Raw genomic sequence first — 57,671 nt, forward strand, 5'->3', positions numbered from 1 at the left:
CACTTGTAGGCTTCCGTCTCGTATTCCAGTCCGAAGTTGCGGGCAACCTTCTTGGGTGGGTCGAGCGGGTTGACATATCGCGCCTGGAAGCTGGTCGGGGTGCCGTCTGCGTTCCTGCGGACGATCACTGATCCCCATTTCCTGCGCCTTTTCGCCTGCGTGTTTTCCATTGACTTCCCCCTTGGGTGGACGGTATGGTTCCGGGCATCCATCATCGGCGGGAGGTCTCGAATGAGCATCATGGGACGGCTGATGATAGCCGGCCGGTGGGATGGGAATCAGTCGAGATTATTCTTGGTGCCTGTAGGTGCCTCGTGAAAAACGAGGGTAATCGGCAGGTTTCCCAAAAATGAAAAAACTTGGAACAAAGCCAAAAACAGCTGACCACTATTATCATCAGAGGTGTGCATGATAATAGTGGTCATACTGCTGATTCTTTCATAGGTTCACGACGGAGCACGCCTTGGCGCACGAGCGTCGCCGTCATACGACGTCGTCACGTTCGGCGGGGCGTGGGGAGTGTCTAGAGAATGTCGAAGTGCTGCAAGGCGTGCAGAATACCGTCATGGTCGACATCGTCGGTCACATAGTCGGCGGCTTGCTTGGCTTCTTTGGTGGCGTTGCCCATGGCGACGCCAATGCCGGCGTAGCGCAGCATACTCACATCGTTGCCGCCGTCACCAAAGGCGATGCACTGCTTGGCCGTCCATCCACGTCGGGACAGGATGCGGGCCATACCATGGTCTTTGCCTCCGTCGGCTGGAATGAGGTCGGTGAAGTCCGGGTGCCAACGCACGCCTTGCACGTTACGGCAGCGTGCGATGAGTGAAGCTTCATCCTCACAGTTGATGAATGGGCTGATTTGGAACGTGTCGTGTGTCAGCGCTCGCTGGTGCGGGTCGTTAACGTGTGTGGCGGGCGCGGTTTTGCCCAGCTGCTTCCATGTGGCGCGCATGGCGTCGGTGATCTGGTTGAAGTATACGTAGTCACGCTCGCAGAAATTGGAGACGACATCGGGATGCTCATCAAGCCAGGCGATGATAGTGGTGATGTCTTCGGGGGCTAGGGAATTGGCGTGGAGCACGCCTGTGTCGTCGAAGCAGTATTGCCCGTTGAGGCAGACCACGCCGTCGAAGCGGATAGGCAGCATGTTCAGTACCACGTCCATATGTGAGGGCGCGCGTCCGGTGCATAGATAGATGGCGATGTCTTGCTGGCGTAAACGGTTCAGCGATTCGATGGTTGAATCCGGAATCTCATGGGTAGTGAAGCTGGTAAGTGTGCCGTCGATGTCAAAAAATGCGGCGCGAATGGATTGGTCATGCGCGGATGCGGAAGAGGACACGGGAACTCCTTGCAGATGCGTAGCTGATATAAGCTGTCGACTGTTAGTCTACGACCTGTGCATGAACTGACATGCTTATGGCGTAATCCTTGTCATAGCAGCGATTGAGTACGTGTTATCAGCAATGGTTATAGGGCAAAATGGGCTTGTGCGTAGGTCGCGTGCTCGTGGTGCCGTATGGTGGTGTGCCGGAGGCGTTGCCTTCCGGGGTCGCGGGATGCGACGCCGATACGGTACATCATTCGAGGACGGAGCATTATGGGTTCGCAGCCATCGTCGCCATTGCCATTGGATACCACCAATCCTGTGAGGGTTAATCACACGCCACGCAACGTGGCTATTGTGGTGATGGTGGTGGCAATGATGGTGGCCGTGGTGTTCGGCGTGTATTGCTTGATCGCCCCGAATACTAACGCTCCCAAGGGGTCGGCTTCCAATCCGGTCAATATCGGTGTGGTGGGCGCCACCGATCCGCAGTGGACAGCATTCCGTGAGAAAGCCCAACAGGCCGGTATCGCCGTTAATATCGTGGATTTCCAAGACTATACGTCGGAAAACCCTGCGGTTGATTCCGGTGAATTGGATCTCAACGAGTTTCAGCATTTGCTGTATTTGGCGAACTATAACGTGAGCAATCACAAGGATTTGCAGCCTATCGGCGGCGTGGCCATTTACCCGTTGGGTGTGTATTCGCAAAAGTATCGGAATATCCGTGACATTCCGGCGGGCTCGACCATCGCCATTCCCAATGACGAGACGAACCAGGCGCGTGCCATCGGCGTGCTCAAGTCGGCGGGACTGATTGCCATGAAAGATGAGTGGACGGCGTTTTCGACGCCGGCCGACATCGATGAGTCGAAGTCGTTAGTTAAGGTGACGGCGTTGAAGGCGGAGCAGGTGGCGAATGCGCTGAAGGATCCGCAAATTGCCGCGGGCATCATCAATAACGATTATGTGGCGGATGCCGGGTTGTCAATGACCGAATCCATTTATCAGGATGATGCGTCCAGCGAGGAGGCGCATCCATATATCAATGTGTGGGTGGCCCGTAAGGCTGATGTCGATAATCCCATATACCGCAAGGTGGTGGAACTATTCCAGTCCACCGAGGTCTTAGACAAGCTGCAGGAGAACGCCGGTGGCACGGCCGTATTGGCAGATGGATTCAGCGCCAAGCAATTGCAGGGTTATTTGGCGGATATCGAACAGGACATCAAGGAGCGGTGAGCAGATGAGTACACGGCAGGAACAGTCGACGGATGAGACGATCATCGCGTTCGACCATGTGAGCAAGCGGTATCGTTCGCGCGCATCCGGCGACGACGTGAAGGCGGTGGATGATGTGAGCCTGGATATCCGCCGCGGCGAGGTGTTCGGCATCATAGGCTATTCCGGTGCGGGCAAATCCACGTTGGTGCGCATGATCAACGCGCTGGAACGCCCCACCGAGGGCGAAGTGACGGTGTTGGGCGAACGTTTGGCTGGTTTGGGCGAAGGCAAGCTCAGGCCTATCCGTCAGAAAATCGGCATGATTTTCCAACAGTTCAATTTGTTCTCCACCAAAACCGTGGCCCAGAACATCGCCTATCCGTTGCAGTTGGATCATTGGCGTAAGGACTACCAGCGGCAGCGGGTCAAGGAATTGCTGGAATTCGTCGGGCTCAGCGAGTATGAGCACGCGTATCCTTCGCAGCTGTCGGGCGGTCAGAAGCAGCGTGTGGGCATCGCCCGTGCGTTGGCTACCTATCCGCAGATTCTGTTGGCCGATGAGGCCACCAGCGCGTTGGATCCGCAAACCACCGGCGAGGTGCTGGATCTGCTGCGCCGGGTCAATGAGGAATTTGGCATCACCATCGTGCTCATCACCCATCAAATGGATGTGGTGCAGCGAATCGCTGACCGTGTGGCCGTAATGTCCGGCGGGCGCATCGTGGAGGAGGGGGGCGTGTACGACGTCTTCGCCGCGCCGCGTGAATCGGTGACCAAACGCTTTATCGGCACCGTCATGTCCGGCATTCCCGACGAATCGCATATCGAACGACTGCATCGTGAATGGCCTCATCGTGTGGTGACCGTGCTGATTCGTCAGCGCGACACGCATGTGGCGCATGACGGGCGCGTGGTGACTTCGTCGGGGCAGAATATTTCGGCTTTGATCGCGCGGTACGGCATCGCCAGCAATCTGCTGTTCGGCGGTATCGACACGGTGCAGGGCGTGGCCATTGGTTCGATGACCTATGAATTCGTCGCCGAGGAGCCGCGTTTGGCGGAATTTCTGCGGGAATTGCGTGCTAACAGCGATGTGGTGGACTTCGGCACGGCGGCAGATCCGTGTCCGTACGATCGTGCGGTGGCGCAGGTGCGTCACGGACGGAAAGGAGAGGAACAATGATCCTGGCGAATGCGCGAAGCGACTGGAGCGTACTGCGTCCGTTGCTGTTCCAATCCGTGGGACAAACGTTGGCCATGGTGCTGATCACCCTAGTGGTGGGTGGCGCGTTGGGGCTGCTGTTAGGCGTGGTGCTCTACGGCACGCGCCCAGGCGGCTTGTTCGCCCAGCCGGTGGTGTATCGGGTGCTTGACGTGGCGGTGAATCTGATCCGTCCCATTCCATTCATCATTTTTCTTGCGGCGATGCAGCCGGTGACCATAGCGGTAGTGGGCACGTCCATCGGTACGGTGGCGGCGATATTCCCCATGATCGTCATGTGTACGGTGGCGACCTCACGGTTGGTTGAACAGAATCTGGTGCCGGTGGATCCCGGCATGATCGAAGCGGCCCGCTCCATGGGGGCGAGCATCTGGACGATTATTTGGACGGTACTGATTCCCGAAGCCTTGGCCCCGCTGATTCTGGCCTACGCCTTCCTCTTTATCGGCGTGCTGGATATGTCGGCAATGGCCGGATATATCGGTGGCGGCGGTTTGGGCAACTTCGCCATCGCCTACGGCTACCAAAAGTTCGATCCTGTGGTGACCTGGACGGCGGTGCTTATCATGATCGTACTGGTGCAGCTGGTGCAGGGACTGGCCAACGCCGTGGCGAAGCGCCTGCTTAAACGCAAGCGCTAAGATGTGTGGCGACGTGTCGGCAATCGTGGGTGCGACTGCCGACACGCGGTGCGCGCAGGACATCGCCGGCTTGTGCGACGGCTATGTGGGGTAAGACCGACAACTGTGGAAAGAGGACGGATATGGTCACGCAAGTGCAGATGGATATCGGTGAACTGACGGCAATACGGCATTGGCTGCACCGGCATCCCGAACAAGGATTCGAAGAATATCGCACCAGCGAATACCTCGCCGATCGTTTGCGCGCATATGGCGTCGAGATCGTGCCCACCTCCATGGGCACCGGTGTGATCGGCGTGATTCAAGGCGGCCGGCCGGGCCCGCATATCGCATTGCGTGCCGACATCGACGGACTGCCCATCGAAGAAGACAGCGGATTGCCGTTCACCTCGAAACACCACGGCACCATGCACGGCTGCGGCCATGACTTGCATATGACGGGTCTGTTGGGCGCGGCGCAATGGCTGAGCGCGCACCGCGAGCACATCGCAGGCACCATCACCTTGGTGTTCCAACCCAGTGAGGAAACTGGACAAGGTGCGCGTGCCGTACTGCAAACCGGCGTGCTCGATGGGGTCGAAGCCATGATCGGTACCCATAACAATCCACTGTATCGCCCCGGTCAGCTGGCCATCGGCGCCGAACCCATGATGGCGGGATGCGTGCGGTTCCGCGTCGACATTCATGCAGAAGGCACCCACGCCGCCTATCCGCATCGCGGCACCGGGCCGATTGAGGCGCTCGCGGCGATGGTGTCCTCATTGCAAACCATTGCCAGCCGCAATGTCTCGCCGTTTCACCCCTTTGTGCTGTCCGTGACGCAAGTGACGGGCGGACAGGTGTGGAATGTGGTGCCCGACCATGCGCAGCTCCAAGGAACGGCCCGCTATTTCCATGCCGAAGACGGGGAGCTGGCCGGCCGGCGTTTCCGTGAGGTGGTCACGTCCACGGCGGCGGCGTTCGGAGTGAGTGCCGAGGTGATGTGGGATGATTTCCAAGATCCGCTGGTATCCGACGCCGCGTTGGCGCGGGCAGTAGCGGAAGAGGTCGGACAGTGCGCCGAACTGGTGCCCATCATCCCGTCGATGGCTGGGGAGGATTTTTGCGAATATGGCAAAACCATGCGGTTGGTGTTTGCGTTCGTCGGCTCGAACGGGCGGGAGGGTTGTGCCGCCTGGCATAGCCCGCAGTTCGTGGGTTTGGATGAATCGTTGCCGACGTTCGTGCGGTTCTATGCGCATGCGGCATTGCGTGTGATGGAGGAGCTGCGCTGACGGCTGGCCGTGTTGACGTTGGGTCGGTAGCCGGACGTGTTTCGGCGGTGAGTGCCCCCGCGGGTATTCGGCGTGCGCAAGCCGTCTGACGCACTACACTGGGAAGCTATGACTCAGATTGTGTGTGCGATGGCACAGATTGATACATGTGTGGGAGATTTGCAGGCCAATACGACGGCGGTGGTGGCATATGCACGTCGCGCGGCGGAAGCGCATGCCGATATGGTGGTATTCCCGGAAATGACGGTGACGGGCTACCCCATCGAGGATTTGGCTTTGCGCGGTACCTTCCGCCAGGCGGCCGCCGAAGCCGTGGAGACGTTGGCGTACCGTTTGCGCGAGGAGGGGTTGGGGTCACTGACGGTATTGGTCGGCACAGTCGGCATGGGTGATGACGGCAGGCCTCGCAATCGGTTGGTGGCTTTGCGTGACGGCCAGGTACTGGCCAGCTATGACAAGCATTTCCTGCCTAATTACGGTGTATTTGACGAGTTTCGCATTTTTGGTTCCGGCCAGGAGTCGCTGGTGTTGGACGTGCGGGGTGTGCGCGTCGGCGTGGCAATCTGCGAGGATATCTGGCAGGAAGGCGGGCCGGTCGCCGCACTGGCGCAGCTTGGCATTGACGTGTTGGTGACGATGAACGGCTCACCATATGAGGAGGGCAAGACGCATGTGCGTCGTGAGCTGGCGTCCCGTCGGGCGACGCAAGTAGGTGCTCCCGTATTGTATGTCAATCAGGTAGGCGGTCAGGATGACCTGGTGTTCGACGGTGGCAGCTTTGCCGTGGATGTGGATGGCACGGTTTTGTCGTCGTCGCCCATGTTCGTCGAGGCGATGAGCCTAGTGCGGATCGACACCGATGCCAGCCGCCAGCAGGTGGGAGACATCGCGCCGTCCTTGGATGGCGACGAGGAAGTGTACTGCGCCTGTGTGCTGGGACTGAAAGACTATATGCGCAAGAATGGCTTCCGCGGCGTGTGCCTGGGGCTTTCCGGCGGTATCGATTCCGCTTTGGTGGCGGCGATGGCGGCCGATGCGTGCGGCGGCGAGCAGGTGTGGGGCATTTCCATGCCGAGCATGTATTCGTCGGATGGTTCCAAGGATGATGCCGCCGATTTGGCTGCGTTGTTGGGAGCGCACTACGATACCCAGCCCATTGCATCCTTGTTCGACGCCTATCAGCGGCAGCTTTCGCTTGAGGGCGTGGCAGCGGAGAACCTGCAGGCTCGTATTCGCGGCGTGTTGGTGATGGCATATTCGAACAGCAAGGGGTTGCTGGCTCTGGCTACCGGCAATAAGTCGGAGTTGGCGTGTGGGTATTCGACGATTTACGGCGATGCAGTAGGCGGATATGCCCCGATCAAGGATTTGCTCAAAACCCGCGTGTGGCAGTTGGCGCGGTGGCGCAATCGCGCGGCTGCCGCAGGGATTGGCATCGGTGGTATTCCCATTGTGGGCAATGAGTCGGCCGATCGCGGTGTGCCGTTGCCGCAGGGGGTGATGATTCCGGTCAATTCGATTGAGAAGGCGCCGAGTGCGGAGCTCAGGCCGGGGCAGAAGGATTCGGATTCGTTGCCGCAGTATGATCTGCTCGATCAGGTATTGGCGGCGTACATCGAACATGCGCATGGCCGTGCGGATCTGCTGGAGGATGGCTTCGACGAAGATACCGTGGATACGGTGATGCGATTGGTCGACCGCGCGGAATGGAAGCGCCGACAGTATCCGTTAGGGCCGAAGGTGACTGCGTTGGCGTTTGGTCGTGACCGCCGTCTGCCGGTGACGAGCGCGTTCCGTGAGTGAATCCACTTCTGGTGGCAATAGTCAATATGATCGCGGATGAAGGATGTTAACGATAACAAAATGTGAGGAAGCTCACGTTATCTCTCCGCTTGTGCATCTGACACGTTGGCTACAATGGGCAATTGTAGAGACGACGTAACGATGCGTCGCCACCAACACCCAGAAGGAGTGGATATGACAGCAGTTGATGCAACGGCGGTCTCCGCGGAGGAACTCCAAGCCAAGGCTTGGGAAGGTTTCGCCGAGGGTAACTGGCAGAACGACGTCGACGTTCGTGACTTTATCCAGAAGAACTACACCCCGTACGAGGGCGACGAGTCCTTCCTCGCTGATGCGACGGACAAGACCAAGCATTTGTGGAAGTTCTTGGACGACAACTACTTGGCGGTCGAGCGTAAGCAGCGCGTCTACGACGTGGATACCCACACTCCGGCGGATATCGACGCTTTCCCGGCTGGCTACATCGATAGCTCCGAAGTCGACAACGTTATCGTTGGTCTGCAGACCGACACCCCCTGCAAGCGAGCGATGATGCCGAACGGCGGTTGGCGCATGGTTGAGCAGGCCATCAAGGAAGCCGGCAAGGAGCCGGATCAGGAGATCAAGAAGATCTTCACCAAGTACCGCAAGACCCACAATGACGGCGTGTTTGGCGTGTACACCAAGCGCATCAAGATCGCCCGTCATAACAAGATTCTCACCGGTCTGCCGGATGCCTACGGCCGTGGCCGCATCATCGGTGACTACCGTCGTGTGGCGCTGTACGGCGTGGACGCGCTGATCAAGTTCAAGCAGCGCGACAAGGACTCCGTGCCGTACCGCAACGACTTCACCGAGCCGGAAATCGAGCACTGGATCCGTTTCCGCGAGGAGCACGACGAGCAGATCAAGGCACTCAAGAAGCTTATCGCCTTGGGTAATGAGTACGGCCTGGATCTGTCCCGCCCGGCGCAGAACGCCAAGGAAGCCGTGCAGTGGACGTATATGGGGTACCTGGCCTCAATCAAGAGCCAGGATGGCGCCGCCATGTCCATCGGCCGTCTGTCCGCATTCTTCGATTGCTACTTCGAGCGTGACCTCAAGGCCGGTCTGATTGACGAAACCGATGCTCAGGAAATCATCGACAACATCGTCATGAAGCTGCGTATCGTGCGCTTCCTGCGTACCAAGGATTACGACAACATCTTCTCCGGTGACCCGTACTGGGCGACGTGGTCCGACGCCGGCTTCGCCGACGACGGCCGTCCGATGGTCACCAAGACCTCCTTCCGTCTGCTCAACACGCTGACGCTGGAGCACCTTGGTCCCGGCCCCGAGCCGAACATCACCATCTTCTGGGATCCGAAGCTGCCGGAAGGCTACAAGCGTTTCTGCGCCAAGATCTCGATCGATACCTCGGCCATCCAGTACGAGTCCGACAAGGACATCCGTAGCCACTGGGGCGACGACGCGGCCATCGCTTGCTGCGTGTCCCCGATGCGCGTCGGCAAGCAGATGCAGTTCTTCGCGGCTCGCGTGAACTCGGCCAAGGCGCTGCTGTACGCGATCAACGGCGGCCGCGACGAGATGACCGGCATGCAGGTCATCGACAAGGGCGTGATCGAGCCCATCGCTCCGGAGGCCGACGGCTCCCTGGATTACGAGAAGGTCAAGGCCAACTATGAGAAGGCTCTCGAGTGGCTGTCCGAGACCTATGTCCAGGCGCTGAACATCATCCACTACATGCACGATAAGTACGCCTACGAATCCATCGAGATGGCGCTGCACGACAAGGAAGTGTACCGTACCTTGGGTTGCGGTATGTCCGGTCTGTCCATCGCCGCCGATTCGCTGGCCGCCGTCAAGTACGCCAAGGTCTATCCGATCTACAATAAGGATGCCAAGACCATGGAAGGCCACGAATATGAGTATGTCGAGGGCGCTGAGGACGATCTGATCGTCGGCTACCGTACCGAGGGCGAGTTCCCGATCTACGGCAACGACGACGACCGCGCCGACGATTTGGCGAAGTGGGTCGTCAGCACCGTTATGGGCCAGGTCAAGCGTCTGCCGGTGTACCGCGGTGCGGTTCCGACGCAGTCCATCCTGACCATCACCTCGAACGTGGAGTACGGCAAGAACACCGGTTCCTTCCCGTCGGGCCACAAGAAGGGCACCCCGTACGCTCCGGGCGCAAACCCGGAGAACGGTATGGATTCGCACGGCATGCTGCCCTCCATGTTCTCCGTCGGCAAGATCGACTACGACGATGCGCTGGACGGCATCTCGCTGACCAACACCATCACCCCTGATGGCTTGGGCCGCGACGAGCAGGAGCGTATCGGCAACCTGGTCGGCATTCTGGACGCCGGCAACGGCCATGGTCTGTATCACGCCAACATCAACGTGTTGCGTCGTGAGACCATGGAGGATGCCGTCGAGCATCCTGAGAAGTACCCGCACCTGACCGTGCGTGTCTCCGGCTACGCGGTGAACTTCGTCAAGCTCACCAAGGAGCAGCAGCTCGACGTGATCTCCCGTACCTTCCACCAGGGTGCGGTCACCGACTGATTTGCGGTGCATAGACGTACAGGTCATGTGAAGTAAGAGGGGCGGGGCGGCAAAGGCTCCGCCCCTCTTACTATGGTGCGTGCGTCTATGGTGGCATGTGCGTATGTGGCGCATACGATATGGTGTTGATCGAGGCGTGTATGTGGCGTGAGAGCAAGACTTCTTATCGGGAGAGTCGCCGCAGAAACACGCAACCGTGCGCATCGGACTTTTCGTGCCGGAATGTGCGTTGCGTCACCATGCGTCAGCTCGCCCCGGCTGTTACAGTGGGCATATTGGCTAGCACACCAGACAAAGGAGTATCTCATGGCGCAGGGCACTTCATTTCGCACCACGACGCGGCATATGCTGAAGGCGTCGCAGGAGTACACCAGCCAAACGTTGATGGGAGGCCTGTCCGGGTTTGAATCTCCAGTGGGGCTTGACCGTCGTGACCGTATCGCGGCGTTGAAAACCGGCGATATCGGTTTTGTACATTCCTGGGACATTAATACGTCGGTGGATGGTCCGGGCACTCGTATGACGGTGTTCATGAGTGGTTGCCCATTGCGGTGCCAGTATTGCCAGAATCCCGATACGTGGAAGATGCGCGATGGACAGCCGGTGTATTTGGATGCGATGATCGCCAAGGTATCTCGCTATGCCGATCTGTTCAAGGCTACGGGCGGCGGGATTACCTTCTCGGGCGGCGAATCGATGATGCAGCCCGCGTTCGTGTCTAGGGTTTTCCGTGCTGCCAAAGAGATAGGAGTGCACACGTGCTTGGATACTTCCGGTTTCTTGGGGAAGAACTATACCGACGAGATGATTGATGATATTGATTTATGTCTGTTGGATGTCAAGTCGGGTGACGAGGATACGTATCGGGAGGTGACCGGTGGCACATTGGCACCGACCATAGCATTCGGCAAGCGCCTGGCGGCGCGTGGCAAGAAGATGTGGATTCGTTTTGTACTAGTGCCAGGTTTGACCGATTCGGAGGAGAATGTAGAGCGTGTCGCTCGCATTTGCGAGGAGTTCGGCGATTCGGTGGAGCATATCGATGTGTTGGGTTTTCATCAGCTTGGACGACCCAAGTGGCATGAGATGCGCATTCCGTACCCGCTGGAGGACCAGAAAGGCCCGTCGGCGGCATTGAAGGCCCGGGTGTCCAAGCAGTTCGAAGACCACGGATTCGTGGTGTATTAAAACGATCGGACAGGGTGCCGTGCATGGCTGTGCGATATCAGGGTGGGTAAAATCCAAATATTGACAAAAATAGCGGTATTATAGAAATATGCACGCTGAAGTGTTGAGTTTTCCGGAAGGAATGGGTCGCGATGATCCGTCGCGGGGGCGTCGGAGGCGATCCCGCCCCGAAGGTGTGCCTGATGGTGTGTGGGATGCGGTGGAGCAGCTGCGCGCCATGTCTCGCGTACCGGGGCTGATGTATCGGGAAGTTCCGTTGCACCTGTGCTCCGCACGTTATGCGATTGCGGTGGCGCTGCAGACGTCCGGTGAACACGATGGGGCTCATGGATATGCGTATGCTCGTGGTTGTGATGCGCAAGGCTGGATCGCGCTGTTATATTCGCTGAATCAGAACGGATCGCTATGGAGATGCGTCGCGTATGCACGCGCTTTGCTTGACTGCGAAGATCCTGATGATGTATTGCGCGAATACTATTGGGCAGCGATGCAGCGTTATGTCGAACCGTGTGGGGTCGAGAAGTTGGGTGGCACGGTAAGTTTGATCAAAGATACGGCGTGTGGCGAGTTGGAAGCGCCATCGCGCACGGCGTGTGAATTACGGGTGTCGTGGAGTGCGCCTACCGTTGCGGGCGGTACGACGAACGCCGCTGCTTGGGTGAATGCATGGGCGCGGTTCGTTCGGTCATTGTCGGCGGACGAGGAGGATATGCCCGGTGAATGACGAGCCTCGGCTATGCAGGGAGCCTCGCGGAGGCGTTCCTGAGGTCATCGATGCACCCGAGGAATTCATACAGTGTTGCGAACGCTTTGCTGCGGCGAGTGGACCGTTGGCGGCCGATGCCGAGCGTGCCAGCGGCTTTCGGTATGGACATGATGACTGGTTGGTGCAGTTCAAGCGCGAGGGGGCGGGTATCGCGCTCATTGATCCGGTGGCACTGCGTGCGATGGGGATGACGATGCGCCCGTTCGCCGAGGCCGTGTCCGATGCGCAATGGGTGGCGCATGATGCGACGCAGGATTTGCCCGGTTACGTACAATTGGATCTGATTCCTCAATCCTTGTTCGACACCATGGTGGCGGCTCGCCTGTTGGGATTGCCGCGAGTTGGATTGTCGTCCGTCACGGAGCATGTATTAGGACTGGCGCTGGCGAAGGAACATTCGGCGGCGGATTGGTCGTATCGGCCGTTGCCGAGGGATTGGCGTAACTATGCGGCCCTGGATGTGGAATTGTTGCTCGATCTTCGTGAGCGTATGGCGCGTGAGCTGCGTCGCCAAGGCAAGGAGGACTGGGCGCGCGAGGAATTTGCGCATGTGCTGCGCAAGGGATTGACGCCGAAGGTGCGCCATAGCGATCCGTGGGTGCATTTGTCACATATCAACGAATTGCATCACGACCGCCGTGCGTTGGCGGTGGCCCGTGAATTGTGGATGCAGCGTGACGCGTTGGCGCGTGAGCATGACATCGAGCCTACGTTGTTGTTAAGCGATGCGGCAATTCTTGAAGCGGCGAAACGTAAGCCGCATAACATCCGTGAATTTCGCGCGATTCGTTCGCTCAACGAACGCGTGCGCATATCGTTGGGTGATGGTCGCGACAAGATGTTCGCGCGGTATGCGCCGATTCAACGGTCAATCAAGTCGACGGTGTGGAAGCAGGCGATCCAACGTGCGTTGGCATTGCCTGACGAGCAGTGTCCGAGCGTACCAAGCGTGCCGTTTGAACCCACGATCAATGCTCCAAGGTCCATGGCATTGTGGCGGCAATCGTATCCGGAGCGCTATGAACGTTTGCAGGCGGTAAAACGGGTGATCAATCAGATTGCCCAAGATACGTCGACACCGGCTGACGTACTGATAAAAAGCCGGTATCTTCGTAATCTATGTTGGCAGGAACACCCTGCTCGCGTGGACGTGGAGGAATTCCTGCTGGAGCAGGGGGCTCGCGCGTGGCAGGTCAAGTTGCTTGCCGCGTCCGTAACTCGCGCTATTATGTAACGGTTGCCGTAACGGCAGAGTTAGTAGACTAGCTATAGTTCAGGAGCGCAAGCGTGAAAATCAGCGTCAGGAACCTTGAGCCCACTAAGGTGAAGCTCACCATCACCGTCGATTCCGAGGAGTTCGACCCGTATCTGGACGCCGCCCGCAAGGAGATCGGCAAGCAGGTCACCGTCCCCGGCTTCCGTAAGGGACATGTGCCCGGTAAGATCATCGACCAGCGTATCGGCTTTGCGGCCGTCGCCGGCGAGGCCGTGAACAACGGCGTGCCGGAGCTGTATTCCAAGGCTTTGGAAGAGAAGAAGATCCGTCCTATGGGCCAGCCCGAGCTCGACGTGCAGGAAGTGCCGCAGTCGGCTTCCGACGAGACGAAGTTGAAGTTCGTTGCCACGGTGGAGCGCCGTCCGGAAATCAAGCTGCCGAAGATTGCCGGCATGACCATCGAGGTCGCCAAGCCTGAGGTCAGCGATGAGGATGTCGAGCGTCGTCTCGAGACCCTGCGTCAGCGTTTCGGCACCTTGGTCGGCGTGGATCGCCCCGCTGCCAAGGGAGACTTCGCCAACATCGATTTGGACGCCCAGATTGATGGCGAATCCGTCGACTCGCAGGAAGGCGTGAGCTACGAACTGGGGTCGGGCACCATGCTGGACGGTTTGGATGAGGCCTTGGAAGGCCTGTCCGCCGGCGAGGAAACCACCTTCGAAGGCACGCTGGAAGCCGGCGAGCACGAAGGCCAGAAGGCCACAATTAAGGTGAAGGTGAACTCGGTGAAGGCCGAGGAGCTGCCGGAGCTGAATGATGACTTTGCGCAGGAAGCCTCCGAGTTCGATACGTTGGACGAGCTCAAGGCGGATATCCGCAAGGCATGCGAGAACGATGCCCAGGGTCGTCAGGCCACCGAGGCGCGTGATGCTTTCATCGCCAAGCTGCAGGAAGATGCGGAGATTGCGGTTCCCAAGGGGGTCAAGGCCGATATGGTTGCCGAGCACCTCAAGGGCATGACTCCCGATCCGGAAAAGGCCACCAAGGAGCAGAAGTCCGAAGCCGAGCAGGCGGTGGAGAAGGAACTACGCGATCAGATGGTGCTCGACGTGCTCGCCGAAACCATGGACGTGCAGGTTTCCCAGGCTGATGTCACCAACTTCCTGGCGTCCATCGCCCAGCAGTATGGCATGGATCCCTCCGCGTTCATCAGCGCCATCGTGCGCAATGGGCAGCTGGGTTCCGCCGTGCAGGAAGTCGGCCGTTCCAAGGGTCTGTTGGCCGGTATGCGCGCGGTGAAGTTCGTGTGCGACGGCGAGCCGTTGGATTTGAGCGCCTTCTTGGGTGAGGACGAGCAGAGCGAAGAATCGCAAGCTGTGGAAGCCGCTTCGGCTGCCGCCGCTGTTGCCGACGAGCTGAGCAAGGCGGATGACGCCGAGTAAGGTTGTATCAGTTGATTGATGCAATCGGCGATTGATGGCATGTGGGCTGGAATCAGTATGGTTCCAGCCCACATGCGTATCCGGGCGCATCGGGCCGTGGTGAGATGACGTGTAGGGGAATGAGGCGACATGCACGAGAAGCATACGATAGGTAATGCATCTGCCGAGAGAGATGATGGACAGCATCAGCAAACCGTTACGTATTGGTATCGTTATGCGCTGGTGTTGTCAATCGTGGGTGTCGTTGTCGGGGTAGTATGCGGTTTGCTCACCTTGATGCTGTATGGCGTCGAATATGTGGCCATGGGATTCATGGAAAGTGTGCAGGAGCCCGGCCCCATGTCGGTGGAACCGTGGCGCAGGGCGCTGTCGGTGACAGTGGCCAGTCTGGTGGCGGCCGTGATATGGTGGTTGCTGCGCACACGTACATGCAAGGTTCCGTCGGTGTCCGCTGCGGTGCGCGGCGAACGGATGCCATGGTGGCAGACGGTGGTGCATGTGGCATTGCAGATTCTCATCGTTGGTTCTGGTATGTCGATCGGACGAGAGGTGGCTCCACGTGAGCTTGGTGCGTTGATAGGTCAGCGTGCGGCAGCGTGGCTTCGTTGTGATGCCGCGCAGTCTCGTATGATGGTGGCGGTTGCCGCCGGTGCCGGTTTGGCGGGTGTGTATGACGCGCCGTTGGCCGGCGTGTGTTTCACCGTCGAACTGTTGTTGATGTCGGCATCCTTGCCGGTGGTGGCCATGGGATTATGGTGTTCGGCATTGGCTGCATGGGTAGCGACACTCGTGAAAGGGCGTCATGCGTTCTATGCCATTGCCGCGTTACCGGATGCTTATTCGGCGTGGCTGGTGGTGTTTGCCGTCATAGCTGGTGTGGTGATGGGCATGGTCGGCACGTGGTTTCGTGCCGGTTCGTCTTGGGCGGCGAAGCACGCGGCCAAGGGAACCGCACTCCTGTGGCAGTTGCCGCTGGCGGGAGTGGTCACCGGCGTGGTGGCTATAGGACTGCCACAAGTGATGGGCAACGGCAGGGCTACGGCTCAGTGGGGATTTTCCGCCGGTGCTGTTTGGGACGTGGCCGCGCTGTTGCTGGTTGCATGCGTGGCCAAGGGCTTGGTGACAATTATGACAATTCGTGCCGGCGGTTCTGGAGGCGTGTTGACACCGGCCATCGCCATGGGCTCATCGCTGGGCGCGGCCATGGCGGTGGTGTGGTGGCATGTGCTGCCGCATGACGGCATGACAATTGGCGCGTGTGCGTTGTTGGGGGCGTGTGCGTTGCTGGCGGCATCCCAGCGTGCGCCGCTGATGGCGATGTGTTTGGTGCTGGAACTGTGCGACGCTCCGTTGTCCATGGTGCTGCCGGTGGCGCTCGCGGTGGGCGTGTCGTCGTGCGTGGCGGTGTTGCTGTGTCGCCAAGACCGGCAGCGAGGTATACGCAATAAGCAAAATATGAGCGTTTCGGTCGAATCGGGACGGTAGGCTCGAAACCATCTGTTGTTGAATCGAAGGAGAGCAAAGGTGAGCATTCCCATGGCGACCCTGCCCATGATGTCGGATGAATCGGCGCCCGGCATGGTGGCGGATCCTATTTTCCATCGTCTGCTCAAGGACCGCATCATTTGGATGGGCGAGGAAGTGCGCGATGACATGGCCAATCGCATTTGTGCCCAGATGCTGATGCTGGCGGCGGAAGATCCGCATAAGGATATTTGGCTGTACATCAACTCGCCGGGCGGTTCGATTACTGCCGGGATGGCGATTTACGATACCATGCAGCTGATTGAACCGGATGTGGCGACGGTAGGCATCGGTATGTGTGCGTCAATGGGACAGTTTCTGCTGAGTTCAGGTACTCCGGGTAAACGGTTCCTCACGTCTCATGCGCGTGTGCTCATGCACCAGCCTTCGGGTGGCGTTGGCGGCACCGCCACGGATGTGCGCATCAATGCCGAGCTCATTATGGATATGAAGAAAACGCTGTCCGAGCTTACCGCCCAGCAGACAGGACATACGGTGGAGGAAATCTACCGTGACAACGAATATGACCATTGGTTCACCGCGCAGCAGGCGTTGGAATATGGTTTCGTCGATAGGATCGTCACCACACCGGGGACGATGAGCGCCAACCAAGGGGAGTGACATGGCATCTGAGGAAGCACAGTTTGTAGCGCGCGCGCAGCGTTTGTCCGGTGCACGAGCAATGTCCGGTGTGATGCCGAGCAGCCGTTACGTGGTGCCGCAGTTCGAGGAAAAAACACCGTATGGTTTGAAACGCCAAGATCCGTATACTCGTCTGTTTGAAGACCGTATCATCTTCATGGGTGTGCAGGTGGACGACACCTCAGCAGATGACATCATGGCGCAGTTGCTGGTATTGGAGAGTCAAGATCCCAACCGTGACGTCATGATGTACATCAATTCTCCTGGTGGTTCGATGACCGCCATGACGGCGATTTACGACACGATGCAATACATCAAGCCTGATGTGCAGACCGTGTGCCTCGGGCAGGCTGCTTCCGCGGCGGCGATTCTGCTGGCTGCCGGCGCGCCGGGCAAGCGTTTGATGCTGCCCAATGCGCGTGTGCTCATTCACCAGCCCGCTATGGGGCAGGATTTCGGCAAAGCGACAGAGATTGAGTTGCAGGCCAAGGAAATGCTGCGTCTGCGTGAATGGTTGGAACATACGCTTGCCAAGCATACGGGCCAGGACGTGGAGCGTATTCGCAAGGATATCGAAGTGGATACGATTCTCACCGCACCGCAGGCCAAGGAATACGGCATGGTCGATGAAGTGTTGGAGCGCCGCTCCTGATAGGCCTGAGATGGTGTCACTTTGTGAACCATGGTCGGATAAGGCAGTGTTGTTCGTCCCTGATGGAGCCGCAATGCGGTAATCTTCATCAGGGACGTTGTTGTTGGCATGGACGTCGTCATGGCTCGCATCGATGACGCAGAAAGCGAGGAGTCACCATGGGACGAGTGGTGAGTTACAACGAGGACGTGCAACGGTGTGCATTCTGCGGGAAAACCGAACGTCAGGTGCGACGTATTGTGGCAGGGCCGGGAGCTGCGATTTGCGACGAATGTGTTGCGTTATGTGTGGATATCATTGCGGAGGAGCGACGCGGCCAGCATGAGGAACAGATATTGCGTGTACCTAAACCGGCGGATATCGCCGCATATCTGGACCGTCATGTGGTGGGCCAGCATGAAGCCAAGCGAAGCTTGTCGGTCGCGGTGTACAACCATTACAAACGGGTAGCCATGGAGTCGCGCGAGATGGATCAGCGTCAGGATGGCGATGTTCAGGATGATTTACGCACAGTGAAGGTGCTGAAATCCAATATTTTATTGGTGGGCCCTACTGGCGTGGGCAAGACTCATTTGGCGCAGACATTGGCGTCAATGCTTCGGGTTCCGTTCGTGATTACCGATGCCACGACGCTTACCGAGGCGGGATACGTGGGCGACGATGTGGAGACGGTGCTGCAGCGACTGCTGCAAGCGGCGGATGGGGATGTGGAGCGTGCCCAGCATGGCATTGTGTATATTGATGAGATAGATAAAATCGCCAGAAAATCGGCGGAAAACACGTCCATTACGCGTGATGTCAGTGGCGAAGGCGTGCAACAGGCGTTGTTGAAGATTGTGGAGGGTACCATTGCATCGGTGCCGTTGGAAGGCACGCGCAAGCACCGTGACCAAGATATGGTCAATATGGATACGCGAGGCGTGTTGTTTATTTGTGGTGGTGCGTTCGTGGGCTTGCGTGACATCGTGGAACGGCGTTTGGGGGCGCATGAAAGTGGATTCGGAGCATCTTGGCGTAAACGTGAGTGGGATGCGGACGCGCTGTTGGAGCAGATGACGCCTGATGATTTGGAAGAGTTCGGCATGCTGCCCGAATTTGTGGGGCGATTGCCGGTGGTAAGCGTGCTGCATGAGCTTGATGAGGATGACTTGGCTGCAGTGCTGGTTGAGCCCGAGCATGCGCTGACCAAGCAGTATCGTAAGCTGCTTGCCGCAGACGGCGTGGATTTGGAGTTTACCGACGAGGCCATACGTCGTATTGCCGCTTTGACGGTACAGCGTGGCACAGGGGCGCGCGGACTACGTACGATTATCGAGCGTACGTTGGAGGATGTCATGTTCCGCGTTCCCAGCATGCAAGGAGTAAGCCGCGTGGTGGTGGATAAGAACGCAGTCGATGGTGACTGCGCGCCGCATATCATTATGGACGATGATGCGCAATTCGACCATCGACGCGCAAGGGCGTAACATGCCCGTAGCGTCATGGCATATGATGCCGACACGCCGGCGTTGAGCCTGTCGCCGCAGAGAGGTATCTTATTCGAGTTGCCGCAAGGCAGCTTGCGCGAGTAGCCCAGCGGATTAGAGCAGCTGACTACGGATCAGCAGGTCGCAGGTTCGAATCCTGTCTCGCGCACGATAAACCCCTCGGTTGCACATGCTTCCGAGGGGTTTTCCAATATTTGCGCTCTTATGAGAGGTGCTGCCATGGGGTGTGGGTCTCGTAATGCATGTGGCACTAGGAGTGGGTCTGGCGCACATGCTTGGCAATAGTGTTGCGGCAGCGCCATTGGCGTGATTCGGATTACAATAGCCAGTTGGCGTACAGCGACACGGCATACAATATACAATGGCCGATTATCGTAAGCGCGCACGGAGAGTGACATAAGGAGATACCATGAGCAATCTGTTCACGTGGAAAATTCACGGTGACGGCAAAACCTTGCAACCCGGCGAAGTGGTCGAGCCGGATGAACGTTTGACGTGGGGACGTACCGCCGGTATCGGTGCGCAGCATGTCATCGCCATGTTCGGTGCCACGTTCCTGGTGCCGATTCTGACGGGCTTCGATCCGTCCACCACACTGTTCTTCACCGCGCTGTCCACGGCGTTGTTCTTGCTCATCAATCGTAATGTGCTGCCGAGCTACTTGGGGTCGTCATTCGGTTTCATCGCGCCGATTACGGCAGTGACCACCGCTCATAAGGGTATTGCGGTGGCCAGTTTCGGCATTCTAGTGACTGGCGTGCTGTTGGCGCTGGTTGGCGTGCTGGTACACTTCGCAGGCTCGAAGTGGATCGATGTGGTCATGCCGCCGGTGATCAACGGCGGCATTGTGGCCATTATCGGTTTCAATTTGGCGCCGAATGTGTGGACCAATTTCCAGGCGGCACCTGATACCGCCATCGTTACGCTGGTGGCGGTGCTGTTGGTGGCGGTGCTGTTTAAGGGATTGCTGGGACGCTTGAACATTCTTATCGGCGTCATCATCGGCTATATTTACGCGTGCATCCGTGGGCAGGTGGATTTTGCCGCGGTGGATCAGGCCGCATGGTTCGGCTTGCCGCAATTCCACACGCCACAGGTGGATTTCTCGATTCTGCCCATGTTCATTCCCGTCGTATTGGTGTTGGTCGCCGAGAACGTTGGGCATGTCAAGTCCGTGGCACAGATGACCGGTCGTGATTATGACTCCCAGATGGGCACGGCATTGCTGGCCGACGGTGTGGGTACGGCGCTGGCTGGTCTTGGTGGTGGTTCGGGGACCACCACATATGGTGAGAACATCGGAGTGATGGCCTCCACCAAGGTGTATTCGACCGCGGCTTATTGGTGCGCTGCCGGATTCGCCTTGATTTTGAGCCTGTGCCCGAAGTTCGGTGCGATCATCAATACCATTCCCACGGGTGTGCTCGGTGGCGTTACCACCTTGCTCTACGGCATGATTGGTATGATCGGCGTGCGCATTTGGGTGGAGAACAAAGTGAACTTCGACAAGCCGGTGAATGTGATGGTCGCGGCCATTGTGATGATTATCGGCATCGCCAACTTCGCGTTCGCGATTGGCGATGTGCAGTTCAATGGCATCGCCATCGGCACGGTGGTGATTTTGGTGGTCTACCACGGCTTGAAGGCCATCGGCAAGCTCACTGGCACCATCGACCGTGACGATCCGGATGTGAGGTAAGCCCTCCCTGAGCGACCATTGCGGTGCGCGGCTGTCGCGTGCGCTGCAAGAATAGGAGCGCCGTTCCACTGTTGTGGGGCGGCGCTTTTTGTGGTGATGCTGCCCATGCCGGAATGGCGGATGCTGGAACATGGCGGCGTATGATGGGCTCGGATAAATTATGCCTATGGTAAGGAGAGAAGTATGGATGGATTGGCCGTGATTACGGGCAGTGCGCGGGGGCTGGGACGTGCGCTGGCACAGGTGATGGTGGAGAGAGGCTGGACCGTGTGCGGTATCGATATGGATGCCGATGCGCAGCGCGACGCCGAGGCTGTGTTGGGGAGTTTATATGTACCCTATGTAGGTGATGTGTCCGACGAAGCATTTGTGCAAGCCTCCATGCGTGACATTGAGATGCGGGGTCATGTCGATGTGTTGGTGAACAACGCCGGGCAGCCCTCGTTCAAAGTGCCGACCGAATATGTGGGCGCGGATATGGATCGTTGCCTCAAAGGCCTTAAAGGTATGATGCTGTGGAGCGTGGCAACTTTGCGGGCTACAGGCGAGGAGCGTCTGAAGATTGTGAACGTGATGAGTACCGCGGCCACGCGGGGCAATGCGCATGAATCGGTATATTGTGCCGCGAAATGGGGCGAGAAGGGATATACGGAAAGTCTCAAGGCGGCATACAAAGGCAGCACGGTCAAAGTGGTGGGTGTGTATCCCGGAGGCATCGATACGGCGTTTTATCGCGATAGCCGCGACTATGTGTCGTCAGAAAAGCAGCGTACCTTCATGGATCCCGATGAGTTGGCGACGGTGATTGCCAACGCGATATTGTCGCCGGCGAATCTGACGGTGTCGGATATGCTGATCGAACGTAATTATCAATGATTGCCGTCGGCATGATTGATGATCTGGACTGCTGATTGATTGTATGAAGGGCGGTGCTGGCTGGCTGTCGATATCGATTGGTGGTCGGTGTTCCTATGCGAGCGGGGCGGCATGAGTCACATGCCGCCCCGCTCGCATCGATAGGTGTATGTTCGTCAGGCTTTGGTCCGACGCAGGGCGGAATCGATAATACCGCACACAATGCCGATGGCGGCGGGAATCATCCAGGCGATTTGCATGGATTGTCCGGGCACTCCAGCCAACGCGTCATGCAGATATGGCATCGTCCAGCCGAAAGTCTGGGTGATGGTGTCGATCAGACCGATGACGCCGAATGCGCCGACTAAGCCAATTGTCCATACGTAGATGCGCGGTGCATGCGACGTGAGCGGACGATGCACTAAGGACAGTACCACCAGGACGATGGCCACCGGATAGAGCGCCACAAGCACCGGCACAGAGACGGTGATGATAGTGGACAGGCCGGCATTCGATATCATGAAACTGAACAGCGCCATCACGGCGGTCCAACGTCGGTAGCTCATGCGCATTCCGGCAACGCTCGGCATCATATTGTGGAAGTACGTGCTGCAGGTGCATAACAAGCCGGTGCAGACGTTGAAGCAAGCTACGACGAACACCAGACCCAACAGTGCGGTGCCGGGAAGGCCGAACGCGCGTGAGGTGAGGTTGGTCAGCACAGTGGCACCGGTGTCGTTGGCCGGGTCGATGGAGACCATGGTGCCGGATACCATACCGACAAAGGCCAGCGCGGCGTAGACAACCGTGAGCAGTATGCCGGTGCCTATGCCTGCCAGTGCGGTTTCCCAACGTACGGCATGTTCGTTGTCGATGCCCATGGTGCGAGCATTGGCGGAAATGACGATGCCGAAGTACAGGGCGGCCAGCAGATCCATGGTCTGGTAGCCATCAAGGAATCCCTGGGCGATTTGGCCGTGCTCGTAGTTCCCCATCGGAGCGCTGAACGAGCTGGGAAGAATAACCAAGCATGCGATGAACAATACGACGATCAGCGCTACCAGCAACGGGCCCATGATCTTGCCGAATGCTTTGGAAAGTTTTTCTGGGTGTTGGGCGAGTATGAAGGCCAGTGCGAAGAATACCGCTGAGTACAGTAGCTGCGTCAGCCACGTGGGCAGCGAGCCGGCAAATGGGGCCACCGCCATTTCATAGGAAGTGCTAGCGGTACGTGGGATAGCGAAGCAAGGGCCGATAGTGAGCATGATAAGTAGGGAGAGCACTCTAGCGAAGGTTGGGGAGATACGGTCGGCAAGATGCTCGAAACCGCCGGCGAAGGACACGGCCAAGACACCTAGGATGGGCAGGCCTACGGCGGAGACAATGAAGCCAATCATGGCGGGAATGCTCAAGCCTCCCGCTTGGGCGCCGATGAATGGCGGAAAAATAAGATTGCTGGCTCCGAAGAACATGGAGAAGAACGTAATGGCCAGCATCATGCGGTGGCGCGGCGAGAGCCGCCGCCCGTTCGACGAGGGTGTGGTTTTGGTTGATGTTGGTGTTGTGTGCATTGCTTTACGATAGGGCATGCGGACGGATTCATCGAAATCAATGTCAACATAGTGGACACGGGTTTGGGGCCGCTTGGCGTTGCGCCCAGAGCTATAGCGTTGTACATGCGTGTAGATTTCCCATAATATGGACGTGGGGGTAATGAACCGTGCCCGTGATGCGGGTAGAAGACAAGGAGTGCAGCATGCAACAGAAGCAAGTGGAACGCGCGGCATTGCGGGTGGGTATCATCGCCAATGCCTTTATGGGAACTGCCGGCATGGTGGTGTTCTTTATGACCGGATTGGAGGCGCTGTTTTTGGACGCGGCGTTCACCATTGTGGCGTTGATTTCCGGCATTGTTGCCATCGTGATTTCCAAACAAAGCATGAAAACCACGGATCGTTTTCCTAACGGCATGTTCGCGCTCGAACCATTGTATGCGGTGGCCAAGGCATTGTTGACCATGGCGTTGCTGCTTTTCTCCACCATGACCGTCACGCGAGAGGCCGCGGTATATCTGGCCACTGGCGATGGGGACCCCATCACTGTGGGGCCGGTGGTGTACTACGAGCTGCTTATGGTGGCGATTTGCTTAGGTATGGTGTTGTATTACCGTCGCCGCAACCGTAGCATCGGCAATGTAAGCACTATTTTGGATGCCGAATCGCGCACCACATTGGTTGACGGCATTCTATCCGCCGGCATCGGCATTGTGGCGCTGGTTATTCTGTTCATTCCCATCGATTCGCCGTTGGGATTTATGCACTATTTGGGTGACTTCTTTATCACCATCGCGTTGGTGGCCTACTCGGTCAAAGAGCCGATCGCCGTATTGCGCAATGGCTTGGTCGAACTCATCGGCGGCGTCGTCGTGGACGACGAAACCATAGGATTCGCGCAAGGTGTGGCCTGCACCCATATTCCAGGCGGCACTACGTTCGACCATCTGCACGTCTTCAAGCAAGGCATGAGCCATACCGTGGATATTTATCTGCGATGCGAGAACGACACCATCGACGTGAGCCACTTGGACGAATGCAAGCGCAGCACCGAACAGGCGCTCGCCGGACGGCTGCATATCGTGGACGTCAATTACATCTTCGACTAAAGCTTGTACGAGGCCACGCGTGGCACCGAGATCCACCGTGGGATAACAACCGTCGGTCAGGGCATACGGCTAAGGTTGGGGAGCCCGGCGCTCGCCGTGTTCATTCATCGACATAGGGAAGGCCAACGTGCCCAATACCGCAGTTTCTTCGCGCAATGCGCTTCGTCGTCATGCGAATCATCATCATATGGATACTCACACCATCGAGAATTGGGAAGCGGGGTGTGGCGACGGCGACGCCGATTACGGCGACAGTCGACCGCAAGACGATGCCGTGCAATCCGTCCGCAGCGTACCGTCGCAGGATCGGACAATAGGCTTTGCCGAGGTGGGTGTGCCCGAGCCCTTGGTGCATGCGTTGGCGCTGGAAGGCAAGCACGAACCGTTCGCCATTCAACGGCAGGCCATTCCCGATGCCCTGGCAGGGTGCGATGTGCTGGGGCGGGGGCGTACCGGTTCAGGAAAAACCTTGGCGTTCTGCATTCCTTTGGTTGCCCGTTTGGGTGATGAATGTCTTGGGCGGGGAGCGACGATGGCGGCACAGGCCGAAACGTCGCTGCCCAGTCCACGCGGGTTGATTCTCGCGCCGACACGTGAGCTGGCCAACCAGATCAACGACGTGTTGACGCCGTTGGCCATGGTCTACGGTCTTCGTTCGGTGACGATTTACGGCGGCGTGAAGCAACGCCAGCAGGAGCGGGCCTTGCATCGCGGTGCCGATATCATCGTGGCATGCCCGGGTCGTTTGGAGGATTTGCTGTCCCAGAAGCTGCTGTCGTTGTCACAGGTGCGCGTCGCGGTGCTGGATGAGGCCGATGAGATGGCTGATATGGGATTCTTGCCGGCGGTGACTCGGTTGTTGGAAGCGGTGCACGACGATGCGCAGTGCCTACTGTTTTCCGCCACGCTTGACCATGGTGTCAACGATGTGGTCGAACGTTTTATGCATGAGCCGCGTGAGCATAGCGTGGATAGTGCCGCGCAAAGCGTGGATGCCATGACCCATCTCGTCTGGCAGACTACACGCGGCGATAAGAACGAGCTAATCCGCACGTTGGCCGGCGGTGTGGATCGCAGTATTTTGTTCACGCGCACCAAATACCAGGCAGAAAAACTGGCGAAGCATCTTACGCGCAACGGCATGCCGGCCGCGCAGTTGCATGGCAATCTCAGCCAACGCCAACGAGACAACAATCTGCGGGCGTTTGAAACCGGGCAGGTGCGTATTTTGGTGGCCACCGATGTGGCGGCAAGAGGCATCGATGTACCTGAAGTACGGTTGGTGGTGCAGGTCGATCCGCCGGATGACATCAAGGCCTTGGTGCATCGTTCCGGGCGTACCGCGCGTGCCGGGCAGACCGGTACGGTGGTGACGGTGGTGTTGCCCGAGCAACGGCGGTATACGCAGCGGTTGATGCGGCAGGCTGGCTTGCGGGTTGAGGTACAGTCCGTGAGTCATGATGACGAACAGGTCCGCGCATTGGCCGGAGAGCGCGCGCCCATCGTGCATGATTGGACGTTGGATACCGGCGATGTCGATGGCGAGCGTGAGCGCGGTGGCCGTCGCCGTCGGGGACGTCGTGACGATGCTGCGCAAGAACGCCGTCGGTCGCGCGGGAATCGGTCTCGTCATGAAGACAGTCATAATGGAGAGCGTGATGCCAGGCGTGGCGCATTGCGCGACGATGCCGAGGTTTGGCGTGACGCGGCTCAGCGTGCCCGGCGAGATGATGCGTCCCGCGAACAGATCAGCGATACGGTCAAGGAGGCGGTGAATCGTCCCACCCGTGGAAGCGGACGCATCCACCGCAAGCCCATCGAGGTCATCAGTGACGAACGGGGTGAATCGGTGAAGCGGCATGAGCGCAGGATGCAAGCCCGGCGTGAACGTACGCAGCGGCATGACTACCGTGCGCGCCGTCATGATCGTGCGTCGCAACCCAAGAAGGAATCGCGTTCTGCAACGCACAAGCGCGCCGATCACATCGATCGTGGTGTATCTATCAAGCGGGATACGCGTCGCGATTCGTCGACAAAACGACAATCATCCCGTCATGATGAGCAGCGTCGGCAAGTGTCGATGAAACGCTCGCGCAAAACCGGGCACGGCAAACGTACGCCTTTTCGTATGGCGCCATCCAGTACATCGCGACATGCCTCAGGCAAGCGCCGCTAGGCGCTAGACACGTCTTCGTGGGGATACCTGCTGTCCGGGCGAATGGGCATCGTAATCGCAGGCACCCTGTCGCATGGCGTACGAGCAATGCGACAAGGCGCCTACAGGAGTGAGTCGTCGTGCACCGCGCAGAGTGCGGCTATTGCCGTTCCCGGCAGGTTTGTCCGAGTTTGCGTGACAGTGTGGCGACATCCAGCAACTCGTTCAGTTGATCGTCGGTAAGTGAAGTGCGCACACGCGCCACGTCGCGCACGCTGCGGTTGGTGTCCACCGCTTCCTTGGCGATGGCCGATGCCGCTTCGTAGCCGATGGCTTCGTTCAACGCCGCACCAAGCGACGGGGAATTCTGGGCTTGGGAGAGTCCCGCTTCGATATTGATGGTGAGACCGATAAGGCATCGTTCACGGAACATATCCATGGCCTTGGTCAATAACGTCATGCCGGTGAGTAATTCATGCACGATGATCGGGTCGAAGGCATTGAGCTGAAGCTGGCCTTCGGCGGCCGCCCAGTTGACGGTGACATCCATGCCGAAAATCATGAAGCAGCACTGGTTGACGCATTCGGGAATCACCGGATTGACCTTGCCTGGCATGATGGATGATCCGGCTTGGCGTGGGGGAACCGTCACGTCGCCGAAGCCGCATCGGGGGCCGGAATTGAGCAGACGCAGATCGTCGGCGGCTTTCTTGAGATGGATGGCGAGATTCTTCAGCGCCGCGCTGACGGCGATGTAGGCGCTCATGTCGGTGACCGCGGCGATGGGGTCGGGAGCGATGGCGATGGGCAGGCCGGTAATGGTCGCCAGATGTTCGGCGGCGGCATGACGGAAGCGCAGGTCGGCGCAAATGCCCGTACCGATGGCGGTGCCGCCCAGGTTGAGTTCGCACAACGGCTCGACCAATGCCTCGATGGTGGCCAGGTCATGCTTGAGGAACGAGGCGAAGGCGTGGAACTCCTGCCCGAACGTCATGGGTACGGCGTCCTGCAATTGTGTGCGGCCCAAGGTGACGTCATTGGCGTGTCGGTCGGCTAAGTCATGGAAGGAGCGGGCGAGCGCCCGGCACGATTGCGCCAGCGGGTGGATGGCGTCCACGATGGCGAGTTTGCAAGCCGCGGGGTAGGTGTCGTTGGTGGATTGGGAATGATTGACGTGGTCGTTGGGGTGGATATGGCCGTAGTCGCCGCGCGGGTGTCCGGACAGTTCCAACGCCCGGTTGGCGATGACTTCGTTGACGTTCATATTGCAGCTGGTTCCCGCGCCTCCTTGCAGGACGTCGACGGGGAACTGGTCGGCCAGGTTGCCGGATTCGATGTCCAGACAGGCGGCGCTGATCCAACGCGCGATGTCGCCGTCCAGCAGGCCGAGCTGGGCGTTGGCTTGTGCACAGGCGCGTTTGATGGTCGCGTAGGCTTTGATAAGTCCGGGATGTGAGGCATCCGTGATGCCCGATACGGGGAAGTTCTCGATGGCTCGCTGCGTATGGATGCCCCAATAGGCATCGTCGGGAACAGCCAGTTCTCCGATGCAGTCGTGCTCGATGCGCGTGCGGGAATCGTCGTACGCCGTGCCATTGTGGGTCATATCAATACCTCCTGTGTGTGACGATACCGCATTCCATCATGCGCAACGCGCGTTGGACACGCCACGGCATGCCGATGATTGCGCCACGGGCGCAAAACCTCGCGCATATTGCATGTGGTAGCGCGCTACTTCCGTCGTTGCCAGTAGGCTAGAGACCATGAGTTTTTTCGACGCCTTTGGTATGATGTTCGACCCCGAGAACGATCCGCGCAAGCGTGGCGAACGTTCCGGGCAATCTTCGGATGATCCGGTGATTTTCGATGTGCAGGTGGATGGGGATGAGCCTCGCGCGTCAGACAAAGGTTCGCGTTCCCGCGCGCCCCGCGCGCCGCGGGTAACTGCGGGAGGCAAGACCACGGTGGTCGGCGGTCGGTTTACCGCATGGTTCATCGGGATTGTCGCGGTACTGGCCGTGTTGGTCGGTGCGTTTTTCGCGTTGGCGCGGTTCATTACGGATGTCATGTGGTATGACCAGCTGGGATTCGCCAGTGTGATCTGGACGCAGCTGGGCGTCAAGGTCGGCTTGTGGGCGGCGTATGCCGTGGTGATGGCGTTGATGACCTATGTATCGGCCACGTTGGCGATTCGGGCGCGGCCTGCTGGCGCCGACGGGTCCACGTTGCGCATCAACGGCGACGTGGTTGAGGTCGGCAAGAGCGTGAGTTCGAGGAAGGCCCGACTGATGGCCGTGGTGGCGGCGTTGCTGGTCGGCGTGCTGTTCGGCTCCCAGTTCAACGCGGATTGGACGCAGATTCTGCTGATGTTCCATGCGCAGTCCTTCGGGGTGAGCGATCCGCAGTTTGGCATTGACAACGGCTTCTATGTATTCGTCTTGCCGGGATTAACGCTGATGGTGTCGGCGTTGCTCATACTATTGGCCGTGGCATTGGCCTTCAGTGTGATTACCCATGTGCTGATGGGTGGTATCGCCATTACGATGCCCGTACATGGCAAGGGATTGTTCCGCATATCCACTCGTGCCCGCCGGCAGCTGGCGATATGGCTGCTGCTGACCATGCTGTGCGCGGCGGCGCGTCAGGTGCTGGGAGTGTTCTCGCAGCTGACGGTCGAGGGGTCGCGTACCACTGGCGCGGGATATACGGCGGTGCACGCCACCATTCCGGTGACTTTCATTATGGCGGCGATTACCGCGGTGCTTGGTGTGGTGCTGGCTGTATGGCTGATGCGTTCCCATGCCCTGCGTGGTCCCGCTCCGGTCAGCGTGCGCGCTTCGGCGGCCTTGCGTGCTTGGCGCACGCCGGTGATCGCCATCGCCGTGGGCGTGGCGGCGTCCGTGGTGCTTAACGGTGCCTGGCCCGCGTTGCTGCAGCGTTTCGTGGTCGATCCCAACGCCCAGGAAATGGAATCCGCGTACATCCAGCGCAATATCGACGCCACGCGCAAGGCGTACGGACTCGACGGGCTGAAGGTCGAACAGTATCAGGCCACCACCGAAGGCAAGAGCGGCGCGTTGGCGCAGGACGCCGAATCCACGGCGCAGATACGTTTGCTGGACCCGCAGGTGGTTGCACCCACCTTCAAGCAGCTGCAGCAGTCGAAGCAGTACTATACGTTTGCCGACACCTTGGCGGTGGATAAATACGACATCGACGGCGTCAGCCAGGATACGGTGATTGCCGCCCGCGAGCTCAACCTTGCCGGCAACGACAACCGCAACTGGGTCAACGACCATACGGTGTACACGCACGGCTATGGCATCGTCGCGGCGTACGGCAACAAGGTGACGTCGGACGGCCAGCCGGAATTCTTCGAATCGGGCATCCCCACGCAGGGCGTACTCACCGATACGCAGCATTATGAGCCGCGCATTTACTTCTCGCCGAACGCGCCGGAGTATTCCATTGTGGGCGCGCCCAAGGGCACGCAGTCGTGGGAGTTTGACTATCCCACCGGCTCGCAAGGCGCCACCAATACCTTCGACGGCGATGGTGGTCCTTCGGTGGGTAATCTGTTCTCCAGGTTGCTGTACGCGATTCGTTTCGGTTCCGATCAGATTCTGTTCTCCGACCGTGTGACGTCCGACTCGCAGATTCTCTATGACCGCAATCCGCGCGAGCGTGTGGCCAAGGTCGCGCCGTATCTGACGTTGGACGGCCGTGTGTATCCCGCGGTGGTCGATGGCCGTGTCAAGTGGATTGTGGATGGCTACACCACTTCCGATGCCTACCCGTATTCGCAAACCACGGATTTGGGCAGCGCCACGCAGGATTCGACAACGGTGACCTCCTCGACGGTCAAGGGCTTGGGCAGCCAGCGCGCCAATTACATTCGCAATTCGGTGAAGGCCACGGTTGATGCCTATGACGGTTCGGTCGACCTGTACGTGTGGGATGATTCCGATCCGGTGATCAAGGCGTGGTCGCAGATTTTCCCGGGGCAGTACCACAGCATCAAGGATATGTCCGGCGATCTGATGAGCCATATGCGCTATCCGGAAGGGTTGTTCAAGGTGCAGCGTCAGCTGTTGGCGAAGTACCATGTGACGACGGCCAGCCAATTCTTCTCCGGCGAGGATTTCTGGCAGACACCGGTCGATCCGACCGAGTCGAAGGAACAGCAGCGTGAGGACGTGCTGCAGCCTCCGTATTATCTGACGTTGCAAACCGGCGGTACCAAGCAGCCGGTGTTCTCGCTGACCTCCACCTACATTCCCGCGGGCAACGCGACCAGGGAGATCCTCACCGGGTTCCTCTCGGTGGATTCGGATGCGGGCAATAAGGCCGGTGTGATCGGCAAGAATTACGGTACGTTGCGCTTGCAGGAGCTGCCGAAGGATTCCAACGTGCCGGGACCTGGTCAGGCGCAGAACAACTTCAATGCGAACGCCGACGTGTCCAAGGAACTCAATTTGCTGGAGTCCGGGTCGACCAAGGTGAACCGCGGCAATCTGCTCACCTTACCGCTGGGCGGCGGTTTGGTGTACGTGCAGCCGGTGTATGTACAATCCAGCGGTTCGACGAGTTTCCCGTTGCTCAAGAAGGTGTTGGTGGCGTTCGGCGATCAGGTTGGCTTCGCCGATACGCTCAATGAGGCGCTGGACCAGGTGTTCGGCGGCGATTCGGGAGCCTCGGCGGGTGACGTCCAGAATGCGGGCGGTCAATCGCAGGGTGGCGGAGCTGCAGGTGACGCCACTGTGGACGACGGTAATGCGGGCGACGGTAAGAACGACGCCTCATCAGGCTCGCCGTCAACGAACGAAGGAGGCGACTCCACCGAGCTGCGGCAAGCGTTGTCGGATGCTTCGCAGGCCATGAAGGACAGCGACGCCGCCATGCGTTCGGGCGACTGGAGCGCATACGGCGAAGCGCAAAGCCGTCTGCAGGAGGCGTTGAACCGCGCGTTGGCGTTGGAGGACTGACTGCGGCAGCGGGCTGTCGACCGGTCGTCGTGACCGGGCCGTCGGACATGCGCGTGCGAGTGGCAAACGAGCCCAACGCGTGCGCATGGTCGTATGTGGGCCAATCGCCGGCATTGTGCTGTCGCGGTAGTGTGGCACTACGGCAGTCCGGCATCGTGTGTGGCGGAGGTGGTTGACAGGTGAGTAGACTGGTCGCTCGGTAGACTGGCAGGTCGGCGGCTCGGTGACTATGCTCAGACCCATGAACGCATCCGTTTCCGAACATGTCGAAGCATCCGTACCGTTGATTCGAAACGCCGAGGACGGCGATATCGACGCCATTACACGCATCTACAACCAGGCGGTGCTGCGGGGCGGGTCATCGGCCGATCTGACCGCCCGCTCCGTCGAGCAGCGCCGGGCGTGGGTGCAGGCGCATGCGCCGCGCGATCGTTACCCGGTGGTGGTGATGGAATATGACGGTATGGTGGTGGGGTTCGGATCGCTGTCGGCATTCCATGAACGTGCCGGCTACGATGGCGTGGCGGAATTAAGCTACTATCTGGACGAGCGCTGGCGCGGGCGCGGCTGGGGACAGCGCATGGCTCAATGGTTGGTGCATGCCGCGGTGCAGCGTGGCTTTTCGCATGCCACCGCCATCGTGTTCGACGACAACGAGGCTTCCAAGGCCGTATTGCGCCATCTGGGATTCACCTGTTTTGGCGTGTTGCCGCAGGCGGTGCGCAGCGGCGACGGCAAGGTGCGCGACATGGGATACTGGTATCGCACTCTGGCAGGCTAACCGTCGATTCGGCTGGCTACAATGGTGGGGTTTTCTTGATACGTGAGTTGTACGGCATGTGAGGAGTGAAGAGCATGGCCGATATGTGGTTGATCGTCGGATTGGGCAATCCCGGCGCCAAATACGAAGGCACCCGGCACAATATGGGATTCATGGTGGCCGACGTGCTGGCGCAACGATGGTCGGTGTCCTTCTCTGACCACAAAGGTCTGGCCTTGCTGGGCAAAGGCGTGATGCAACTGTCGGGACGCATGGTCAAATTCATGCTGGCCAAGCCATTGACATATATGAATGATTCCGGTGCCGCAGTATCGTCCATCAGCGCTTACTACCAGATCGAACCGGACCATATCGTCGTGGTGCATGATGATATGGATCTGGACTTTGGTCGTATCAAGCTCAAGGCGGGAGGCTCCGCGGGCGGACACAACGGCATCAAATCCATCGACCGTTCGTTGGATACGCCCAAGTACGCGCGCGTGCGTATGGGCGTGGGCCACGCACAACGCGGTGCCCGGGCGCACGACAACACCATCAATTGGGTACTCGGAGGCTTCGGCCCTGAGCAGCGCAAGCAATTGCCTGAATTCTTGGCCGACGGCGCCGATGCCGCCGAAATGGTGATCATCGAAGGACTGCACGCGGCGCAGGAGCGATTCCATGCCCGCTGAATCCACGAAACCACAAGTGTCCTATGGCGCGTTGGCGCAAATACTGGAACGTCTTGACCTTGATGAAGCGCTGCAACGATTGGTACGCGGCGAAATAGACCCTGACCCTCAGGACGGCGAACCCGGTATCGTCGTCGGCGCGGTCGACGGCATCCGCCCGGCGATCGCGGCGCAGGTCGCTCACAGTCGTCCGGTGGTCATGGTGGTGCCATCAAGCCGGGACGCGCAAGACATGGCGGCTTCGTTGCGTTCGTGGTACGACGGCGATCCGAATGACATCGCCCAACTGGACGCATGGGAAACCCTGCCGCACGAACGCCTGTCGCCGCGGGCCGACACGGTGGCCAATCGCATGGCCGTGTTCCGTCGTCTGGCGCATCCACATGGGCACAGTGACATATTCGGTCCGATTCGCCTGTTGGTGATGCCGGTGCGCTCGCTGATTCAGCCGGTGGTGTCGGGCTTGGGCGATATCGAGCCGCTGGTGTTTCGCCGCGGCGAACAGATCGCGCTCGAGGATGCGGTGCGCCGCGTGGTGGAGCATGCGTATACGCGGGTGGATCTGGTGATGGATCGCGGCGAGTTCGCGGTGCGTGGCGGCTTGATCGATATTTTCCCGCCGACATTGCCTCATCCGGTGCGCGTGGAGTTTTTTGGCGACGAGATTGACGGTATTCGGCAATTTCATGCGTCGGACCAGCGCACGTACGGCGAGGACATCGATGAGGTGTGGGCCACGCCATGCCGCGAATTGCCGCTGACCGAACAGGTGCGTGAGCGTGCGCATAGCCTGATCGGCAGCATTCCCAATGCCGAGGATATGTTGGAATCGATTGCCAACGGCGTTGCGGTGGAGGGCATGGAATCCTTGCTGCCCGCGTTGGTGGACGATATGTCGCCTGTGGCGAGCCTGCTGCCTGGTGATGCCGTGGTGATGCTGTGCGATGTGCAGCGTTTGCGCCGAGCGGCCGAAGATTTGACAGCTACGGCGAATGAGTTCTTGGCGGCAAGTTGGCATGTGGCGGCGTCCGGGCATGGCTCGGGTGCGCCGATCAGCTTCGATCAGGCAAGCTTCCTTGATTTTGCGGATAGCGTCGACAGCCTGTCTTCGCGCGGCTGTGAGATATGGCGGCTGACGAGCTTGAGCGTCGATGGGACTCGTGCAGGTCGTGTGGCATTGCCGGCGCGCGGTGCGCAGGAGTATCGCGGTGATGAGGCGAAGGCCGCCCAAGGGCTGACCGGGCTTATCGACGAGGGGTATGCGGTGACGTTGACCGCCGCCGCGCAGGGCACGTTGACTCGGTTGTCCCGCGCGATACAGCTTACTGGCGTGACGGCGTTCGAGACGGTGCGCGCGCAGGTGAGCGATGGTTTCATCGATGAGGCGGCTCGCGTCGCGGTGCTTACGGAGCGCGATCTGACTGGACGGTCGGGAACCTCGGCGTCTTCGGCCGCTCCCAAGCGTCGTCGCAAGGCGCTGGATTTGGTGGAGCTGAAGGCCGGCGATTATGTGGTGCACGAACAGCATGGCATCGGGCGTTTCGTGCAGATGCGCCAGCGTGACATCGGCACGGGGGCGAACAAGACCACCCGCGAGTATCTGGTGATCGAATACGCGCCGAGCAAGCGTAATGCGCCGCCCGACAAGCTTTTCATTCCCACGGATCAGCTCGATCAGGTCAGCAAATACATCGGTGCCGACACGCCGAAGCTCAATAAGTTGGGAGGCTCGGATTGGGCGGCCACCAAAGCCAAGGCGCGCAAGCATGTGCGCGAAATCGCCGACGATTTGGTCAAGCTGTATTCGACCCGTCAACGTGCCGCCGGTTTTGCGTTCAGCGCCGATACGCCGTGGCAGAAGGAATTGGAGGATGCGTTCCCGTATCAGGAAACCGCGGACCAGCTGACCACCATTGATGAGGTGAAGGCCGATATGGAAAAACCGGTGCCGATGGACCGGTTGATCTGCGGCGACGTGGGATTTGGCAAAACCGAAATCGCCTTGCGTGCGGCATTCAAGGCGGTGCAGGATTCCAAGCAGGTGGCGGTGCTGGTGCCGACCACGCTGTTGGTGCAGCAACATTACGAAACCTTCAGCGAGCGTTTTGCCGGATTCCCGGTGCATGTGGCGGCGATGAGCCGTTTCCAGACGGCCAAGGAGATCAAGGAGACGGTCGAGGGCTTGCGCGAGGGCACGGTGGATGTGGTCATCGGCACGCATAAGTTGCTCAACCCTTCGGTGGCGTTCAAGGATCTGGGGCTGGTGATCATCGACGAGGAGCAGCGGTTCGGCGTGGAGCATAAGGAAACGCTGAAGGCGCTGCGCACCAACGTGGACGTGCTGTCGTTGTCGGCGACGCCGATTCCGCGCACATTGGAGATGGCGGTTACCGGCATTCGTGAGATGTCGACGCTGGCCACGCCGCCGGAAGATCGTCTGCCGGTGCTGACGTATGTGGGTGCCTACGAGGATGCGCAGGTGACGGCGGCCATCCGCCGTGAGCTGCTGCGCGGAGGACAGGTGTTCTACGTGCACAATCGTGTCGAGGACATCGGCTCCGTGGCTGAGCGCATTCACGGGTTGGTACCTGAGTCGCAGGTTGCGGTGGCGCATGGCAAGATGGGCGAAAAGCAGTTGGACCATGTGATTCGTGATTTTTGGCACCGTGACATCAATGTGCTGGTGTGTACGACGATTATCGAGACGGGATTGGATATTTCTAATGCCAATACGCTCATCGTCGATCATGCCGACCGCTTCGGTCTAAGCCAGTTGCATCAGTTGCGCGGCCGTGTGGGACGCGGGCGCGAGCGTGCGTATGCGTATTTCCTGTATGATCCGGGCAAGTCGATGACCCAGCAGTCGCATGACCGCCTGGCGACTATCGCGCAGCATACGGCGCTGGGATCGGGATTTGATGTGGCGATGAAGGATCTGGAGCTTCGAGGCACGGGCAACCTGTTGGGCGATCAGCAGTCGGGGCACATTGAGGGCGTGGGCTTCGATTTGTATGTTCGTATGGTGTCCGAGGCGGTGGAGCAGATCAAGGAGCCGCAACGCACCGAACCCGTGGCGGTGAGCATCGACCTGCCCATCGAGGCGTCGATTCCCGTGGACTATATCGATTCGGATAAGTTGCGTCTGGAGGCGTATCGCAAACTGGCCGCGGCGCGTACGGAGGACGATTTGCAGGATTTGCATGACGAGCTTACCGACCGCTATGGTGTGCCGCCTAGTGAGTTCGCGGCGTTGTTCGCGGTGGCGAGGCTACGCAATCATGCGCGGGCCATGGGACTGAGCGATATCATCGCGCAAGGCAAGTCGGTGCGCGTGGGCAAATTCGACCCGCCCGAATCCTTGCAGATGCGCATGTCACGTATTTATCCGGGAGCGCAATACCGTCCGGTGACCCACATGATGACCATTCCGGCTCCCTTCGCCGGATCATTGGGTTCCAAACCGATGGATTCCGATGAGGTGCTGGCCTGGACGCAGCAGTTGTTGGACGATTTGTCGTGGACTGCACAACCGGCATTGGTCGGTCGGTGACTCGCCGTGTGCCTCGTCCACAAACCGCATTATTGTGGAGAGCGTCATCACAACCTAAATTAAAGGAGTAGTTGTGGCAGTAATTGAAAGCGTATACGCGCGTCAGATTCTTGATTCCCGTGGCAACCCGACCGTCGAGGTCGTGCTGGATACCGAAGACGGCGCTCAGGGCCTGGGTCTGGTTCCTTCCGGTGCTTCCACTGGCGAGGCCGAGGCTTGGGAGCGTCGCGATGGCGACAAGTCCGTGTACCTGGGCAAGGGTGTGCTCAACGCCGTCAAGGCCGTGAACGAAGAGATCGCGCCGAAGGTCATCGGCATGGATGCCTCTGATCAGCGTGCGCTGGACGAGGTCATGATCGAGCTCGACGGCACTCCGAACAAGGGCCGTTTGGGCGCTAACGCCATCCTAGGTGTGTCCTTGGCCGCCATCTATGCGTCGGCCGAGTCCGCCGGCATGCCGTTGTACCGTTACCTGGGTGGCACCAACGGTCACATTCTGCCGGTGCCGAACATGAACATCATGAACGGTGGCGCGCATGCTGACTTCGCCACCGACATCCAGGAGTACATGATTTCTCCGTACGGCTTCGAGACCTATTCCGAGGCGCTGCGTGCGGGCGTCGAGGTGTATCACACCCTCAAGTCCGTGCTCAAGAAGCAGGGCCTGGCGACCGGTTTGGGCGATGAGGGCGGCTTCGCTCCGAAGATGAAGTCCAACGAGGATTCCATCAAGTTCATCATGGACGCCATCGCTGCCGCCGGCTATGAGCCGGGCAAGCAGATCGGCATCTCGCTCGATGTGGCTTCCTCCGAGTTCTTCAACAAGGAGACCGGCAAGTACCGCTTCGACGGTGAAGAGCGTGAGTCCGCCTACATGCTGGACTACTACGAGAACCTCGTCAACGAGTATCCGATCGTGTCCATCGAGGATCCGTTCCAGGAAGAGGGCTGGGAAGACTGGGCCGCCATCACCGCGCGCCTGGGCGACCGCCTGCAGTTCGTCGGCGATGATTTGCTGGTGACCAACCCGGCCCGACTGGCCAAGGGCATCGAGCTCGGCGCCGCCAACTCGCTGCTGGTCAAGCTCAACCAGATCGGCACCGTAACCGAGACACTCGACGCGATCGAGCTGGCCACCAAGAACGGCTTCACCTCCATGGTGTCGCATCGTTCCGGTGAGACCCCGGACACCACCATCTCCGACTTGGCGGTTGCCAAGAACACCGGACAGATCAAGACCGGTGCTCCGGCCCGTGGCGAGCGCATCGCCAAGTACAACCGCTTGCTGGAGATCGAGGAGGAGCTCGGCTCCACCGCGCAGTACGCTGGCTACACCGCGTTCAAGGCCTGCAAGCAATACATGTGATCCTAGGCCGGCATTCGTTCGGCTTTAGGCATGTATAGCGCAACCCGCCGCATTCGATTCGTCGAATGCGGCGGGTATTTTCATAGGCATGGCATCATCGACATCGAAGACCGCGCGTGGTAAGCGTTCATCGTCCAAAAGCAGCGCGGGGCCCATAGCGTTTTTTGTGTCGTTGTTTATCGTGGCCATCGGCGCGATTCAGCTGGTATCCACGTTTCAAACCTATGCCTTGAATCTTTCGCAGCTTAATGCACTCAAGCGTCAGGAAGCGTCGCTGGTGCAGAAGAAGCAGGATTTGGAAAACGAGATCAAGCGTTGGGATGACAAAGCCTATGTGACGGCTCAGGCTCGTGAGCGATTGGGATTTGTGTTCCCGGGCGAACAGGCCATTCAGGTGGAACATCCAGAAGCGGTAACGGGGCAGAGCGACGATGAGTCGAGCAAGAATACGCAGTCAGGCGAGACCCGTACCTCATTGCCGTGGTATAGCGAGCTGTCATACGCCTTCCAACAGGCCGATAAGCCGGATGCGGCATCGGAGGGAAGTGAGGCTACGAATACACATGACACAGCCAGTAAGAAAGATGCAGCCACGGATCAGCGTGCTGCTGATGGTGCCCACCAGTAAACGGAATCAGTAAGCGGACAAAGGACAAGGGATGACGCAACAAGGCATGGAGCATCGTGTGCGCGCTATGGTCGACCAATGGTGCGACGCGCAGGTCGATGAGCGTGATATCGCCATCGTGGAACGTCAATTGGGACGTTTTCCCCGTGGTATGGTCGCCGTGGGAGCCCGCTGTGTGTGTGGCAATCCGTTGGCGGTGGTGACGCGGCCTGTATTGCCCGGTGGCGTACCGTTCCCGACGACCTGCTATTTGACCAGTCCTGAGGCGGTTAAGGCGGTGTCTCGCCTTGAGGCGGATGGCTGCATGCGTGCTTACGCCGATATGCTGGAAAATGACGATGACGTGGCGCAAGGCTATGTGCGGGCGCATGAGGCATATTTGATGCTGCGTCATGAACTGGCGTCTCGCCTGGGTGATGATGAGACGCATATCGAGGGCATTAGCGCTGGTGGCATGCCGGAGCGGGTGAAGTGTCTGCATGCGTTGATCGCTCAATCATTGGTGATGGGGAGTGGCGTCAATCCGATAGGCGACTTGGTGTTGGAACGTGTGCACGGGGAATTTGATCCGCAGGTGTGTCGCTGTGCGACGCTATGACTGGTATGCGGCGACGTTAGGCAGCTCGTGCCGTGGCACCGTATGCCGCGTTGGTGAGGAAAAGGAAGGGAACGTATGGAACCGGCGATAGTGGCGGGGATTGATTGTGGCACGAATTCCATTCGCCTGAAGATAGCCGAAGTGGATGGGCATGGCATGCGTGACGTCGTGCCGCGTATGCTGCGGGTGATTCGTTTGGGGCAGGACGTGGATACGGCTCGTCGTTTTGCGCCCGAGGCTTTGGAACGCGCGTATGCCGCAGCCCGTGAGTTCGCACAGGTGCTGGCGCGGCATCGTGTGGATGCGGTTCGCTTTGTGGCGACGTCGGCTACGCGTGACGCCCGTAATCGTGATGAATTTGAATCGCGGATGCAGGAGATTCTTGGCGTGCGCCCCGAAGTGATTAGCGGGCGCGAGGAAGCCGATTTAAGTTTTCTGGCCGCGACGAGCATTGCCGACCGCAGTATGTTGGAGCCTCCGTTTGTGGTGGTGGATTTGGGCGGCGGTTCGACGGAGATGGTGTTGGGCGGCGATGGTGTGTCGATGCCTGTTTCGCAAGTGCAGCATGCCTATTCCATGAATATCGGTTCGGTGCGTATGACCGAACGGCATTTGTTGGATGACCCACCCACGCAACGCCAGATCGACGCGGCCATCGTTGATATCGACGCCCATATCGATGAAGCAATGCGTCGTGTGCCTGTGGGTAAGGCGCGTACGCTGATCGGCGTGTCGGGTACGGTGACCACCATGACCGCGTTGGCGTTGGATTTGCCGACCTATGATCATCGGCGGGTTGACGGCGTGCGATTGCCGTTGACGACGGCCTATGAGGTCAACGACCGTTTTTTGCGCATGTCGCGTGCGCAACGTGCACAATATGCCACAATTCATCCCGGGCGTATTGATGTGGTCGGTGGTGGTGCTTTGGTGTGGAGCCGGGTATTGCACCGCGTGTCGCAGGCGGCGCGTGAGGATCACGGCGTGCCGTTGGACTCGTTTGTCGCCAGCGAGCACGGCTTGTTGGATGGCATTGTATTGGATTGTGGGCGTCGCGTGCTTGCGCAACGCGGCGAGCTGTCCTAATATCGACGCTGACGGGTATTGCCCGTCGCAAGCCCCCTTGGCGGAATCGGTAGACGCAGTGGACTTAAAATCCATCGCCTTTTGGCTTGCGGGTTCAAGTCCCGCAGGGGGTACCGAGGTTTGGTCAGTTGCGCGGTGCGGTTTGCGCCTGACCGGTTGGATGCGGGAGGCGTTCCGTGTCGGCGTGTGCAATGTCATGCGCAATCCATGGCAAATCGTCGTGTGGCTGTGTGCCGCGGGGAGTGATGTCTGATGTTCAGCGTGTTGGAAATGTTCAAGATCGGTGTGGGCCCCAGCTCGTCGCATACCGTGGGGCCGATGTGCGCGGCGCAGGCTTTTGTGGCGAGTTTGGATGACCGCAGTCTGCTGTGGCGTGTCGCTCGGGTGCATACGACGTTGTACGGTTCGCTGGCGCTTACCGGATTGGGGCATGGCACGGATCGTGCCGCTGTGGCTGGGTTGGAAGGCAACATGCCTGATACGGTGGATACCGACCATGTGCTGACGATTCATGAAGAATGTGATCGCCGTGGAACGTTGACGTTGTTGGGCAAGCATACGATCGCCTTCGATTTTGCACAGGATGTCGAGCTTGACGGATGGCATCGTATGGCTGTGCATCCCAACGGCATGCGTTTCGTCGCCTACGACGACCAAGAGGCGGTGGTGGACGAACAGGTGTGGTATTCGGTTGGCGGCGGTTTCGTGCGGCAGGGCCATGTAGACGATCCGGTTATCGGCATGCATGAGCGTGTGCCTCAGGAAGAGACGATGCTGGAGCAGTCTGGCGGCGAACCGAACGATCCGGTGCCATTCGATTTCACGTCCTGCGACGAACTGATAGCCATATGCCGCGAGCATGACCTATCCATTGCGCAGGTGGTGTGGCGCAATGAGCTCACGTGGCGCAGCGATCAGGAGATTCGCTCGATTTTGCTGCATGCGTGGGATGTGATGCGTGATTGTGTGGAGCGTGGATGCCATAGCACGATGGCTGTGTTGCCGGGTGGTTTGCAGGTGCCGCGTCGCGCTCCTGGTATGTATCGGCGCTTGGCCGCACAAAGCGATGTGCTTGGCGCGTCGCGTCGCGCACGTTCGTCAGCGTTGCAGGATTCGGATGCAGCCTGGGTTGATCTGTTTGCGTTGGCGGTGAACGAGGAGAATGCCGGGGGCGGTCGCATTGTGACCGCGCCGACCAATGGTTCGGCTGGTATCATGCCGGCGGTGATGTCGTATTACTGGCATTTCGTAGATCATGCGGATGAGGACGGCATTGTGGAGTTTTTGCTCACGGCTGGTGCGATCGGGTATCTGTTCAAACGCAATGCGTCGATTTCTGGCGCCGAAGTCGGGTGCCAGGGCGAGGTTGGTTCGGCGTGTTCCATGGCTGCCGCCGGATTGTGCGCCGTGATGGGGGGCACGCCTGAACAGGTGGAAAACGCGGCGGAAATTGGTATCGAACATCATTTGGGGCTTACGTGCGATCCGGTGGCGGGCTTGGTGCAGGTGCCATGTATCGAGCGTAATGCGATGGCGTCGAACACCGCCATCAATGCGGTGCGTATGGCGATGCTGGGAGACGGTACCCATATCGTCAGCCTTGACCAAGCCATCAAAACGATGAAGGATACCGGTGAGGACATGATGGCCAAATACAAGGAAACGTCGAAAGGCGGTTTGGCCGTTAACGTGGTGGAGTGCTAAACGACGCTTCGCCGACATGGCTGAGGGCGAACGTGCGCGGATATGCGTCGGTGCCGTCGGCAAGAGTGCTAGTGTAGGTCACATTATGTCTTGTGGAAGGAGACAACAATGACAGGTATGCCTGAGGTGAACGCGGACTTTGGCGCGACTCCGGTGATTACGTTCCCTGGAGAGCAGCCGCCTGCCGGGTTGAAGGCCGTGGAATTGGTGGAAGGCGACGGCCCGATGGTTCGTCGCGGAGATACCGTGACGGTGAACTATCATGGCGTGGTCTGGGGCAAGTCCGACCCGTTTGACTCCAGCTTCCAGCGTCACCAGCCGGCCAGTTTCGGCATTGGCGTGGGCCAGGTTATCAAGGGGTGGGATCAGACCGTGGTGGGGCATAATGTCGGATCGCGTCTGGTGGTGTCGATTCCGCCGGAGTACGGCTATGGATCGCGCGGCGTGCCGCAGGCAGGCATTGGCGGTGGCGATACGCTGGTGTTCGTAATCGACATCATTTCGACGCGATAAAGCATCGGCCGGCGCTACGGACGCTCCGGCGGACAACGAAGACCACTGATCTAAGGAGGGATGATGGCTGAGGAAAAAACAATTCTGCTCACGCAAGAGGCGTACGACAAGCTGAAGGACGAATTGACCTATCGTGAAGGCGAATATCGTGAGGAAATCACTGAACGTATCGCCGCGGCGCGTGCCGAAGGCGATTTGTCGGAGAACGGCGGCTACCAGGCGGCTCGTGAGGAGCAGGGCAAAAACGAAGGCCGTATCAACGAGCTGACCGTGAAACTGCGCAATGCGCAGATTCTCAAGGCCCCTAAGGCCGGTGTGGTCGGCAATGGTTCGGTAGTGACCTTGGATATGGCGGGTCGTTCGATGACGTATGTGCTGGGATCGCGTGATATCGCAGTGGCGACCGATTATGACGTCATCAGTCCCGAGTCGCCGATTGGTGCGGCGATTATGGGAGCGCACGAGGGCGATCAGGTGAGCTATCAGGCTCCCAACGGTCGTGAGATCAGTGTGACGATTACGCAGTCCAAGCCGCTGAACTAGCGTGTGGCCGGCGTACGGCGATGATGGGCGGAGCGCCACCATGCCCCGCCCATCATCGCCGTACGGCTGTTTGACGTGCGCATTTATGATCCAGTCTTGGTGATGTGGTGATGGGGTGTGGCTATCTCGCGTTCCATAGGGCCACGATCACCATGTAGATGGCGACCATATGGCAGGCGTATCCTGCGATGGTGCCTAGGTGGAAGATTTCATGGAAGCCGAAGACACGCGGCCACGGGTCTGGCTTGCGTAGGGCATATACGATGGCGCCGGCGATGTAGCTGGCGCCTCCCGCGGCAAGTAGTGCGACGACGGGAATGCCGGCGTAGGGGGAAGTGAGGAACAGTCCCATGAAGCCCACACCGGCCACGCCGAAGACGATGTAGACGATGACGTATAGCCACCGGGGTGCGCTGATCCAGATGACATGGATAATAAGTGCCACCAAAGTACATGACCAGATACCCGCGATGATGGCGTTGCGCCACGATGGATCCAATGCGAATGACACTGGTGTATAGGTGCCCGCGATGAGAAGGAAGATGTTCATGTGATCGATGCGGCGCAGGATGTCAGTGACGCGCGGCGACCAGTCGCCGACATGGTAGAGCGCGGAGTTGCCGAACAGAATCAACGAGGACAGCATGAAGACGGCGCAAGCCCATTTGAGTCCGGTACCGTGTGCCAGACAAATCAATACGATGCCGGCGGCTAGTGCCAAGGGAGTGGCGCCGAGATGTAGCCAGCCGCGCATAGAGGGCTTGGGTCGGCCGTGTACGTCAAGACGGATGCGCTTGGCGGGCTGGGTATCGCTGCCTTCGAGCCTGGCTATGCGCTGGTGTGCGCTGGCCAGGATGCGTAAGGCTTTGAGGTCGGCTTTGCGGCGTATGCGTTCGGCTTTATGCTCGGCATTGGTGCGTATAGCGTCGATGCGCGTCTGGCGTACTTGCTGGATGAGTTGGGAGCGTTGGTCTGTGGTGTGTTCGCTCCCGCTCGTTGCTGATGTGTGCATGGGTCCTCCATCGTAGGTTACGCAACCGTAACCTACGATACCGTAATATCGTTATTGCTCGCACCATTGGCATGTGGTGTGTCGTGTGATTATGCGTGTTCGTCCGATTGCCTTGCGTATCATGGTGTGCATGGCAGATTTTTCACATATTTTGGCGACCCGTCCCGATTTCGATGAAGAAGACCGCGAGTGGTTGCACCATTTGGTCGCCGATTGGCAGGTTATTGCTGATTTGAGTTTTGCTGACCTGCTGCTGATTGTGCAGGATGGCGAAGGCCATTACGTTATCGCCGAGCAATGCCGTCCTTCCACGGTGATGAGTCTACGGGCTGAAGATGTGGTGGGTAAAGTGATGACCGAAGATATGACCGATGAGTTGGACGCCGCCATACAAGGGGAGGGCATATTCCGCTCCACTGTATTGCGCAGCATCGGTAAGTCCACCGTATGCAATGTGTATGCCCCTGTTCGGCGCCATGGCAAGACGCTGGGGTTGGTAGTGCGTGAAACCAACATGGCAACCCGTGAGTCCAACGGCCGGTATGAATCCGAAAGCATCAACGCCGGTAAGCAACTGTACGAGATGATCGCACGAGGGCAGTTCCCGTATGTTAATCCGGTGATGAATCAACGTCACAATGCCAGGGTGGCCGATGGATTTATCGTGTTGACCAAAGACGGTGTGGTGCGGTACGCCTCGCCGAATGCCATCAGCTGTTTCCGCAGGCTGGGGTCCGTGAGTACGATGCAGGGCCAGTATTTAAGTGAAATCGGCACGCAGCTGCTACGTCGCAACGATCCCGTTCCGGAAACGTTGCCGCTGGTGCTGACTGGCAAGGCTGCGGTGGATTCGGAGTTGGATGCCAATCGGTCCGCGGTTTCCATGCGTTCGTTGCCGCTCTCCGATCCGCAAGGTCGCTGCGGCGGCATCGTGCTGTGTCGTGATGTGACGGAATTGCGTCGTCGCGAACGTGAATTGCAGACAAAGGATGCCACCATTTCCGAAATTCACCATCGTGTAAAGAACAACTTGCAGGCAGTGTCGGCACTGCTGCGTCTCCAAGCGCGCAAAACCTCCTCGCCGGAAGTGAAGAAAGAACTGGGGGAGGCGCAGCGTCGTGTGCAGACCATCGCCATGGTGCATGAAGGCTTGAGCCAAACCGCCGATGAGATTGTGGATTTCGATAAGGTGATTTCCAATCTGCTTAAGATGAGTGTGGACTTGGCAACGATGCGCGACCAGCATATCAGTATTGATTTCGTCGGCAAGTTCGGCATGATGCCGGCGCAGGACGCCACACCGTTGTCCTTGGTGCTTACCGAGTTGATCACCAATGCGGTGGAGCATGGTTTCGAGGGGCGCCATGAGGGGCATATTACCATTTCCGTGGGCCGTGGCGGCAACAATCTCAACGTCGTGGTTGAGGATGACGGCTCGGGGCTGGAAACCGAGGAGCGACAGGGTATGGCCCGTTCGTCCGGGTCTGGCTTGGGTACGCAGATCATCAATACGTTTGTGACCAACGATTTCGGAGGTACGGTGCGTTGGGAGTCCCGTCGTGAGGGCGGTACTCGTGTGGTGCTGGATATGAAATTACGTGCGGCACAGGCAGAGTAGTGTCTGGTGTCGGTGTACGTGTAAAGATGACGTTCGAAGAAAAAGTGGGCACATTTTCCACGGAAAATGTGCCCCAACTACTTAGTGTCGAATGTATTAGGCTTGCATCTGCATGGCCTGCGAGCGACGGGCGCGCATGGCGCGACGCTTCAATGCGCGTCGCTCATCCTCGCTCAGACCACCCCACACGCCGTAATCCTGATTGGTATCCAATGCGCATTTCAGACAGGCGTCGATGACTTTGCACGTACGGCAGACTTCCTTCGCCTCGTCAATCTGCTGATACGCGGTACTGGTGTTGCCCACTGGGAAAAAGAGTTCCGGATCTTTGTCTCGACACGCAGCCTTGGCACGCCAGTCAAATGCACTGCTCATACAATGCCCTCTCTTGATTTAGTTGGTCATCCACTCATTGACTCATAACAGATAACCACGAATGGGGGGATTAATCAAGAGGGGACACGGTGCTTTTTTTGTGTGATGTCAACATTGACGGTTTCGTCAAGGCATGGCGCATTGCATCAGGTGTACGCCGTGAGGTTCGATTAATACGGCGCGTCCGGGCGTGGCGGCATCGCGCATGCTGATGTCGTTGATGATGCTGGCTGGTATGCCGTTGAGGCTGTCGGTGGCGCGATCAGCTGTGGGGAATACCATACGGGTCGGCCAGTCGTCGGGGATGCGCAGCGACCGAGCGCTATGTACGGCGATGATTACGGTGGTGTTGCTGTCGTGTATGGCGTCGAGCCACTGTTGACGCAGCGGATGAGAGGCCATCGGGTCGGCGAGCAGATCGGCGTTGTCGATAAGCCACAATGCGGGACGCGACGCGCAAGACGGTATAAAAGATGTGGCAGCGGGCGAGAACGTCGTGCAAGACGGCGAATCAGGCGAGGGTGAACTGGGCATTGTCGGTGGTGACGGCGGCAATTGGACGCATGCCGGGCACGATGCGACGCTGTCGCTCGCATACGGAGTTTGTGATAAGGCAATCGTGTGCCGTACATGGTAACCGCGTGAGAGTGCTGCCGTATGCAGCGTGGACAAAGCGGTGCTGGTGCCTCGCGAGGGCGGTCCTAACAGGAGGATATTGCCGCGATGGGGGCAGAGTGCAAGCGTCGATGTACGGACGCCGTCGTCGCCCAGCCCGCAGGGCACATCATCCTCATGACAGGCTCCCTCATATGTGACGTGGGCAATGTCCGGCCATGCGACCTGTGTTGGTAGGGGAGCGGTGAAAAGGTCTTGGGGCGGGGAAATGTGATGGAATCGGGCTGCGGTGCATATTGCGTCGACCAGACGATCGAGGCGTTCGCTGGCGGCGCAGCGAAGTGGAACAAGTGCATTGCCGTCCTGACAATACGCCGTGCCAGGCTGGTATGGGCTGATGGAAGCGGCACAAGGCGATCCAAGCAGTTCGAGGGACTGCGTGGAATCGCGCACGCGTAAACACAGATTGAGCGTGATATTCGCTTTCATGGTGGCGCTGACCTGCGCCATGGGGTGTTGGGTGCATACGATGAGATGGATGCCTAGGGAACGTCCTATGGAGGCGATGTGCATCAAGCGTTCCATGGCGTCGGGCAGGCGTTCTTTTAAGGCGTGGAATTCGTCGAGCATAACCACGAGTCGTGCTGGTGGTCGGGCTAGTGCATCGATGTCGCTGGTGTGAGCGGTGGCCACCATGCGTTCACGTCGTTCGAGCTCACGTTCCAGCGCCCGTATGGCGCGCATGGCATGCGCGAGATCCAAGTCGCACACATTGCCCACGGTATGGGGCATCCGTGCCAATTGACGGAAGGTGGCGCCACCTTTGAAGTCTAGAAAAACAAATTGCACGGCATGGGGCGAAAGTTGTGTGCACAATGCCAGGCACCAGCTTTGCAACAGGACGGATTTGCCCGATCCGGTGGTGCCGGCGACTAGTGCGTGTGGTCCTTGGCGGGGCAGGTCGAGGCCCCAAGGTTGACCGTTATGGGTGGCGAATACGGCATGGAAGTATGGAGGGCATAGCCATCGGTAGGTGATGGATTTCCACGGTTGGGAATCGGATAGTCCCAGCAGCTCTTCGAGGCTGCGCATAGGTAGGATGCATGTCGATGCTGAAGCCGGCGCAGCTGCTGGTATGTGGTCGGAAATGGGGGAGGAAATGGGGGCGTCGGGGGATTCGTCGCCGCTGGCGTGATCGCGCCGCATGGCGTTGCGTTGCCGTTGGCGTCGTAGGGATGCCACCACCGTACCGCCGGAGCCAACCAGCGCCGAGCCCATCATCAGTGCGAACATCCATTGTCTTGCCAGGCACAGGGTGACCAGCAGAGCGAGATGGGCGATTAGTGGCAGACAAGTAGCGACATATATGCCCCATTGGGCAAGGATGCGGTGACGGGGATGTGCAATAGGCATACGGCGAGTATGGGCCAAGGGCATGCATGGATACAAGTGTATGTGACTATGGTGGTCGAAGGCCTGACGAGATATTCGCATAGCGATCAGGCGTATTGGTAAAAGAGGTGATAGTCGGGCGGGTGATTACTGCTGCGACTCGGCCAGTGTGCCGACGGTCCCAGGCTCGTGGGTGCCGTCGGCCAAGCTATTGAACAGCGCTGTATTACGGGTATCGTCGAGCAAGACAGTCGATCCCACGCCATTGACATAGTAACCCGGATCGGTCCAATATACACTGCCGCTGATGCCCTGTTGCGAGGACGCGTTGCGGAAGGTCATCATCATGCTCAGCAAGGTCATGGGAGTGGTGCGGTTATCAACGACTACGGCGTGCATGGCAGCTTCTCCCACTTTGCGTATGGTGGCGGGATTGGTCATGACAGATTGTGATGTGGCCTTGTGAACAATGGCCGCAATGACCTGACGCTGCCGTTCGGTTCGTCCGAAGTCACCATTGGCGTCGGCGTATCGCATGCGAGAGAAGGTCAATGCCGTAGCGCCGTCGGCCATATGGCAGCCGGCTTGCCAGTTCATACCGGAATAGGGGTCGTTCACATCTTGGTCGTAGCATAGTTCGACACCGCCAAGGGCGTTGACGATGTTTTGCAGACCTCCGAATTGAATCTGCATGACATGATCGACCTTATGTCCGGTGATGTGCTCCACTTGCTCCATTAAGACATTCATGCCTCGCAGCTCGGAGACAGCGTTGAGTTTCATGGACGTGCCATCGATGTTGACCAAGGAGTCACGGGGGATGGAAATCAAGGCGCTGCTGCCGCGATGGGGTTTGATCAGTACGAGAATGGTGTCGGTGCGCGAACCAGGGGTGTCCCCGCTGGTTTCCGGAATGCTGCCGTCACGTTCATCCGAACCGAGAATCAGCCACGTGGTGGCGTTGGAGGCTGGAGTGCTGGTAGACCAATCGCGTTTGGTGAGGTTGTCGTTAACCCAGTGCCATATGCCAAAAGTACCGAAACTCAGCAGGATCACTATGACTGCGATGATGGCGGCGACGATGCGTGGCCAGCGATGCCGGCGTACGGACGTCGCGCAGATGGGAGGTTGCGCCATGCCCTGCATTGGATGTGTGGCATGCGGCGCAGACGTAGCTGGATGGATGCGCGATGCGTTGGCCGTCGAGCCGCTGCGACGTCGTGCCGCATTCACGGGAGGGAAACTGCTAGGTGTCTGGGTGCTTGGAGCCGATGGGGAGCCGCTGCGACGTGCGTTGCCAGGGCTGAAGCTCGGGGGAGTTGCCGTTTCGGGAGCGGGGGCATCGTTGACGCCGTTGCGTCCTCGTCGCGAGGGGTGCGACGGTACGAAGCTGGGGGGTGTGGACCCTGGTTCCTTGCCGTCGTGCTCGCCGTGGCTCATGATGCTCCTCTTCCATGGATTTCGCCGGGGTGATGGTCGTACTCCATCACCCGTTGTACATGTGCTGTGTGCCAGTGGTGGTTGCTTGAGCTATTCCTGTGCAGGAACGGCACATACCGTGGCGTATAGATACTGGTTGGCGATACCGATGTACTGTCCTGTATTCGGGTCGTGGATAGTGCCGTTGTCCGGATCGACGTATCCGCCGGTGTTCGGATCGACAAGCTTGCCATTGGCCTCGGTGATCAATCCGGTGTTCGGATCGATGGTCGGCGTCTGAGTTGTGGTGTTCGACCCGCTGTCTGTGTTAGTGTCCGACGATCCGGAGGACGATCCCGATTGGTCGGAGGAGCCGGAGTTGTCGGTGGAAGGGGTTTGATCTGTCGTGTTGTCGCGTTCGGTTAACGCACGTGACTTACGCAGTTTGGCCCAAACGTCGTCGGCAGTGCTGGACCAGACGACGCGCGCTGTTGGATTGCTGGGATCGGGTACCACCGGCACGGTTTGTGCGAAGATGTTGTTGGTGGTGTCGAGGTTTTTCAGGCTCATGGCCAGGCCTACCAGTGTTGCGGCGTTGGCGAGTCCGGGGCTCATGTTGAGTGATTGCAACGCGGACTTGGCCAGCTGATAGAGCTGCCCGCTTTGAGTGAACAAATTTTTTTGCATGGCTTGTCCGAGCAGGGCTTTGATGAGATATTGCTGGCGCGTGGTGCGCATGATATCCGAGCCGTCCGTACCGGTGCCGTGACGCATACGGGCGTACTGCGTGGCTTGGGTGCCGTTCAGATGCTGCAGGCCGCGACTGAGCTCGAGACCGGTATATCGGTCTTTGGTGTCGGTGGGGATGCACAGGTCAACGCCGCCGATGGCATCGATCATGTCGCGCAAGCCGGAAAAGTCGACGACGATGAAGTTTTGCAAATTCAGTCCCGTCAGGGCATTGACAGTATTCATCGTGCAGCTGGCCGCAGAGGAAAGGTCGCCGCCTTGTTGCCATGCGGTGGCGAACACCGAATTGAACATGACGTTGTATCGTGCGGGAACTGTGCCGTTGCTGGTTTGGCAGCTGGGCGCATCAATCATGGAATCGCGCGGGATGGAGACGATGTTGATCCAGGATCTGTCCGCGGCGATCTGCACCACCATGGTGGTGTCGGCGTTGTGCAATCCCGAGGAGCCGCCGCCGCCGAAGGTGGAATTGTCCTCCCCATCGCGGGTATCCTGTCCAATGGCTAGGAATTCGATACTTTGCCCTGCGAAGGGGTCGATGGGATCGGCTTTGGCGGTGTGCGTCTTGCTTTGGGGGATGACCTCGATTTGGTGCTGTTCGATGGTGGCGTTCAGATCCACCCAGGTTGCCGCGGCGGCGGTGCCGGCGAAACAGAACAGAGCGATAACCGTGCAGGCGATGGCGGTACGCACGCGGTGGCGCACGCAGTATCCGCGGCTATGCATGGGTTTGGCATCGCGCGTTCCCGCGAGGTTGGGCAGTCGGTTCTTGCAACGGTGGGTGGACACGCTGTTCGCCTTTCTGGTGTGCGGTATGCGACACGCATGCCGCTGTCGGGCATAAAACTCCTCGATTGTATGTCACCGTCCTGAACGTTGCCTTGATGCGGTGCGATTGATGATGTTTTTTCACGTAACATACGAATATTTTGGGGTTCGGGGAATGAATCCGGCGTGTTTTTCGTGGTGAGTCTGGTTGACACGCGCTTTTCATTTGACAAACTGTGAAGATGTGTGTGTAATGTAAAACGTTGCATATACTACCCTGGGCAACAGGGGATGGGAGAGTGCGTATGTGGAGCATCACTGGCGATTGCACCGAGGCGCGCGTAGGAGAAATATGGGGCGTGTTCGACGATGGAGATGATGTCGCGTGGCATCATAAGGCGTTATGTTCGCAAACCGATCCAGAAGCGTTCTTTCCGGAGAAGGGAGGATCGACGCGTGATGCCAAGCGGGTGTGCGCGCAATGCGAGGTGCGCGAACGTTGTCTGCAATGGGCAATCGATCATGATGAACGTTTCGGCATATGGGGTGGCATGAGCGAACGCGAGCGTCGTCGGTACAAGAAGGAGTGTCACGAACACCTGGCGTAGGCACCCCTCGCGTACACTGAAACCATGAGTGCTTTTGACGACAGCGATATTCGCGCCGTGGTGTCCCGTATATTGGCCGACCGGCAGGGGGGTTCGCAGCGGGTGGACGATACGGTGGCGGCGGTCGTCACCGTCGAGCAGGATCGACGGTTTTTCTGCGAAACTTTGCGTTCGGTGGTGCATCAGCGTGTCGTGCCTGGCGTCATCGTCATAGTGGATTGCACGGGAACGGTAACGCAATCGTTGCAGTCGACGTTTACACCCCAGACGGTTCCAGATGCCCGTGCGTTGGTCGGCGATCCGGTTTCGGTGTCGGTCAGAATCGTGGGCGTCGATAAGGCGCGCTCCTTTGCCGATGCAGTTCGTCAAGGCCTTGAACTGGCGCATGTGGATGAATCGGTTCGTGCGCTATGGATGCTGCATGACGATTCGCGGCCCGCCGATGATCGCTGTCTGGATACTTTGCTGGAGGCGTGGGGCAATACGCCCACCGCTTCGGTACTGGGTTGCAAGCAGTTGGATTGGTCGGGAAAGAACTTGCATCATGTGGGTTGGTATGCGGGTCGGCATCGCATCCGAACCTTGGTGGTGGACGGCGAACCCGATCAGGAGCAATACGATGGTCGGCAGGATGTTTTTGGCGTTTCACTCGCCGGTGCATTGGTGCCTACCGCGGCGTTGCACAGCGTTGAAGGCATTGATCCGTGGTTTGGTACCATGGGGGAATCGGTTGATTTTTGCCGGCGCATCTGCCTTTCCGGAGGGCGTGTGATGGTGGTGCCCAGTGCCCGCATCGCTCACCGGCGCGCACGGTTCGAGGGGGTGCGTAGTCGCTCTGGTCAACCTATCCAACATGGTGCGGTGCATGCCGACATGAGTGCGTTGGATGGTGCCAGACGCTATCGAAGTACCGATATCGCGGCTTGGACTTGGTTATTCGCCTGGGTGGCGGCCGTGTTGCGTTCGCTTGTGGGAGCGCTGTCCCAATTGTTCAGCAAGCGTCCTTACCGGGCCTGGTGCGTGCTGTGCATGCCGTGGAAGGCGTTGTGCGATATCCCTTCGTCCTTGCGGGCCAGGCGTCGTGTGACGAAGCAAAGCTCGGTATCGCTGTCGGCGTTGCCGATGCTGACGGTAACCCATGCGCAGTTGGCCCGTTGGCGGGACCGGGTCCGCGCCTTCGATGACCAGCGTCACCGCATGTTACTCGGTCCGTTGGCGATGGATCATCTGCGTCAGCGTTTGGTACGTCGTTGGATTGGCGCGCTGGCAATGGCGATAATCGCGCTATCGGTGGTGTTGTGGGCGGCGTGGACGCCGTTGCGGGCAGCGATGACAGGTGAGGCGTTGTATTCGTCGTCGTTGGTCTCTACCGATGCCTCATTTGCACAGCTGTTGCGTGCGGCCAGCACGTCCTGGGCGTATGGCGTCGGTACCGGGGTAGCCGTGCCTGCGGCCCCGTGGCTGTGGGTGTTGGTGCTGGCATCGTGCTTCACGCTTGGCCATGTTGCGGCGGCAGTGGTGCTATTGTATGTGGTATCCGCTCCGGTAAGCGCGTTGTCGATGTGGGCGTTATCCGGTATTTTCACCCGTTCCAACATGGTGCGTGTTTGCACCGGTTTGCTGTGGGTGGCGTTGGGATTGGCGAGCGGATGCTATGCCGAGGCAAATATGCCGATGCTGACTATGATGATGTTCCTGCCGGCGGCGTTTGCGTTTGCATTTCGTGCTGTGGGTATGTATCGCACCGAAGATCCGGTTCGTTCTCATTCTTCGGTACAGGCAGCCGCTTTGGCGTCGCTATGTTTCGTTCCGGCGTTGTGTGCCGAGCCGCAGCTGCTGGTTGCCTTGGCGGTGTTGTTTGTGGTCTGCGTGGTTGCGGTTCGTTCGCATCGGCTGATGTTGTTGCTCATGCCGGTGCCGTCGCTGGTAGTGATGTGGCCGACGTTGTGGGATGCGTTGCGCCATGGCATGGATGGTTCGTGGCGGCAACTATTCGCGGATATGACGCTGCCCGTCGGCGCCGATCGTGGCGCGCCGAAGTCGAACAATCTTATTGATGTGATAATGCGCGCTTTTGCGCAGGCATCCTCTAGTGAATGGTCAAGTCCTGCGGATTACTGGTTGTTGGCGGTCTTGGTCTTGGCATGCGTGCTGGTGACGCTGGCGTTGGTGTCCATGGTACTGCCCGATATGCTGCGTGAATCACGCATGATGTGGGTGGTGATGTTGACTGGCGCGTTGACCGCCATGATCTCGTCAGGTGTGTCTGTGTCGGTGGATATCGAGGGGCCGGTGGCTGGTTCGGTGTTGCCCGGTGTCATGCTCATGATGATGGGCGCGTTGTCGTGCGTGTGTGTGTTGGCTGGTGCGGCAGTGCGGCGGTTTGTGCCGTTACGAGTATCGTTGTCGACGCAAATCGACAACGATAGAAGTAATCGTATTCCGGTACGGCTAGTGGCGGCTCGCATGGGTCGTGCCGTATTGGTGCTAGCCTTGGTGGTAGGCATCGTGGTGTGTTCTGGCTATGGCGTGTTCCGTCGTGACAGCAGTGTGGCGTCTTCGTCGGATGCGCTGCCAATGGTGGCGACGGATTATCTGCAAGGTGACGACGCACATCGCATCGTTGCGCTCAGCGTGCCCAGCGCCAATCATGTGACATATACGATGATGCGTACCGCGCGCGGTGATTTGATTGACATATCACCGGCATGGCAGGTCGAACAGGCATTGGGGCATCGGCTTGACTCCGATGACGCCGTGGCCAAGGCGGCGGCGCGCTTGTTGGCAGCGGCGGACGATGACGCCGTGGCATCTTTGGATAAGCTCGGCGTGGGTGGCATTTATGTGGTGCGTGATGATCAAGGCGACGTTGATGCCACTGATCAGTTGATGGCGCATATCACCGCGTCCGACGGCACTCAGCTGGTAACCGGTGCAAGGCAAGGTAGCTACTATCGCATTACCTTGCGGGAAGTCAATCGGCAGGGCATCGCCACCGGCAAACAGCAGCGCGCGCAACAGGAACCTGGCAGATCGCTATGGCTATGGACCTCGGGCGTGGTTGTGTCATTGTATTGCGTGGTAGCCGTGCCGCGTCCACGCCGCAGCGTGGGGGAGGAAGTATGAGCAAGAAGCGTCAACGGAACTCAGATATGAATGGTTCGCTGCGTGTGGTGGGGGCTATGGCATCTACCGTGGTGTTGGTCGCTGCGTTGGTTGGTGTGACGCTGGTGCGTCCCGTGTCGTCGGTGGCTGACCACACTTCAGGACCGACCTCGATGGTGCGACAGACGGTTAGCCCCACGCGATTGGAATACTATTGCCCGGCACGCATGGCGCTACCCGATGCGGAAAGCTATGGCGACAGCCAATTCCAGGCTTCTGTCGGCGACATTACTGCTGCAGCGCGTTATGCCGCTTTCGGTGATGTGTACGCGGTGTCGTCCGCTGCGCTGGCGCAAACGACCTCCGGCGAGCAACAGCAGCGAGACCCGGCTGATATGTCGGCGGCATTGGTAGCTGATGTCAACATTTCCGACCAATCGCGGATGCTGATCGCCCGCATCATGCAAGCCGCTACAGGCACAGGTGTGGCGGCGACTTCGGCGTCATGGGCCAGTCAGGGAGATTTACGTGGCGTGGCGGCATCATCGTGCGTCATGCCCGCCATGAGCCATGCCTTTATACTGAACGGGACCGATACCGGCACCACGCAACAGCTCGTGGTGTCCAATCCTTCGGACAAGCCTACGACCTTGCACGTGCGCGGTTGGGCGTCGAGTTCGCCGGGTGAGCGCACGCTGTCGACCGGCGCGACGATTACGGTGTCTGCCCATGGCGAGACCACTATGAATCTGTCGGCAGCCCTTCCCGATGAGCAAGGTGCCTATGTGACGATAACCAGCGACCAGACGCCGGTCGCCGCCGTGGTGCGCATGGTTCGATCGCAGGGATTGACGCCTTTGGGATCGGAGTTTGTGACGGCCACCTCGGCGAAGCGTGGTGTGTCCGTCATGCCCGGTGTGCGTGAATCTGATGCGGTGACGATACGTCTGTTTGCCAAGAGAGCCACTTCGGTACGGGTGTCATGGGTCGGTGATTTCGGGCAGCGGCACATCGATGATGTGCATGTTCCAGCAGGGCAAGTCGTGGTGCTGGATGCGGCAACCGCGCCAAGCGGTACGTTGGGAGTGATTGTCGATGGCGGTGATACTGCGGTGAGCGCCGACGCCGTGTTGACTCGTTCGGGCGACAGTGGGCAGCAGGATTTCGCGGTGGTGCAAACCGCACAGGTGGCCGCGTCCTCTGGGCTGAGCGTACCGGAAGGGCTCAATGCGCAACTTACTATGATCAATACCACGGATAGCGACACGCAGGTCGCTATTGAAGGCTATACGGCGCAAGGCAAGCTTGTCGGAACCACAACCGTGGATATTGCGGCATCCGCCGCTCTTGCTGTGCCGATGGATGCGCAATTGCGCGATGCTGTTGTCTTTCGACTTAAGGACAAACATGCCGCCGTGGCATGGAATCTGCGGCTTGGCAGTTCGATGGTAGATAATGCGCATATGGCCGGATTGGCCACCGTGAATCCCACGGTCCTAACCAAGGTGCGCACGCAAGTGTCGGCAAGCCGAGATCCGGCAATCGTGCGATAAGCCCCGCAACGAACCGTGTGACACGCTACATGTTCCACTGCGGGTCGATATCTTCGGGATGCTTGCCGTACAATTCGGCCAGACGACTGACCAGTTCGTCGCGAATGGCAAACTGCACGTCCTTCCGGTTACGGCAACGCGATTGCAATGGCAGACGATACAACACGATGCGAGCGGGAATGCCATGTCCGGCGACAAAACATTGCGAACATACGCTGGGTCTGTGTTCCCATGGTGCCGGATCAGACGGTGGCACATCCTCCACCGCAAACTGCACCGGTTCGACCAACTCACGCCATGCGCCGTGTAAACGACGGATTTGCGCCGCCACCATATCGTCAAACATGCCCGAACGTGTGCGATAACGGGGTAAGCGAGTGCCGAACATAGGGGTGCGAACGCCACGTCCATGACGATTGCGATATACGGGAGCGTCCCAAGGTGGTTGCTGCATATCACCACCATAAGCCACGGCACGGGCAAAATGCGCTAGTATGGCTTACGTTCGATGACAGCGAAAGGAATCGGCATGGGCATAGTGACGGTTCCCCGATGGGATGCGGTGGACATACGGTCATGGTGCGCGCCTGTGCGCGCCATCGGCTTCGACTTGGATGGCACCTTGGCTCGTTCTCGCCAGCCGATGAATGATGACATGGCCGACGTGTTGAGCGAACTGACCACAATCCTGCCGGTCGCCATTATTACTGGCGGCAGCATGGCGTTGGTGTGTTCGCAAGTGTTGCGAAGGCTTACCGAGCGGGCCCGGTTGGATGATCTGCATGTGATGCCCACCAGCGGCACCAGTTATTACCGGTGGCTTGAGGGGCGGTGGCAATGTGTGACGGTGCATGAGTTGTCGTCATCTGATCGTCTGGCTGCCAAGCGATCTCTGCGACGTCGTGCCATGGAGTTGGGACTGTGGCATGAACCGGTATGGGGAGATCGCATTGAGGACCGCGTCGGGCAGGTGACGTTTTCCGCGTTGGGACAGAACGCTCCCGAATCGGCGAAGGCTGCATGGGATCCGAGCAATGAGAAGAAGGCGGCGTTGGTGGCTGCGGTAGCGCGAGACCTGCCGGGATTACGTGTGCGTGCTGGTGGCTTGACCAGTGTCGATGTGTCGCAAGGGGGCATTGACAAAGCCTATGCGGTGCGGATGCTGGCGCGCGAGTTGGATCTTGACGTCTCCCAGATAGCGTTCGTTGGCGATCGCATGGATGAACGTGGCAATGACTATCCGGCGGCGTGCGCGGGCACGCGGGCGATTCGCGTCGAAGGTCCGGAGGATACGGCGGCATTGTGTCATGCGTTGGTATCCCAGTGGACTGTGCCGCAGTGACCCTGCGTCGTGAAGGAAGCCTTCGACCACAAGAACGAGTATGCCTTGTTCGGAGGTTCCTCACGTGCCTAGCATAAGTGCATGGTACCTGATATGGACGATGCTGGCATGCGAGAGCGCATGCGGCGACGTGGTGAGATAGTACGGTTATGTTGGCGGCAGGTGTGCGATGTGCTGTGGCCGCGAGGCTGTGCGGGTTGCGACGAACCGGGGTATGTGATATGCCCTCGCTGCCAAGGACAATGGCGGCAGATGATTCGACGTGTCATGCCTGGCGGAGAAGGGGCTACGTGGGTGTGGGCATGTGCACGATACGCCTCTACGGTACGTCGCATTATTTTGGGCTGGAAAGACCAT

General features: G+C 58.9%; 45 protein-coding genes and 2 tRNA genes (1 of these 47 only partly in view). 36 read left to right on the forward strand and 11 right to left on the reverse strand.

The window, feature by feature from the left end; all coding sequences use genetic code 11:
* From AC1AWK_RS02420 to AC1AWK_RS02430, 3 genes are all read right to left on the reverse strand, one after another.
* Nucleotides 1-170, reverse strand: partial view of a site-specific integrase gene (locus tag AC1AWK_RS02420; protein WP_476567816.1) — the 5' end (the start) only. Its footprint begins 1,147 nt before the window's first position; the window shows 170 of its 1,317 coding nt (coding positions 1-170); it begins with the start codon at nt 168-170; its stop codon lies off the left edge, out of view.
* A gap of 108 nt (nt 171-278) precedes the next feature.
* Complete coding sequence (locus AC1AWK_RS02425; protein ID WP_476567818.1) at nt 279-425, reverse strand: hypothetical protein; 147 nt, start codon at nt 423-425, stop codon at nt 279-281.
* Nucleotides 426-523: 98 nt separating this feature from the next.
* Nucleotides 524-1,345 carry a Cof-type HAD-IIB family hydrolase gene (locus AC1AWK_RS02430; RefSeq protein WP_476567820.1) on the reverse strand — a complete coding sequence of 274 codons (822 nt, stop codon included), beginning with the start codon at nt 1,343-1,345 and terminating at the stop codon, nt 524-526.
* Between the two features lie 258 nt (nt 1,346-1,603).
* On the opposite strand from AC1AWK_RS02430, the gene AC1AWK_RS02435 reads away from it, so the two are divergent.
* The 17 genes from AC1AWK_RS02435 (at nt 1,604) to AC1AWK_RS02515 (ending at nt 21,536) form a co-directional block, all read left to right on the forward strand.
* Entirely contained in the window at nt 1,604-2,572 is a 969-nt protein-coding gene (locus tag AC1AWK_RS02435; protein ID WP_476567821.1) for a MetQ/NlpA family ABC transporter substrate-binding protein, read from the forward strand.
* A 4-nt stretch (nt 2,573-2,576) separates the two neighbouring features.
* Entirely contained in the window at nt 2,577-3,737 is a 1,161-nt protein-coding gene (locus AC1AWK_RS02440) for a methionine ABC transporter ATP-binding protein (RefSeq protein WP_476567823.1), read from the forward strand.
* The gene (locus tag AC1AWK_RS02445; protein WP_476567825.1) at nt 3,734-4,417 is read left to right on the forward strand and encodes a methionine ABC transporter permease; all 684 of its coding nucleotides are present in this window, start codon (nt 3,734-3,736) and stop codon (nt 4,415-4,417) included. The genes AC1AWK_RS02440 and AC1AWK_RS02445 overlap by 4 nt, the downstream gene beginning before the upstream one ends.
* A 122-nt stretch (nt 4,418-4,539) precedes the next feature.
* Complete coding sequence (locus AC1AWK_RS02450) at nt 4,540-5,691, forward strand: M20 metallopeptidase family protein (RefSeq protein ID WP_476567827.1); 1,152 nt, start codon at nt 4,540-4,542, stop codon at nt 5,689-5,691.
* Between the two features lie 108 nt (nt 5,692-5,799).
* Nucleotides 5,800-7,494 (forward strand): NAD+ synthase, encoded by a 1,695-nt coding sequence (locus tag AC1AWK_RS02455; protein ID WP_476567828.1) that lies wholly within the window; start codon nt 5,800-5,802, stop codon nt 7,492-7,494.
* Nucleotides 7,495-7,668: 174 nt separating this feature from the next.
* A complete protein-coding gene (gene pflB / locus AC1AWK_RS02460; protein WP_476567830.1) occupies nt 7,669-10,044 on the forward strand; it encodes a formate C-acetyltransferase in 2,376 nt (791 codons plus the stop codon).
* Between the two features lie 306 nt (nt 10,045-10,350).
* Nucleotides 10,351-11,232 (forward strand): pyruvate formate-lyase-activating protein, encoded by an 882-nt coding sequence (gene pflA, locus AC1AWK_RS02465; RefSeq protein ID WP_476567832.1) that lies wholly within the window; start codon nt 10,351-10,353, stop codon nt 11,230-11,232.
* 88 nt (nt 11,233-11,320) lie between these two features.
* On the forward strand, nt 11,321-11,956 hold the full coding sequence (locus tag AC1AWK_RS02470; RefSeq protein ID WP_476567833.1) for a DUF3000 family protein: 636 nt from the start codon (nt 11,321-11,323) through the stop codon (nt 11,954-11,956).
* The gene (locus AC1AWK_RS02475; RefSeq protein WP_476569551.1) at nt 11,940-13,232 is read left to right on the forward strand and encodes an HRDC domain-containing protein; all 1,293 of its coding nucleotides are present in this window, start codon (nt 11,940-11,942) and stop codon (nt 13,230-13,232) included. The genes AC1AWK_RS02470 and AC1AWK_RS02475 overlap by 17 nt, the downstream gene beginning before the upstream one ends.
* A 53-nt stretch (nt 13,233-13,285) precedes the next feature.
* Complete coding sequence (gene tig, locus AC1AWK_RS02480) at nt 13,286-14,656, forward strand: trigger factor (RefSeq protein ID WP_476567834.1); 1,371 nt, start codon at nt 13,286-13,288, stop codon at nt 14,654-14,656.
* Between the two features lie 129 nt (nt 14,657-14,785).
* Nucleotides 14,786-16,141, forward strand: coding sequence for a chloride channel protein (locus AC1AWK_RS02485; protein WP_476567836.1), 1,356 nt, complete (start codon nt 14,786-14,788; stop codon nt 16,139-16,141).
* Between the two features lie 39 nt (nt 16,142-16,180).
* The gene (locus tag AC1AWK_RS02490; protein WP_476567838.1) at nt 16,181-16,801 is read left to right on the forward strand and encodes an ATP-dependent Clp protease proteolytic subunit; all 621 of its coding nucleotides are present in this window, start codon (nt 16,181-16,183) and stop codon (nt 16,799-16,801) included.
* A gap of 1 nt (nt 16,802) precedes the next feature.
* Complete coding sequence (locus tag AC1AWK_RS02495; RefSeq protein WP_476567839.1) at nt 16,803-17,474, forward strand: ATP-dependent Clp protease proteolytic subunit; 672 nt, start codon at nt 16,803-16,805, stop codon at nt 17,472-17,474.
* A gap of 158 nt (nt 17,475-17,632) precedes the next feature.
* A complete protein-coding gene (clpX, locus tag AC1AWK_RS02500; protein WP_476567841.1) occupies nt 17,633-18,940 on the forward strand; it encodes an ATP-dependent Clp protease ATP-binding subunit ClpX in 1,308 nt (435 codons plus the stop codon).
* 95 nt (nt 18,941-19,035) lie between these two features.
* Nucleotides 19,036-19,109 (forward strand) — tRNA-Arg (locus tag AC1AWK_RS02505).
* A 261-nt stretch (nt 19,110-19,370) separates the two neighbouring features.
* Nucleotides 19,371-20,660 carry a uracil-xanthine permease family protein gene (locus AC1AWK_RS02510; protein ID WP_476567843.1) on the forward strand — a complete coding sequence of 430 codons (1,290 nt, stop codon included), beginning with the start codon at nt 19,371-19,373 and terminating at the stop codon, nt 20,658-20,660.
* Nucleotides 20,661-20,843: 183 nt separating this feature from the next.
* Nucleotides 20,844-21,536, forward strand: coding sequence for an SDR family oxidoreductase (locus tag AC1AWK_RS02515; protein WP_476567845.1), 693 nt, complete (start codon nt 20,844-20,846; stop codon nt 21,534-21,536).
* Between the two features lie 155 nt (nt 21,537-21,691).
* On the opposite strand, the gene brnQ is transcribed toward AC1AWK_RS02515, so the two are convergent.
* Complete coding sequence (gene brnQ, locus AC1AWK_RS02520; RefSeq protein WP_476567847.1) at nt 21,692-23,086, reverse strand: branched-chain amino acid transport system II carrier protein; 1,395 nt, start codon at nt 23,084-23,086, stop codon at nt 21,692-21,694.
* 185 nt (nt 23,087-23,271) lie between these two features.
* On the opposite strand from brnQ, the gene AC1AWK_RS02525 reads away from it, so the two are divergent.
* Both AC1AWK_RS02525 and AC1AWK_RS02530 read left to right on the forward strand, forming a co-directional pair.
* On the forward strand, nt 23,272-24,177 hold the full coding sequence (locus tag AC1AWK_RS02525) for a cation efflux transmembrane domain-containing protein (RefSeq protein ID WP_476567848.1): 906 nt from the start codon (nt 23,272-23,274) through the stop codon (nt 24,175-24,177).
* A gap of 187 nt (nt 24,178-24,364) precedes the next feature.
* Entirely contained in the window at nt 24,365-26,353 is a 1,989-nt protein-coding gene (locus AC1AWK_RS02530; protein WP_476567850.1) for a DEAD/DEAH box helicase, read from the forward strand.
* Between the two features lie 139 nt (nt 26,354-26,492).
* Here AC1AWK_RS02530 and AC1AWK_RS02535 read toward each other — a convergent pair whose 3' ends face one another.
* Nucleotides 26,493-27,938 (reverse strand): aspartate ammonia-lyase, encoded by a 1,446-nt coding sequence (locus AC1AWK_RS02535; protein ID WP_476567852.1) that lies wholly within the window; start codon nt 27,936-27,938, stop codon nt 26,493-26,495.
* A 157-nt stretch (nt 27,939-28,095) separates the two neighbouring features.
* On the opposite strand from AC1AWK_RS02535, the gene AC1AWK_RS02540 reads away from it, so the two are divergent.
* The 12 genes from AC1AWK_RS02540 to AC1AWK_RS02595 all read left to right on the forward strand — a co-directional run bounded on the left by AC1AWK_RS02540 (nt 28,096) and on the right by AC1AWK_RS02595 (nt 42,757).
* A complete protein-coding gene (locus tag AC1AWK_RS02540; protein ID WP_476567854.1) occupies nt 28,096-31,317 on the forward strand; it encodes a UPF0182 family membrane protein in 3,222 nt (1,073 codons plus the stop codon).
* Between the two features lie 241 nt (nt 31,318-31,558).
* Nucleotides 31,559-32,098 (forward strand): N-acetyltransferase family protein, encoded by a 540-nt coding sequence (locus AC1AWK_RS02545; RefSeq protein ID WP_476567856.1) that lies wholly within the window; start codon nt 31,559-31,561, stop codon nt 32,096-32,098.
* A 74-nt stretch (nt 32,099-32,172) separates the two neighbouring features.
* Nucleotides 32,173-32,769 (forward strand): aminoacyl-tRNA hydrolase, encoded by a 597-nt coding sequence (gene pth / locus AC1AWK_RS02550; RefSeq protein ID WP_476567858.1) that lies wholly within the window; start codon nt 32,173-32,175, stop codon nt 32,767-32,769.
* Nucleotides 32,759-36,319 carry a transcription-repair coupling factor gene (gene mfd, locus AC1AWK_RS02555; RefSeq protein WP_476567860.1) on the forward strand — a complete coding sequence of 1,187 codons (3,561 nt, stop codon included), beginning with the start codon at nt 32,759-32,761 and terminating at the stop codon, nt 36,317-36,319. The genes pth and mfd overlap by 11 nt, the downstream gene beginning before the upstream one ends.
* A gap of 73 nt (nt 36,320-36,392) precedes the next feature.
* Nucleotides 36,393-37,685, forward strand: coding sequence for a phosphopyruvate hydratase (eno, locus tag AC1AWK_RS02560; RefSeq protein ID WP_476567862.1), 1,293 nt, complete (start codon nt 36,393-36,395; stop codon nt 37,683-37,685).
* Nucleotides 37,686-37,773: 88 nt separating this feature from the next.
* A complete protein-coding gene (locus AC1AWK_RS02565) occupies nt 37,774-38,313 on the forward strand; it encodes an FtsB family cell division protein (RefSeq protein ID WP_476567864.1) in 540 nt (179 codons plus the stop codon).
* 46 nt (nt 38,314-38,359) lie between these two features.
* Entirely contained in the window at nt 38,360-38,911 is a 552-nt protein-coding gene (locus tag AC1AWK_RS02570; RefSeq protein ID WP_476569553.1) for a DUF501 domain-containing protein, read from the forward strand.
* Nucleotides 38,912-38,986: 75 nt separating this feature from the next.
* Nucleotides 38,987-39,997 (forward strand): Ppx/GppA phosphatase family protein, encoded by a 1,011-nt coding sequence (locus AC1AWK_RS02575; RefSeq protein ID WP_476567866.1) that lies wholly within the window; start codon nt 38,987-38,989, stop codon nt 39,995-39,997.
* A gap of 31 nt (nt 39,998-40,028) precedes the next feature.
* Nucleotides 40,029-40,110 (forward strand) — tRNA-Leu (locus AC1AWK_RS02580).
* Nucleotides 40,111-40,249: 139 nt separating this feature from the next.
* Nucleotides 40,250-41,701, forward strand: a complete 1,452-nt coding sequence (locus AC1AWK_RS02585; RefSeq protein WP_476567868.1) for an L-serine ammonia-lyase — start codon at nt 40,250-40,252, stop codon at nt 41,699-41,701.
* Nucleotides 41,702-41,809: 108 nt separating this feature from the next.
* Nucleotides 41,810-42,214 carry an FKBP-type peptidyl-prolyl cis-trans isomerase gene (locus tag AC1AWK_RS02590; protein ID WP_476567870.1) on the forward strand — a complete coding sequence of 135 codons (405 nt, stop codon included), beginning with the start codon at nt 41,810-41,812 and terminating at the stop codon, nt 42,212-42,214.
* Nucleotides 42,215-42,277: 63 nt separating this feature from the next.
* Complete coding sequence (locus AC1AWK_RS02595; RefSeq protein WP_476567872.1) at nt 42,278-42,757, forward strand: GreA/GreB family elongation factor; 480 nt, start codon at nt 42,278-42,280, stop codon at nt 42,755-42,757.
* A gap of 121 nt (nt 42,758-42,878) precedes the next feature.
* Here the strand turns inward: AC1AWK_RS02595 and trhA are convergent, their stop codons facing one another.
* The gene (trhA, locus tag AC1AWK_RS02600) at nt 42,879-43,769 is read right to left on the reverse strand and encodes a PAQR family membrane homeostasis protein TrhA (protein WP_476567874.1); all 891 of its coding nucleotides are present in this window, start codon (nt 43,767-43,769) and stop codon (nt 42,879-42,881) included.
* A 130-nt stretch (nt 43,770-43,899) separates the two neighbouring features.
* On the opposite strand from trhA, the gene AC1AWK_RS02605 reads away from it, so the two are divergent.
* Nucleotides 43,900-45,387 (forward strand): sensor histidine kinase, encoded by a 1,488-nt coding sequence (locus AC1AWK_RS02605; protein WP_476567876.1) that lies wholly within the window; start codon nt 43,900-43,902, stop codon nt 45,385-45,387.
* Nucleotides 45,388-45,483: 96 nt separating this feature from the next.
* Here AC1AWK_RS02605 and AC1AWK_RS02610 read toward each other — a convergent pair whose 3' ends face one another.
* The 4 genes from AC1AWK_RS02610 to AC1AWK_RS02625 all read right to left on the reverse strand — a co-directional run bounded on the left by AC1AWK_RS02610 (nt 45,484) and on the right by AC1AWK_RS02625 (nt 50,727).
* Nucleotides 45,484-45,762, reverse strand: a complete 279-nt coding sequence (locus AC1AWK_RS02610) for a WhiB family transcriptional regulator (RefSeq protein WP_476567878.1) — start codon at nt 45,760-45,762, stop codon at nt 45,484-45,486.
* Between the two features lie 126 nt (nt 45,763-45,888).
* Nucleotides 45,889-47,790: an FtsK/SpoIIIE domain-containing protein gene (locus AC1AWK_RS02615; RefSeq protein ID WP_476567880.1), complete on the reverse strand. Its 1,902-nt coding sequence runs from the start codon at nt 47,788-47,790 to the stop codon at nt 45,889-45,891.
* Between the two features lie 126 nt (nt 47,791-47,916).
* Nucleotides 47,917-48,906: an LCP family protein gene (locus tag AC1AWK_RS02620; RefSeq protein ID WP_476567881.1), complete on the reverse strand. Its 990-nt coding sequence runs from the start codon at nt 48,904-48,906 to the stop codon at nt 47,917-47,919.
* A 393-nt stretch (nt 48,907-49,299) separates the two neighbouring features.
* On the reverse strand, nt 49,300-50,727 hold the full coding sequence (locus tag AC1AWK_RS02625) for an LCP family protein (RefSeq protein ID WP_476567883.1): 1,428 nt from the start codon (nt 50,725-50,727) through the stop codon (nt 49,300-49,302).
* Between the two features lie 284 nt (nt 50,728-51,011).
* Between AC1AWK_RS02625 and AC1AWK_RS02630 the strand changes: the two genes are divergently transcribed.
* Genes AC1AWK_RS02630 through AC1AWK_RS02640 form a run of 3 tightly spaced genes read left to right on the forward strand, consistent with a single transcriptional unit; the run spans nt 51,012 to nt 55,972 of the window.
* The gene (locus AC1AWK_RS02630) at nt 51,012-51,314 is read left to right on the forward strand and encodes a WhiB family transcriptional regulator (RefSeq protein ID WP_476567885.1); all 303 of its coding nucleotides are present in this window, start codon (nt 51,012-51,014) and stop codon (nt 51,312-51,314) included.
* Between the two features lie 24 nt (nt 51,315-51,338).
* Nucleotides 51,339-54,440 carry a glycosyltransferase family 2 protein gene (locus AC1AWK_RS02635; protein ID WP_476567887.1) on the forward strand — a complete coding sequence of 1,034 codons (3,102 nt, stop codon included), beginning with the start codon at nt 51,339-51,341 and terminating at the stop codon, nt 54,438-54,440.
* Nucleotides 54,437-55,972 carry a DUF5719 family protein gene (locus AC1AWK_RS02640; RefSeq protein ID WP_476567888.1) on the forward strand — a complete coding sequence of 512 codons (1,536 nt, stop codon included), beginning with the start codon at nt 54,437-54,439 and terminating at the stop codon, nt 55,970-55,972. The genes AC1AWK_RS02635 and AC1AWK_RS02640 overlap by 4 nt, the downstream gene beginning before the upstream one ends.
* Nucleotides 55,973-55,997: 25 nt before the next feature.
* Here the strand turns inward: AC1AWK_RS02640 and AC1AWK_RS02645 are convergent, their stop codons facing one another.
* Nucleotides 55,998-56,426 carry a metallopeptidase family protein gene (locus AC1AWK_RS02645; RefSeq protein ID WP_476567890.1) on the reverse strand — a complete coding sequence of 143 codons (429 nt, stop codon included), beginning with the start codon at nt 56,424-56,426 and terminating at the stop codon, nt 55,998-56,000.
* 75 nt (nt 56,427-56,501) lie between these two features.
* Between AC1AWK_RS02645 and AC1AWK_RS02650 the strand changes: the two genes are divergently transcribed.
* Nucleotides 56,502-57,314 (forward strand): HAD-IIB family hydrolase, encoded by an 813-nt coding sequence (locus AC1AWK_RS02650; RefSeq protein ID WP_476567892.1) that lies wholly within the window; start codon nt 56,502-56,504, stop codon nt 57,312-57,314.
* The last annotated feature ends 357 nt before the right edge of the window (nt 57,315-57,671 follow it).

The organism is Bifidobacterium sp. LH_491 (genome assembly GCF_056356495.1).

Excerpts from the sequence above, each read along its gene's own strand:
- AC1AWK_RS02425 (WP_476567818.1), bottom strand. The coding sequence starts at position 425 with ATGACCACTATTATCATGCACACCTCTGATGATAATAGTGGTCAGCTG.
- AC1AWK_RS02435 (WP_476567821.1), top strand. The coding sequence starts at position 1,604 with ATGGGTTCGCAGCCATCGTCGCCATTGCCATTGGATACCACCAATCCT.
- AC1AWK_RS02440 (WP_476567823.1), top strand. The coding sequence starts at position 2,577 with ATGAGTACACGGCAGGAACAGTCGACGGATGAGACGATCATCGCGTTC.
- AC1AWK_RS02445 (WP_476567825.1), top strand. The coding sequence starts at position 3,734 with ATGATCCTGGCGAATGCGCGAAGCGACTGGAGCGTACTGCGTCCGTTG.
- AC1AWK_RS02450 (WP_476567827.1), top strand. The coding sequence starts at position 4,540 with ATGGTCACGCAAGTGCAGATGGATATCGGTGAACTGACGGCAATACGG.
- AC1AWK_RS02455 (WP_476567828.1), top strand. The coding sequence starts at position 5,800 with ATGACTCAGATTGTGTGTGCGATGGCACAGATTGATACATGTGTGGGA.
- pflB (WP_476567830.1), top strand. The coding sequence starts at position 7,669 with ATGACAGCAGTTGATGCAACGGCGGTCTCCGCGGAGGAACTCCAAGCC.
- pflA (WP_476567832.1), top strand. The coding sequence starts at position 10,351 with ATGGCGCAGGGCACTTCATTTCGCACCACGACGCGGCATATGCTGAAG.
- AC1AWK_RS02470 (WP_476567833.1), top strand. The coding sequence starts at position 11,321 with ATGCACGCTGAAGTGTTGAGTTTTCCGGAAGGAATGGGTCGCGATGAT.
- AC1AWK_RS02485 (WP_476567836.1), top strand. The coding sequence starts at position 14,786 with ATGCACGAGAAGCATACGATAGGTAATGCATCTGCCGAGAGAGATGAT.
- AC1AWK_RS02495 (WP_476567839.1), top strand. The coding sequence starts at position 16,803 with ATGGCATCTGAGGAAGCACAGTTTGTAGCGCGCGCGCAGCGTTTGTCC.
- clpX (WP_476567841.1), top strand. The coding sequence starts at position 17,633 with ATGGGACGAGTGGTGAGTTACAACGAGGACGTGCAACGGTGTGCATTC.
- AC1AWK_RS02510 (WP_476567843.1), top strand. The coding sequence starts at position 19,371 with ATGAGCAATCTGTTCACGTGGAAAATTCACGGTGACGGCAAAACCTTG.
- AC1AWK_RS02515 (WP_476567845.1), top strand. The coding sequence starts at position 20,844 with ATGGATGGATTGGCCGTGATTACGGGCAGTGCGCGGGGGCTGGGACGT.
- brnQ (WP_476567847.1), bottom strand. The coding sequence starts at position 23,086 with ATGCACACAACACCAACATCAACCAAAACCACACCCTCGTCGAACGGG.
- AC1AWK_RS02525 (WP_476567848.1), top strand. The coding sequence starts at position 23,272 with ATGCAACAGAAGCAAGTGGAACGCGCGGCATTGCGGGTGGGTATCATC.
- AC1AWK_RS02530 (WP_476567850.1), top strand. The coding sequence starts at position 24,365 with ATGGATACTCACACCATCGAGAATTGGGAAGCGGGGTGTGGCGACGGC.
- AC1AWK_RS02535 (WP_476567852.1), bottom strand. The coding sequence starts at position 27,938 with ATGACCCACAATGGCACGGCGTACGACGATTCCCGCACGCGCATCGAG.
- AC1AWK_RS02540 (WP_476567854.1), top strand. The coding sequence starts at position 28,096 with ATGAGTTTTTTCGACGCCTTTGGTATGATGTTCGACCCCGAGAACGAT.
- AC1AWK_RS02545 (WP_476567856.1), top strand. The coding sequence starts at position 31,559 with ATGAACGCATCCGTTTCCGAACATGTCGAAGCATCCGTACCGTTGATT.
- pth (WP_476567858.1), top strand. The coding sequence starts at position 32,173 with ATGGCCGATATGTGGTTGATCGTCGGATTGGGCAATCCCGGCGCCAAA.
- mfd (WP_476567860.1), top strand. The coding sequence starts at position 32,759 with ATGCCCGCTGAATCCACGAAACCACAAGTGTCCTATGGCGCGTTGGCG.
- AC1AWK_RS02565 (WP_476567864.1), top strand. The coding sequence starts at position 37,774 with ATGGCATCATCGACATCGAAGACCGCGCGTGGTAAGCGTTCATCGTCC.
- AC1AWK_RS02570 (WP_476569553.1), top strand. The coding sequence starts at position 38,360 with ATGGAGCATCGTGTGCGCGCTATGGTCGACCAATGGTGCGACGCGCAG.
- AC1AWK_RS02575 (WP_476567866.1), top strand. The coding sequence starts at position 38,987 with ATGGAACCGGCGATAGTGGCGGGGATTGATTGTGGCACGAATTCCATT.
- AC1AWK_RS02585 (WP_476567868.1), top strand. The coding sequence starts at position 40,250 with ATGTTCAGCGTGTTGGAAATGTTCAAGATCGGTGTGGGCCCCAGCTCG.
- AC1AWK_RS02590 (WP_476567870.1), top strand. The coding sequence starts at position 41,810 with ATGACAGGTATGCCTGAGGTGAACGCGGACTTTGGCGCGACTCCGGTG.
- AC1AWK_RS02595 (WP_476567872.1), top strand. The coding sequence starts at position 42,278 with ATGGCTGAGGAAAAAACAATTCTGCTCACGCAAGAGGCGTACGACAAG.
- trhA (WP_476567874.1), bottom strand. The coding sequence starts at position 43,769 with ATGCACACATCAGCAACGAGCGGGAGCGAACACACCACAGACCAACGC.
- AC1AWK_RS02605 (WP_476567876.1), top strand. The coding sequence starts at position 43,900 with ATGGCAGATTTTTCACATATTTTGGCGACCCGTCCCGATTTCGATGAA.
- AC1AWK_RS02610 (WP_476567878.1), bottom strand. The coding sequence starts at position 45,762 with ATGAGCAGTGCATTTGACTGGCGTGCCAAGGCTGCGTGTCGAGACAAA.
- AC1AWK_RS02615 (WP_476567880.1), bottom strand. The coding sequence starts at position 47,790 with ATGCCTATTGCACATCCCCGTCACCGCATCCTTGCCCAATGGGGCATA.
- AC1AWK_RS02620 (WP_476567881.1), bottom strand. The coding sequence starts at position 48,906 with ATGGCGCAACCTCCCATCTGCGCGACGTCCGTACGCCGGCATCGCTGG.
- AC1AWK_RS02630 (WP_476567885.1), top strand. The coding sequence starts at position 51,012 with ATGTGGAGCATCACTGGCGATTGCACCGAGGCGCGCGTAGGAGAAATA.
- AC1AWK_RS02635 (WP_476567887.1), top strand. The coding sequence starts at position 51,339 with ATGAGTGCTTTTGACGACAGCGATATTCGCGCCGTGGTGTCCCGTATA.
- AC1AWK_RS02640 (WP_476567888.1), top strand. The coding sequence starts at position 54,437 with ATGAGCAAGAAGCGTCAACGGAACTCAGATATGAATGGTTCGCTGCGT.
- AC1AWK_RS02645 (WP_476567890.1), bottom strand. The coding sequence starts at position 56,426 with ATGCAGCAACCACCTTGGGACGCTCCCGTATATCGCAATCGTCATGGA.
- AC1AWK_RS02650 (WP_476567892.1), top strand. The coding sequence starts at position 56,502 with ATGGGCATAGTGACGGTTCCCCGATGGGATGCGGTGGACATACGGTCA.